This window comes from Parachryseolinea silvisoli (genome assembly GCF_021190955.1).
Lineage (GTDB): Bacteria > Bacteroidota > Bacteroidia > Cytophagales > Cyclobacteriaceae > Ohtaekwangia > Ohtaekwangia silvisoli.
In genome coordinates, this window is record NZ_JAIOAO010000009.1 from 57480 (window position 1) to 115150 (window position 57671).

Annotated in this window: 49 protein-coding genes (2 of these 49 cut by a window edge); 24 read left to right on the plus strand and 25 right to left on the minus strand. The window is 51.8% G+C overall.

The genetic code is table 11. The features are described 5' to 3' along the window. Window positions 1-3204: the 3' portion of a hybrid sensor histidine kinase/response regulator transcription factor gene (locus K7P01_RS31045; RefSeq protein WP_267298492.1), read on the plus strand. The gene continues 993 nt to the left of window position 1, outside the view; 3204 of the gene's 4197 nt are visible here — the last part of the coding sequence; its start codon lies beyond the left edge, outside the window; it ends in the stop codon at window positions 3202-3204. Window positions 3205-3218: 14 nt separating this feature from the next. Here K7P01_RS31045 and K7P01_RS31050 read toward each other — a convergent pair whose 3' ends face one another. The 3 genes from K7P01_RS31050 to K7P01_RS31060 all read right to left on the minus strand — a co-directional run bounded on the left by K7P01_RS31050 (window position 3219) and on the right by K7P01_RS31060 (window position 6084). Next, window positions 3219-3605, minus strand: coding sequence for a response regulator (locus K7P01_RS31050; protein ID WP_267298493.1), 387 nt, complete (start codon window positions 3603-3605; stop codon window positions 3219-3221). Next, window positions 3602-4990: a sensor histidine kinase gene (locus K7P01_RS31055; RefSeq protein ID WP_267298494.1), complete on the minus strand. Its 1389-nt coding sequence runs from the start codon at window positions 4988-4990 to the stop codon at window positions 3602-3604. Before K7P01_RS31055 ends, K7P01_RS31050 begins: the two co-directional genes overlap by 4 nt. Before the next feature lie 212 nt (window positions 4991-5202). Beyond that, on the minus strand, window positions 5203-6084 hold the full coding sequence (locus K7P01_RS31060; protein WP_267298495.1) for an arginase family protein: 882 nt from the start codon (window positions 6082-6084) through the stop codon (window positions 5203-5205). A gap of 100 nt (window positions 6085-6184) precedes the next feature. On the opposite strand from K7P01_RS31060, the gene K7P01_RS31065 reads away from it, so the two are divergent. Next, window positions 6185-6712 (plus strand): DinB family protein, encoded by a 528-nt coding sequence (locus K7P01_RS31065; RefSeq protein WP_267298496.1) that lies wholly within the window; start codon window positions 6185-6187, stop codon window positions 6710-6712. Window positions 6713-6715: 3 nt separating this feature from the next. Here the strand turns inward: K7P01_RS31065 and K7P01_RS31070 are convergent, their stop codons facing one another. Then, window positions 6716-7075, minus strand: a complete 360-nt coding sequence (locus tag K7P01_RS31070) for a hypothetical protein (RefSeq protein ID WP_267298497.1) — start codon at window positions 7073-7075, stop codon at window positions 6716-6718. A 151-nt stretch (window positions 7076-7226) separates the two neighbouring features. Between K7P01_RS31070 and K7P01_RS31075 the strand changes: the two genes are divergently transcribed. Beyond that, window positions 7227-8462 carry a hypothetical protein gene (locus K7P01_RS31075; RefSeq protein WP_267298498.1) on the plus strand — a complete coding sequence of 412 codons (1236 nt, stop codon included), beginning with the start codon at window positions 7227-7229 and terminating at the stop codon, window positions 8460-8462. A gap of 42 nt (window positions 8463-8504) precedes the next feature. Continuing rightward, entirely contained in the window at window positions 8505-9341 is an 837-nt protein-coding gene (locus K7P01_RS31080; RefSeq protein ID WP_267298499.1) for an alpha/beta fold hydrolase, read from the plus strand. A 422-nt stretch (window positions 9342-9763) separates the two neighbouring features. Here the strand turns inward: K7P01_RS31080 and K7P01_RS31085 are convergent, their stop codons facing one another. From K7P01_RS31085 to K7P01_RS31100, 4 genes are all read right to left on the minus strand, one after another. Beyond that, entirely contained in the window at window positions 9764-9898 is a 135-nt protein-coding gene (locus K7P01_RS31085) for a hypothetical protein (RefSeq protein ID WP_262898807.1), read from the minus strand. 128 nt (window positions 9899-10026) lie between these two features. After that, window positions 10027-12444: an ABC transporter permease gene (locus tag K7P01_RS31090; protein ID WP_267298500.1), complete on the minus strand. Its 2418-nt coding sequence runs from the start codon at window positions 12442-12444 to the stop codon at window positions 10027-10029. Between the two features lie 157 nt (window positions 12445-12601). Further along, the gene (locus K7P01_RS31095) at window positions 12602-13507 is read right to left on the minus strand and encodes a YihY/virulence factor BrkB family protein (protein WP_267298501.1); all 906 of its coding nucleotides are present in this window, start codon (window positions 13505-13507) and stop codon (window positions 12602-12604) included. A 41-nt stretch (window positions 13508-13548) separates the two neighbouring features. After that, the gene (locus tag K7P01_RS31100) at window positions 13549-13749 is read right to left on the minus strand and encodes a hypothetical protein (RefSeq protein ID WP_267298502.1); all 201 of its coding nucleotides are present in this window, start codon (window positions 13747-13749) and stop codon (window positions 13549-13551) included. Window positions 13750-14311: 562 nt separating this feature from the next. Between K7P01_RS31100 and K7P01_RS31105 the strand changes: the two genes are divergently transcribed. From K7P01_RS31105 to K7P01_RS31115, 3 genes are all read left to right on the plus strand, one after another. Next, window positions 14312-16117 (plus strand): SpoIIE family protein phosphatase, encoded by a 1806-nt coding sequence (locus K7P01_RS31105; protein WP_267298503.1) that lies wholly within the window; start codon window positions 14312-14314, stop codon window positions 16115-16117. Window positions 16118-16267: 150 nt separating this feature from the next. Continuing rightward, window positions 16268-17428: a sensor histidine kinase gene (locus K7P01_RS31110; RefSeq protein ID WP_267298504.1), complete on the plus strand. Its 1161-nt coding sequence runs from the start codon at window positions 16268-16270 to the stop codon at window positions 17426-17428. A 55-nt stretch (window positions 17429-17483) separates the two neighbouring features. Beyond that, window positions 17484-17870 (plus strand): SRPBCC domain-containing protein, encoded by a 387-nt coding sequence (locus K7P01_RS31115; RefSeq protein ID WP_267298505.1) that lies wholly within the window; start codon window positions 17484-17486, stop codon window positions 17868-17870. Window positions 17871-17894: 24 nt separating this feature from the next. Here the strand turns inward: K7P01_RS31115 and K7P01_RS31120 are convergent, their stop codons facing one another. Next, entirely contained in the window at window positions 17895-18935 is a 1041-nt protein-coding gene (locus tag K7P01_RS31120; RefSeq protein WP_267298506.1) for a BtrH N-terminal domain-containing protein, read from the minus strand. A gap of 242 nt (window positions 18936-19177) precedes the next feature. On the opposite strand from K7P01_RS31120, the gene K7P01_RS31125 reads away from it, so the two are divergent. The 12 genes from K7P01_RS31125 (at window position 19178) to K7P01_RS31185 (ending at window position 37529) form a co-directional block, all read left to right on the plus strand. Continuing rightward, entirely contained in the window at window positions 19178-19756 is a 579-nt protein-coding gene (locus tag K7P01_RS31125) for an RNA polymerase sigma factor (RefSeq protein WP_267298507.1), read from the plus strand. A 145-nt stretch (window positions 19757-19901) separates the two neighbouring features. Next, window positions 19902-20948, plus strand: coding sequence for a FecR family protein (locus tag K7P01_RS31130; protein WP_267298508.1), 1047 nt, complete (start codon window positions 19902-19904; stop codon window positions 20946-20948). 202 nt (window positions 20949-21150) lie between these two features. Then, window positions 21151-24567: a SusC/RagA family TonB-linked outer membrane protein gene (locus K7P01_RS31135; protein WP_267298509.1), complete on the plus strand. Its 3417-nt coding sequence runs from the start codon at window positions 21151-21153 to the stop codon at window positions 24565-24567. A gap of 4 nt (window positions 24568-24571) precedes the next feature. Then, window positions 24572-26056: a RagB/SusD family nutrient uptake outer membrane protein gene (locus tag K7P01_RS31140; protein WP_267298510.1), complete on the plus strand. Its 1485-nt coding sequence runs from the start codon at window positions 24572-24574 to the stop codon at window positions 26054-26056. Window positions 26057-26079: 23 nt separating this feature from the next. Further along, the gene (locus K7P01_RS31145; protein WP_267298511.1) at window positions 26080-26907 is read left to right on the plus strand and encodes a DUF4843 domain-containing protein; all 828 of its coding nucleotides are present in this window, start codon (window positions 26080-26082) and stop codon (window positions 26905-26907) included. Window positions 26908-26918: 11 nt separating this feature from the next. Next, window positions 26919-28352, plus strand: coding sequence for a PKD-like family lipoprotein (locus K7P01_RS31150; protein ID WP_267298512.1), 1434 nt, complete (start codon window positions 26919-26921; stop codon window positions 28350-28352). 153 nt (window positions 28353-28505) lie between these two features. Then, entirely contained in the window at window positions 28506-29438 is a 933-nt protein-coding gene (locus tag K7P01_RS31155; protein WP_267298513.1) for a S1 family peptidase, read from the plus strand. A gap of 126 nt (window positions 29439-29564) precedes the next feature. Next, window positions 29565-30662 (plus strand): redoxin domain-containing protein, encoded by a 1098-nt coding sequence (locus tag K7P01_RS32030; protein WP_317987642.1) that lies wholly within the window; start codon window positions 29565-29567, stop codon window positions 30660-30662. A 71-nt stretch (window positions 30663-30733) separates the two neighbouring features. Then, window positions 30734-32155 carry an alpha-L-fucosidase gene (locus K7P01_RS31170; RefSeq protein ID WP_267298514.1) on the plus strand — a complete coding sequence of 474 codons (1422 nt, stop codon included), beginning with the start codon at window positions 30734-30736 and terminating at the stop codon, window positions 32153-32155. A 27-nt stretch (window positions 32156-32182) separates the two neighbouring features. Next, window positions 32183-32884 (plus strand): basic secretory family protein, encoded by a 702-nt coding sequence (locus K7P01_RS31175; protein WP_267298515.1) that lies wholly within the window; start codon window positions 32183-32185, stop codon window positions 32882-32884. Between the two features lie 14 nt (window positions 32885-32898). After that, window positions 32899-35220, plus strand: coding sequence for a GH92 family glycosyl hydrolase (locus K7P01_RS31180; protein WP_267298516.1), 2322 nt, complete (start codon window positions 32899-32901; stop codon window positions 35218-35220). Beyond that, window positions 35217-37529 (plus strand): GH92 family glycosyl hydrolase, encoded by a 2313-nt coding sequence (locus K7P01_RS31185; protein ID WP_267298517.1) that lies wholly within the window; start codon window positions 35217-35219, stop codon window positions 37527-37529. The genes K7P01_RS31180 and K7P01_RS31185 overlap by 4 nt, the downstream gene beginning before the upstream one ends. A 96-nt stretch (window positions 37530-37625) precedes the next feature. Here the strand turns inward: K7P01_RS31185 and K7P01_RS31190 are convergent, their stop codons facing one another. The 11 genes from K7P01_RS31190 to K7P01_RS31240 form a co-directional block, all read right to left on the minus strand. Beyond that, window positions 37626-38207: a biliverdin-producing heme oxygenase gene (locus K7P01_RS31190; RefSeq protein WP_267298518.1), complete on the minus strand. Its 582-nt coding sequence runs from the start codon at window positions 38205-38207 to the stop codon at window positions 37626-37628. Between the two features lie 32 nt (window positions 38208-38239). Continuing rightward, a complete protein-coding gene (locus K7P01_RS31195; RefSeq protein ID WP_267298519.1) occupies window positions 38240-39751 on the minus strand; it encodes a S41 family peptidase in 1512 nt (503 codons plus the stop codon). Between the two features lie 94 nt (window positions 39752-39845). After that, entirely contained in the window at window positions 39846-40604 is a 759-nt protein-coding gene (locus K7P01_RS31200) for a hypothetical protein (protein WP_267298520.1), read from the minus strand. Between the two features lie 168 nt (window positions 40605-40772). After that, a complete protein-coding gene (locus K7P01_RS31205; protein WP_267298521.1) occupies window positions 40773-41774 on the minus strand; it encodes a DUF5018 domain-containing protein in 1002 nt (333 codons plus the stop codon). A gap of 23 nt (window positions 41775-41797) precedes the next feature. After that, window positions 41798-42514 (minus strand): hypothetical protein, encoded by a 717-nt coding sequence (locus tag K7P01_RS31210; RefSeq protein WP_267298522.1) that lies wholly within the window; start codon window positions 42512-42514, stop codon window positions 41798-41800. A 21-nt stretch (window positions 42515-42535) separates the two neighbouring features. After that, window positions 42536-43345 carry an HmuY family protein gene (locus tag K7P01_RS31215; RefSeq protein WP_267298523.1) on the minus strand — a complete coding sequence of 270 codons (810 nt, stop codon included), beginning with the start codon at window positions 43343-43345 and terminating at the stop codon, window positions 42536-42538. 30 nt (window positions 43346-43375) lie between these two features. Continuing rightward, on the minus strand, window positions 43376-44125 hold the full coding sequence (locus K7P01_RS31220) for a hypothetical protein (protein WP_267298524.1): 750 nt from the start codon (window positions 44123-44125) through the stop codon (window positions 43376-43378). Window positions 44126-44145: 20 nt separating this feature from the next. Beyond that, window positions 44146-46797, minus strand: coding sequence for a TonB-dependent receptor (locus K7P01_RS31225; protein WP_267298525.1), 2652 nt, complete (start codon window positions 46795-46797; stop codon window positions 44146-44148). A gap of 13 nt (window positions 46798-46810) precedes the next feature. After that, a complete protein-coding gene (locus K7P01_RS31230) occupies window positions 46811-47779 on the minus strand; it encodes a FecR family protein (protein ID WP_267298526.1) in 969 nt (322 codons plus the stop codon). A gap of 166 nt (window positions 47780-47945) precedes the next feature. Continuing rightward, entirely contained in the window at window positions 47946-48497 is a 552-nt protein-coding gene (locus K7P01_RS31235) for a sigma-70 family RNA polymerase sigma factor (RefSeq protein ID WP_267298527.1), read from the minus strand. 154 nt (window positions 48498-48651) lie between these two features. Then, a complete protein-coding gene (locus K7P01_RS31240; RefSeq protein WP_267298528.1) occupies window positions 48652-49074 on the minus strand; it encodes a winged helix-turn-helix transcriptional regulator in 423 nt (140 codons plus the stop codon). Window positions 49075-49166: 92 nt separating this feature from the next. Here K7P01_RS31240 and K7P01_RS31245 point away from each other — a divergent pair, with 92 nt between their 5' ends. Together K7P01_RS31245 and K7P01_RS31250 are read left to right on the plus strand one after the other, a co-directional pair. After that, complete coding sequence (locus K7P01_RS31245; protein WP_267298529.1) at window positions 49167-49736, plus strand: YceI family protein; 570 nt, start codon at window positions 49167-49169, stop codon at window positions 49734-49736. A 434-nt stretch (window positions 49737-50170) separates the two neighbouring features. Then, on the plus strand, window positions 50171-51382 hold the full coding sequence (locus K7P01_RS31250; protein WP_267298530.1) for a DUF763 domain-containing protein: 1212 nt from the start codon (window positions 50171-50173) through the stop codon (window positions 51380-51382). Window positions 51383-51446: 64 nt separating this feature from the next. Here the strand turns inward: K7P01_RS31250 and K7P01_RS31255 are convergent, their stop codons facing one another. Beyond that, window positions 51447-51785 (minus strand): hypothetical protein, encoded by a 339-nt coding sequence (locus K7P01_RS31255; RefSeq protein ID WP_254084596.1) that lies wholly within the window; start codon window positions 51783-51785, stop codon window positions 51447-51449. A gap of 288 nt (window positions 51786-52073) precedes the next feature. Between K7P01_RS31255 and K7P01_RS31260 the strand changes: the two genes are divergently transcribed. Then, the gene (locus K7P01_RS31260; RefSeq protein WP_267298531.1) at window positions 52074-53051 is read left to right on the plus strand and encodes a glycoside hydrolase family 43 protein; all 978 of its coding nucleotides are present in this window, start codon (window positions 52074-52076) and stop codon (window positions 53049-53051) included. A 9-nt stretch (window positions 53052-53060) separates the two neighbouring features. Here the strand turns inward: K7P01_RS31260 and K7P01_RS31265 are convergent, their stop codons facing one another. After that, complete coding sequence (locus K7P01_RS31265) at window positions 53061-53492, minus strand: universal stress protein (protein WP_267298532.1); 432 nt, start codon at window positions 53490-53492, stop codon at window positions 53061-53063. Between the two features lie 115 nt (window positions 53493-53607). Between K7P01_RS31265 and K7P01_RS31270 the strand changes: the two genes are divergently transcribed. Together K7P01_RS31270 and K7P01_RS31275 are read left to right on the plus strand one after the other, a co-directional pair. Beyond that, window positions 53608-54885 (plus strand): PAS domain-containing sensor histidine kinase, encoded by a 1278-nt coding sequence (locus K7P01_RS31270; RefSeq protein ID WP_267298533.1) that lies wholly within the window; start codon window positions 53608-53610, stop codon window positions 54883-54885. Beyond that, a complete protein-coding gene (locus K7P01_RS31275; protein ID WP_267298534.1) occupies window positions 54863-55924 on the plus strand; it encodes a response regulator in 1062 nt (353 codons plus the stop codon). The genes K7P01_RS31270 and K7P01_RS31275 overlap by 23 nt, the downstream gene beginning before the upstream one ends. Here the strand turns inward: K7P01_RS31275 and K7P01_RS31280 are convergent. The 3 genes in view from K7P01_RS31280 to ccoG are tightly spaced (at most 11 nt apart) and all read right to left on the minus strand, a layout consistent with a single transcriptional unit that may run on beyond the window. Next, window positions 55921-56601: a sulfite exporter TauE/SafE family protein gene (locus K7P01_RS31280; RefSeq protein ID WP_267298535.1), complete on the minus strand. Its 681-nt coding sequence runs from the start codon at window positions 56599-56601 to the stop codon at window positions 55921-55923. The genes K7P01_RS31275 and K7P01_RS31280 overlap by 4 nt on opposite strands. 10 nt (window positions 56602-56611) lie before the next feature. Continuing rightward, window positions 56612-57040, minus strand: a complete 429-nt coding sequence (locus K7P01_RS31285) for a FixH family protein (RefSeq protein WP_267298536.1) — start codon at window positions 57038-57040, stop codon at window positions 56612-56614. A gap of 11 nt (window positions 57041-57051) precedes the next feature. After that, window positions 57052-57671, minus strand: the 3' end of a protein-coding gene (ccoG, locus tag K7P01_RS31290; RefSeq protein WP_267298537.1) for a cytochrome c oxidase accessory protein CcoG. It continues 844 nt past the right edge of the window; the window shows 620 of its 1464 coding nt (coding positions 845-1464); the start codon falls outside the window, past its right edge — the gene reads right to left on this strand; the stop codon is at window positions 57052-57054.

Sequence of the window (57671 nt, forward strand, 5' to 3'; positions counted from 1 at the left end):
AACCTGAGCCACAACACGGTTACGTCGCTCTTTCTGGACCGCGGCGGCGTATTGTGGGTTGGTACTAAAAAAGGATTAAACAAATACGACAGCTACGCTAAAGGCTTTGCGGCGTACAAGACTTCGGCATTTGATCCGACGCGGAGCATCATCACAGGCCTGCGCAGTGCGCACGATGGTGGGTATTGGATCTCGACACTCGGCGGGGGCTTGTTCCGGTTTACCAACGGCACATTCCGACGGTATACCATCCGGCACCGGGAGGAAAACGACTTTACGGATTTTATACAGGTGTTGTTTACCGACTCGCGCGGTAACGTGTGGGTCAGTACGGCCGGAGATGGTGTCTATACATTTTCGGAGAAAGCAGTGGGAAACAACCCGCAGATTACGCAGTTCAAACATTACGGGCTGCAGTCGGCGGCCCCCATCAGTGATGACTACGTCATGTCTTTTGCCGAAGACGTACGGGGCAATATCTGGCTGGGCACGTGGAGTGGTGGCCTGAATATGATCACGGCCGAAGGCCGGGTAGTACAGTTTCAAGCGCCCCTGTTGGAACGGGTGCCGATGGTGGTGATGCACGCTGATCACGCGGGTGCGCTTTGGATTGGCAGCCGGGGCAATGGTCTTTACCGCGTGCGCCAGACGACACAGGGGCTGGACGTACGCCACTATTACCGGGGTGATAGCCTGCACAGCGAGCTGACCAACAATTTTATCAATGCCTTGTATGAGGATCACGCCGGCGGGCTTTGGATCGGCACCGAAGGTGGGTTGAATACATTTGACCGCCGCACGGAAACGTTCCGGTCACATGCCTTCGAGGCCGGGCCGAGTAATAATGTGCTCGTCAGTATCCTCGAAGATGACAGCGGCAAGCTATGGCTGGCCCACTGGGATGGCCTGACAGTGATCGATCCCGGGAACCCGCACTTTGTCAAGAGCTACGATAGCCACGACCGTATACAGGGTGGTTTTTTCTACAACCATGTTTGTTACAAAGATCCGAAGGGGCTACTGCTCTTCGGGGGATCGGAAGGGTTTAATATTATCGATCCGGCCGCCGCCGTGCCCAATCCTGTCGTGCCCAATGTGGTGATCAGTGACTTTCAGGTGTTTAACAAACCTGTGCCGGTTGGGACGGCGTTTGGCGGACGTGTAGTGTTGGAAAAACCGCTCGCGGAGACATCGGAGGTAACGCTCAAACATTTTGAGAACTCTATCTCATTCGAGTTTACGGCCCTGACGTATGCGGCGCCGGAGAAGACGCGCTATGCTTATAAGCTCGAAGGGTTTGACAAGGATTGGAATTATACACAGGCCACTCGCCGTTACGCCAACTATACCAACCTGAACCCCGGTCACTACCGGTTTAAAGTAAAAGCTACCACCAGCGACGGCGTCTGGAGTGAAGCCGAAAGTGAGGCGTCGCTGGTCATTCTGCCGCCGTGGTGGAAAACAACCTGGGCGGCCGTGGGATATGTGCTGGCCAGCTTGTTGATCCTGCACTTCTTCCGCAAGTTGATCCTGATGCGCGCCAATTTCCGCCACGACTTGAAAGTAGAACGGTTGCAACGCGAGAACCAGGAGAAGCTCAATCAGGCCAAGTTGCAGTTCTTTACCAATATCTCTCACGAGTTTCGCACACCGCTGACGCTGATCCTCGGGCCATTGCACAGTCTGCTGGATTCCGCCGGTGTGGGCAAGCCGGTGCGCGACCAACTGCTGGTGGTGCAAAACAATGGGCAGCGCCTGCTGCACCTGGTAAACCAGTTGTTGGATTTTCGTAAGGCAGAGTCGGGTAATCTGTCGCTGGCGGTGAGCGAAGGCAACATGGTGCAATTTGTGCAAGAAGTAAAATTGTCATTTGATGCGTTGGCCACGGAATTACAGCTAACCTTCACTTTGCAGGCATCGTCACCGGTGGTCCACGTATGGTTTGACCGTGATCATTTTGAGAAGATCTTGTTTAATCTGTTGTCGAATGCATTCAAGAATACACCGGCGGGTGGCCGGGTTGTGCTGCGGGTACAAGAATTGGAAGATGCTGTAGTGGTAATTGTGGAGGACAGTGGCAAGGGTATACGCCGCGCGCATGTCGAACATATCTTTCAAAGTTTTTTTAGCTATGATGAAGACCGGCATCATGCAAGCACCGGTATAGGCCTGGCACTGACAAAAAGCCTGGTAGACATGCACCAGGGCACTATTGCGGTAGAGAGCGAAGAGCATGTCTTTACGCGGTTTACCATCCGTCTCCGCAAGGGTAGTGCACACTTTGATGCGTCGCAGCGCGCCAGCGGTATAAAAGAGACCGACGCGTTTGTTTATACCGTGCCGCCGGTCGCCGGTACGGTACCGGTTGGTACGGAACCACCGGAGCATCCGGAAGACGTACAAAAACTACTGATTGTCGAAGATAACGCCGCCGTACGCGACTATATACGTTCAATTTTTCAGACAGAATATAGCATTCGTGAAGCGGCCGATGGGCAGGAGGGGCTGGCGATTGCCCAGGAAGAAATACCCGATATTATTATCAGCGACGTGATGATGCCCGTGATGGACGGCATAACCTTTTGTCGCACGCTGAAAACTTCCGCCCGTACAGCACATATTCCCGTCATATTGCTTACGGCCCGCACCTCGTTGCTCTTTAAAGTAGAAGGGCTGGAGACCGGCGCGGACGATTATGTTACGAAACCCTTCCATCCACAGGTATTGCAGTTGAAGGTGCGCAATATGTTGCGCCGACGGGAGCAGTTGCACGCTGCTTTCCAGGATCGGTCTACGCTCCGTCTGTCTCCAAAGCAAGTAACGCATACATCGGCCGACGCCCGGTTTGTACAGCAAGTGCTCGAAAGCATTGAACGCAACATGGCCAATCCGGCATATAGTGTAGAAGACCTGGGGCGTGATGTGGCGATGAGTCGCACACAATTATATCGCAAGCTCAAAGCGGTTTCGGGCCAGTCTGCCAATGAATTTATTCGTACCATCCGGTTGAAGCGGGCGGCACAATTGCTCGGTCTGGGCGAGCTCACCATCGCGCAGATTACCTACGAGGTTGGGTTTAACGACCTTCCATACTTTCGCGAGTGTTTTAAGAAACTGTTTGGGGTTACGCCTTCTGCTTATGGGGTAAGCAGACCGGGTGAGGAGACGGACCAGCCGACACCGTCGCCGGCCGATAATGCCTAGCCCGACGGCGTCCGTTAGATGAGCTCGTGCAGTTGTTTTACAGGCAGAGGTTTGCTAAATAGTTGTATGACGTTCTTGTGAGCTTCGGCTTGTTCGATGTCGCGTGGATCAAGCGTAGAGGAGAGCATAATGATCTTGGTCATTTTCTTAAAGTCTTCGTTCAGCGCCTCGAAGGCGTCGAGGAATTGAAAGCCGTCCATCAGGGGCATGCGTACATCCAATAAAATTACCAGGCTATTCGGCAGGTTCGACTTCAGGTCCTGGATCCATTGCATGGCTTCGATGCCGTTTCCCGCGTGGGCAACCTCCACTGCGCCGAAATCTTTTTTTAGCAACTGCTGTGTGACAAGTTGGTCTACCTCGTTGTCGTCGATGATGAGGAACTGGCAATCGGTTTTCATGCGGGAATGTTGATAATAAAGTTGCTGCCGGTCCGTGATTCGGACTCGACCCGTATTGTGCCCTTGAGCCGGGTGATAGTTTCCTTCGTGATATAGAGTCCCAGCCCCGATCCCTTTTGGTTGTTGGGTGTCACGAAGAACATATCGAAAATCTTTTCATGGTATTCCTTCAGGATGCCCTGGCCGTTGTCGGCGATTTCGATCACACGCATGCCATTCTTGCGATAGCTTTTAATAAGAATGTATTTTTCTTCTTTGGATTTGTCATGATACTTGATGGCGTTGGAAATGATATTGTTCATGACAATTTCCAGCCGCAGGCTGTCGACCCAGAGAACCGGGTCGGTTATTTCCTTGCGAATGGCAATATCGTGCGCGCCAGGCATATATTGGTGGCGAGCAACAACCTGGTCGAACAGAGTATCGAGGTTTACTTCTTTGCGGTGGACAACGGTGCGTTTGTTGCGCGAAAAGTCGATGATTTCTCGGATGAACTCGTCCTGTTTGCCCAGGGTGGTTTTCATGAGCGCAAGGTAGGACTTGATTTGGGTTACGTCACCTTCGACCATCGCAATCTCGATCAGGCCGCTCAACGACGAGATCGGTGCGCGCAAGTCGTGTGAAGCGCTGTAGACAAACTTGTCCAGCTCGTGGTTGGTGCGGGAGAGGTCGGCGTTTTTTTCGCGTAGTCGGTGGATCATTACCATGGCATAACCGCTGGCGCTGCCGATTATTAACAGGGTCATGACCACATTGGTAATAAAGAGCCAATCGTTTACCGTACGTGCTGCTGCGCCCAGCACCCCCGAGAATTCGCGCTCGCGAATGGTGAGCCCTGTCGTAAATTCGGTGATCTTTGTTACATACTCCGCTTTGTCAGCGGCTGTCAGTTGCCCCTGTAAAATCTTGCGATGCGCCTCTTCTGCGAGCCGGTATTCTTGTAAAATGATGTAATCGGCTTCTTTCCATAACGCAATGGCGCGCTTCATAAACGAGATATTTCCGAAGTTCTTAAAAAGCCAGATCATGTCGCTGTGGTCGTCGGGGTGATTGCGACCCGCGGTAAGGCCCGCACGGACAATCGACTCGTCGGCGCCGGTAGTGAGACCCACGCGCACAATGCTGTCGCCGATGTTCACACTTAACTCCTTGCGGAAACGGTTGAAGTAAAGTGTATCGTGTGTGTCGAGGTAGAGTAACAAATTGCGGGATGCATCTTTTTGTCCTTTGGAGTATTGCGACTCACCATTAATGTACGCGCGAACACCCGACGTGATCAGGATGGTGTAGTAGTTGATCACGATCAGGACAGCTGACGCGAGGAAAATGATCCCGATCAACACAATCACGTTGCGCGGGGTAATGGAGGATATTTTTGGATGCATATCGCCCGTAAGGCTTCAACGAATGTGATTTCAACGAAAATTACTTGGTATATTAAGGTAGGGGAAAAATGTTAAATCGGCAAGTAAAACTCGTCGATACAGATGGCTATCAAGTCGACCGGATAACAGGACAACTCCCGGGCTGTCTTGCAAGAGTCTGGGATACACTCGCTTCGATGTTTTCGCGCGCCGCAACGAACATGAAGGATACGTCACGGCGGATCAAAAATGCGCCCGAAATGTTCGACGAGACTTGCGGTGATGTGTCCATCGGAGTCGAGGGCGGGATTGAAAATCGAGACACTTATGCCGACAATTTTACCGGTGGTGAGCAGGCTTCGTACCAATAGTTCGACTTCATCGTAGTATAGACCTCCGGGTAGCCGGTAATCTACAGCGGGGTTTAGATCGTCTGCCAGCACGTCGGTGTCGTAGTGAAGCCAGCAACCCGCGATGGTCAGTGATTGCAAATGATTCGCCACCCATGCGCTCTGCCGGGCGACGCCGTGTTGCCGGAGCGTTGCCAGGTCCATGCAGGTAATGGCCGTTTGACGAATGTCTCGTGAGCCGTAGTGTTGTGTTTCTGTCCAGTCGCGTTGCCCTATGTGTATAGTGTGTTGGTCTTGTACATAGGGTTTGAGATTGTCGATGTTGGTTAGCAGGTCGGGGCCTCTGCCGCTGATAATGGCCATGTCCATGTCGGCAACTTCGCCGGTGGTAGACTTCTCTGGTTCATAGAAATCAGCGTGCGCATCGAGCGAAACGATGCCATAGGTGCCGAGCCGTTTTAATGCCGACATAATACCCAACAGTATGCTACAGTCACCCCCTAAGACAATGGGGAAATTTTCGGGAACGCATCGCCGGACGGCGGAACCCAGTGTTTTCGAAAATTCCCGTAAGGGGAGCGGATTGAGGCAATGCGTTTGCGGATCGCGCTGCTGGCTATACTGATCGTTTTGTGTGGGTACGAATTGCAGCGGTTGTTTTATTCCAAGACGTTCTGCTAAGCCGGCCTGCAGCAATTGTTCGGCTAGTCGCTCGACACCCGACGGGCGAAGGCCCAGAATCGACGGCGCCGCGAGGATTGTCATATTGTTGTGCTGTGGCCTCATATTGCAACAGCAACGTAAAAGGCTGTGCCTGGTGGTAATCGTTCATAAACAGCCTACCTTTGTTGCGTACGACACGCTCATGAATCACAATATATTGGAAGTCTGGCTGCGGGGTCCGATTGACGGCATTCCGCCACATCTTCAACCTGTGGCACATGCTTTGTTGCAAGCGCGCGAAGAAGTGGAGTCATGGATGACTGATTTTCCGGATGACGCCCTGTGGCTTCAGCCTGCATCGGTGGCTTCGGTCGGGTTTCATTTGCAACATTTAAGTGGCGTACTCAGCCGGCTTTTTACCTATGCGCGGGGCGAGGTACTTTCCGACAAACAATTGCAAGCGTTGGAAGGCGAAGGCCGGCCGTTTGAAGGATGCACCGTGGCCGTGCTACTCACAAGATTTCGGGAGCAGGTGGATGCTTGTCTGAAGCAGTTGCGCCAGACCGACGAGCGCACGTTGCTGGAAAGCCGTGGGGTGGGGCGTAAACAAATACCGTCGACGGTGCTCGGCCTGCTCGTACATGCCGCGGAGCATACACAGCGTCATGCCGGGCAGTTACATGTTACGATGCGGGTGGTGAAAGATGCGCGGGCGTCGGGCAGGTTGTAATTTCTAGGGGTGCACCTGTGTGGCGACGGAGTCTCGCTTGTTTTCGGGGGCATTGATCTTCTTCATATTCTTCCGGATATTCTGCCGGATGGATCGCGGCATATATTTTTTCCGGCCGGGTTGCGGACAATCCCATTCTTCGACCGACACACTGCTGATCACGCGTACGGAGCTTTTGTTTCCACCCCGCGCCGCGCGCGTTTTGGTATCATCGGCCTTGGCAGAAAGTGTTTGATCGGAATCCAGAAAGCGTTTGTGAATTACAGAGCGTTTGACCTTGACGGCCTTGGGCTCGGGACAAGGAATCCTTCCCGATTGACAGGCAGTAAGCAGGACCAGCCATAAGCATAGTAGCGCGCGCATATACCCTGGAAATTTTAACAGTGATCTAAACGACAAAGATCAGGGAATATACGCAACGAACGGCTCACTTCCAATATTCTATACCGGAGTTAGCGATTGATGCGAATTTACAGGGTAAATTGCCGCTTTATCGGTGTATAAAATCCTTTGAATGCGGAAGTTTTGGAAAAGTATAAGTATTGTCCTGGCCGGATTAGTGGTTGTACTCATTATACATTGGAACGTTGCGCTGTACTACCAGCCGGTTTTCAGTATCCGGAATGGACATGTGCAATACGATGATTTGCTGCTGGAGCTTCGGGGTTTAAAGCATGCTATGGATAATGGTGCGGCGGAAGACATGCAGGGCTTATACCCGGAAGGATATGTTTTTATGAATGCCTTGTACGGACTCGCGTGGGCAGATGTAGCCAGGCAAACGGATGCGGGCGACGCCCTATACCGCGAAGCATTTCAGGAAGTTGAAAGATCGTGTGACCGTCTTGGCTCGGAGACAGCACGCGAGATCTTTGACGAGTTTCTTCCGCTATCGTACGGAGCCTTCTACCAGGGATGGTATAACTATGTTGTTGGCCGAAAACTATTGTTGCAGGCTCCATCGAAGCGGTCGGCCAGCGAGGTAGCGGCCTTTCGGGCGCGATGTCAGGATATTGCACAGGCCATTGAATCCGATAAGACACCGTACCCACCGTCGTATAGATTTGGTGCCTGGCCGGCCGATGCCGTCGTGGGAGTAGCCTCGTTGTCGCTGCATGACAAGCTCTTCAAACCACATTATCGAAAAGCCATGGATGCATGGATCACGCGGGTGCGCGGCCAACTGGATACTCATGGACTGATCCCGCATGAAGTTGACCCCGTAACGGGCGTGACGAAAGAAGAAGCACGAGGTTCGTCGCAAAGTTTGATGCTTTCCTTTCTGCCGGAGATCCATTCCACCTTTGCCCGTGAGCAGTTCGAGCGTTACCGCGCGCTCTTCATCGCGCATCGATTTGGTTTGCCCTGCATACGCGAGTATCCGGCCGGGACAGTGGGTTTCGGCGACATTGACTCGGGGCCGGTAATCTTGCAAGCGGGAGCAGCAGCTTCGTTGGCGGGCCTGCGCACGTTGGCACTTTATCAGGAGCAGCAAGAATATGTTGGTTTGCGAAACAGCATCGAAGCTTTCGGTGTACCGGTGACCCATGATGGAAAGAAACAGTATCTTTTTGGACAGTTGCCAGTGGCCGATGCGTTCATTGCGTGGGGACATGCCGCCGCTGAGCCTTCTGTGAAAGCGTCTGGCGTATGGAAATTAAAATTTCATATCTACAGCGGATTGCTCGTGTTACTGGTGGCCGGAACGTGGATGTACTTTCGGAAGCGACGCGTAAAAACACCTGAATAGGCATGCTTTTTTAACTTTTGGCTGTTCACAATCCCCATGCTTATGGTAGTTTACAGAGATGGTCTTCCGATTGATTACATCGACACCAGTGCCGGTGAGGTTACTTTATTCTTCGTGCACGGTTCCTGCATTGACAAGTTGTACTGGGAGGAACAGATCACGCATTTTAAACAACATTATCGCGTGATCGCGATCGACCTGCCGGGACATGGGCAGTCGGGAAAAGATCGTCAGGAATGGACGATAGAAGCCTTTGCTGCCGATGTGAACGCAGTCATCCAGGAGTTAAACCTTAGCAAGGTCATCTTGATTGGCCATTCGATGGGCTCGGATATTATCCTGGAAGCTTCCGCGCTCAATCCCGCGGCGGTATTGGGGCTTGTTGTCATTGATTCGCTGAAGCATGCCGGTACCGAAATGCCGGAAGAGGTATTGCAGCAAGTCAGCAGCATTCTGCAAAATCTCGAAGCCGACTTTGGTAATACGGTAGAGTCGTATGCCAAACAAGGTTTGTTAACCCACCATACGGATATCGGCATTGTCGACATGGTTACTAACGACTATCGGACGGCATACCCGCCGATGGTGATTGGCTCATTACCGTCCATCTTCGGCTTTGCTGCACGCGAGCGGGAGCTGTTGGAACAGCTGCGGTGGAAGTTGTACCTGATCAACGTAGACTACATTCCTACCGACGAAAGCCTGTTAAGCAAACATGCCAACGCTGGCTATGAGCTGTTCGTACTCCAGGGCACCTGTCATTTTCCGATGTTAGAGCTTCCGGTAGCGCTCAACCAGGCGTTAGAGAAAGTGTTTCATAAGATCGAAAACCCCGAAAAGTTCGAGGGATTGTCGGTCGAACGGTTCCTGAACAGTTAGGGAACAACGGACCGGATGTCCTCCAGTCAGCCGTTTACGCAGGTTGTGAACGGTATCAATACAGCATAATGGCGACCAATGCTGTCCAGGTAATCACTTCGATGATCAGCTCGTGGCGGTTGATGTTGTTCTCGGTTTCCATAGCTTCAAACTTTGTCTTATACCACCGTCCTTAGTAAATGTATGCCTGCATCGGACAGGTATTTAACGCGTATTTGAGGCCGTGTATGGGCTTATTGGGGATATTTCTGTGTAAATGTATGGACAGGAGGAAAGCGCTACGCAAGCGTCGCGTACATGCGTTACTGGAGATTGGTGATCAGGAAAACAAAGGTGGAGGAGGAGGAAGAGAGAACGGAGGATGATGGGTAACGTATTAAATAGCGAAGGCAGCATAGTTGTCTATGCTGCCTTCAACTGAATTACTTGCTGCTTTTTTTAGCGGCTTTCTTCGCAGTTTTCTTAGCGGCCTTCTTAGGAGCGGCTTTCTTAGCGGCTTTCTTAGGAGCAGCTTTCTTCGCTACTTTCTTTGCTGTTTTTTTAGCTGATTTTGCCATAGCTATAAAATTTAATTTGTTTGAGCCGCTAAAATATAATTACAAATTATTATTTCCAATTTATCACGACAAAAACAACTCAATTCGCTTGCATAAATCAGGCTTAGGCATGTATTGTTTACGATCGATTATTCATATTTCAATGAGTCCACCGGGTTTGTACGCGCTGTCTTCCAGGAATGAAACGCAACCGTAAGGAACGAGAAGGCTATGGCAAAGATGGTCACGACAACAAACAGTGCATAGTCCGGCGGCATCTGATACGCGAAGTTGCCCAGCCACTGCGTAACGACATACCAGGCGACAGGTATGATCAACACCGACGCCAGCAAGACAAGATACATCACGTCTTTGTACAGCATGTAGATGATATGCGGTACCGACGCGCCATGCACTTTGCGTATGCCGATCTCTTTTGTGCGTTGCGCGGCCGTGAATGCCGACAGACCCAGCAGCCCGAGCAGGGAGATGAAAATACAGATGTAAGATAAAGTGGATACTAGCTTGTACTGAATCTCGTCCGCGCGGTACTGTTCGTTGAAACGTTGATCGAGAAAGAAGTATTCATAGGGGTGATTGGGATCAATCTGCGACCACTTTTGCCGGATATAGTCCATGGTCCCGGGCAAATCTTCACCCCGCACACGCAGGTGTAAGAAGCCACCATTGTCCCGTCCGCGTGCTATCAAAAGCGGCTCTACGGCATTGTGCAGCGAGTTATAGTTAAAGTCTTTGACGACGCCGATCACTTGTTTGTCCTCATTGTCGTGGAAGAACTTGACCTTTTTACCGACCGCGTTGTTACCCCAGCCCATCAGTTTGGCGGCGGCTTCGTTCACTAAGAAGGAGTGATCCACATCGGCCAGGCCCGCTTGGAAATCGCGGCCGTCGACCAACGTCAATCCCATGGTCTTGAGATAATCGTCGCCCACAAACATCAGCGTGAAGGCCTGTTGCTTCATGCCGCTTTCGCTTTCGGCCCACATCACGGGCTGTCCATCGACATTCATACCCAATACATGGTACGCCGTAGTAGCCTGCGTGATCGTCGGTCGTTGCAGGAATTCATGTTTGATGCCTTCGATCTGGTGTTGGACCAGTGTGTCGTTGATCGGCAGCACCACGACGTTGTCTTTTGTAAAGCCCAGCTCTTTGTTGCGCACATACCGAATCTGTCGTTGCATGAAGAGTGTGCACACCACCACGAAGATGGAGATGCCGAATTGTGTTGTGATTAACACTTTTCGCAGCACTAAGCTTGATTTGCGGTGTTTGTAGGCGCCCTTTAGCGCTTGCAATGTGGGAATGGCGGGCAGGTAGAAGGCCGGATATAGGCCCGAGACGACGCCGATCAATACTGTTAGCCCTACCGTTCCGAACAGCAAGAGCGGGTTGTGCACAAAGTCGAGCGCAAGGTTTTTGCCAATCAAGCTGTTGAAGGAGGTGGCGTAAATGACCATGGCAGCTATGGCCAGTGCCAGGATCGAAGCAACGACGGATAGAAAAACAGATTCACCCAGGAAGGCTGCTACCAATTGCAGCTTGCCCGAGCCCAGCGTCTTCTTCATGGCGATCTCCGCGGCCCGGTTCACCGATTTGGCGGTAGACAGGTTCATATAATTAATGCAGGCGAGCAGAATAATGAAAATGCCGATGCCGCTGAAGGCATAGAGATAGGCCATGTTGCCTTGCGGCTCGTCAGACGTCAGGCCGGAATGAAAATGAATTTGGTCGAGGCGTTCCAGGATCGGTTCGTATTTACCGCCCACCTGGTCGCCAAAGGATTTGAAGTATTTATCGAAGATGGCGGGAAACTTACTATAAAATGCTTGCGGTTCGTAGTCTTCGGGCATGAGCAGGTACAGGTACACATCCGGATTCCAGAATGCTTCCGATTTGATCTGGCCATTCTCACGCACCCATTCTCGGTCGGCAAGTTGTGAGAGAAGTATATCGAACGACAGGTGTGTGTTCGACGGCAGGTCCCGGATGACGCCGGTTACCTTATACGACGTGTTGTCGATTAGTAATGTTTTGTCCAGTGCGGGCTCGTCGCCGAAATATCGTTTCGCGGTGGACTCCGTTAGTACGAGTGTATTCAGGTCGACCAGGCAGGTCTTGGGGTCGCCGGCCAGAAATGTATGTGAGAACACCTGGAAGTAGTTAGAGTCAGTACGTACGATGTTCTCTTCATAAAAAGCACGCTCTTCACCGGCGCGCGGTTCATATTTTACCAGGGTGTGGTCCCAACTGTTAGCCCGCACGGCCGCTTGCACTTCGGGTAGTTCCGTTTGTAATACATTTCCCAGCTCACGCGCAGAACGGGCCACGCGAATGTCAATGCCGGTGGCGCTTAAGTGACCACCCAGCCGGTAGATGCGTTTGTGGTGTATATGGTACTGATCGTAGGTAAGATCATTCTGTAAGATTAGCAGCAGTATAATACTGACCGCAATGCCCAGCGCCAGGCCGAGGATGTTGAGCGTAGCAAAGAATTTGTCTTTGAGAAAGACGCGCGTGGAAAATCGCAGGTAATTTTTAAACATAGGATAAAGGGTTAATATAAAAGGCCCCTAACCCTGCTCAAGCAGCGTGCCGGATGTATAAAGATGCGATTTTTACGCTGTAAGCCCGTTTTTTTCAAGGCTGTCGCTGGCGTATTGATCATTTTCGAACACGTTACCGTGCGAAAGAGCGAAGATTTTAGGAGTGCTGCACCACGCGCTTTTCGTATTCGTCAGCATAACGGCCGGCCTGTATCGGCTGATGAATGGCTTCGGCGTATACGTGGGTAAAGGCGGCGCCGTAATACATCATCAAGGCGGAATAGAAGATGAATAATAATAAGAGTGCAATGGAGGCGGAGGCGCCGAAGAGCGTCTGTAAATTACTTTCCACCAACAGTTTTCCCAGGATGATCTTGCCGATACTGAATAGTACGGCGGTAAGCAGACCACCCGCCAGCGCCGCTTTCCATTTTACGCGCGCTTCGGGTAAGATTTTAAAGACGCCCGTAAACCACGCGGTGACAACCAACAACGAGAACAGGATATTCATAAATCGTATCCAGGCGGTATTGACATCGGGAAAATGTTCGCGGATTACGGCGACCGAAGCGTCTAACAGCAGGGCCACCAGAAACAACAGTCCCAGGAAGAGCAGCATGCCGATGCCAATCATTCGCTCTTTGATACCATATTGAATCCGCACTGACGATTTCCGGCGGATATACCATAGCTGATGGATCGCCTTGCGGATAATGCCGAGCAAGGTTGTGGCAACAAACAGCAAAAAGACAAACCCCGCGATGGTAATCCAGGCGCTCTCCGTCACGGCCATAAAGTTGTGCACGATCTTTTCAATCTCTTCGGTGGCATAAGGGCCGACGGTGGTTTGTAGCTTTTCAAAAAGCTGTTTCCGGATCTGCTCTGATTTAAAGTAGAGGCCAAAGACGTTCACCAGGATTACGATGATCGGCGAAAGCGAGAAGGTAGCGAAGAACGCCGTGGAAGAAGCCAGGATGAGCGGGTCATTGCGGCGCAGCAGGACATAAGCCTTGCGCAGCGAAGTTATGAATGAACGGAAAGACGATGTTCGGTTCTTCTCCACCGCAGCAAGATACTACATCCGTCGCACACGCGGGCCTTTTTCTACAGCGACTTAACGAGTTTGAAAGGGAAGAGCAGGATTGCGCCGATGAGCTTAAACACCAGATCGATGCTTAGGCCGACGATCTTAAACGGCAAGAGCAACAACCAGACGATCGGAAACAATACGATCATAACCAGGGCCAGCGGCCAGCACAGTACAAAGAGTATGCACCATAAGATGAGGGCGAGGAGTGTTTTCACGGCAGTAGTCGTTTGCAGACGGTTAAACAAAATAGTGGCCAGATTTAAAAAGGCCATTTTGTGGCCTCTGGCCATGTCAGAAGGGGGATGTATATCCGAAAATGTACAACGCGCTGAACGGTTTTGATCATAGCCATGGTGAGATGATCGATCAACTCGTAGGGGGCGAAAGACCTCTTTGAAGGGTTGAATAAAGTTTGAAGGCGGTGTTTGTTCGGTTCGGAACTTTGGCCGCGATGTATTATCTTTTCTCCTGGCGGGCAAATTCCAGGAGAAATGTAGCGGTGTGTGTCGTGTGCAGGTGGTTTGTATATGACGTGTAGATGAAGAAAAGTGTAGTTCGCGCACGGTCGCGACAGCGGGCTGTACGGCTGTGCACGGCCAGTACGTTGTTTCCGCTTGATGCTGTTATTACGTATTGAAAGGGCCCTATTTTCAGACAGCGGGCGTTTCTGAGTTCTTGCCCTTGTAAGTTTTTGGGTAGTTGCGCTGCATTTAGTTGGCTGCAGTTGACAAACTTCGCACCTCATGATTCCTGTTGGAAACTGGGTTGATATAGCTTATGAAAGAAACCTTTGTCGTAGTTCGTTGCATTCTCCTCTTCGTTGTAGTATCATTTGCCTTCATCCCATCGGGGATGGCACAGGATGCTGCTAAGCTTGCCGAGCACGAGCAGCAGTTGACCATTGCTGCGAAGGGCAACAAGCCAGCCGAAGCCGCCGGGCAAGCGTATGCCATTGCGGCATTGTACGAAGACGCCGGCAAGCTTGACAAAGCGGCCGCCTACCTGGGACAAAGCCTGAGCTATAGCAAGAAGGCATCCAGCGGTGAAGGACAATACCGTGCCTACCACCAGCTTGGGCGCATATACAGCACGTTAAGGAGCTACAGCAAGGCAGCGGACAATTTTCAGAGCGCTGCCAAAGCTGCGCGTACGCTGCAGAACAAAGCATTCGAGACCGAGAGTCTGATACAATATGCCATGGCGCAGGCAGCCCTCGACAGGCCGAAGCGTTCCATCGAGCCACTCACGGAAGCACTCGCGTTGGCACTTGAGCAGAGCGACATCGAAGCGCAGGCCAAATGTTACTCGCTGCTGGCGACATACTATAAAGCTCTTGGCGACGAAAAGAAGGCTACCGAATACCTGGCGCACTACAACGCCATCATTCTCGGGCAGAAGAATGCGAAAGAAATTCGTGAGCTGACGCGCGAGGGTAAAAAAAGCCAACAGCTCAATGCACGCAAGATGGAAGAGCTGAAGGCGCAGATCGACCAGGTAGAGTCGGAAAAGAAGCTCACCGAGTCCGAGCTGCTGGAGCAGCGCATGAAGCTGCAGCAAACAGAAGATTCGCTGCGCATCGTAGAAGAGATCAGCCTGAAGCGGCAGCTGGAGATTGACCTATTAAATAAAGACAAGGAACTGGCGAGTGCCAAGATCCGCGAGCAAAACGCGCTGATCGAGAAGGAAGCCTTGTTTCGCAGCTCGGTCATCGTCGGTATTTTGCTGGTGGGTGCATTGGCGATCGTGCTGATCGTTGGCTATCGCCGCAAGATTCGTGTGAATAAGCGGCTGCATCAGCAGAACGAGAACATTAAGAGCAGTATCAATTACGCCAAGCGCATTCAGGAAGCCATGTTACCCCGCAAGGATCAGCAAAGCAGGATCGGCGACTCCTTTGTACTGTTCAAGCCACGCGATGTGGTTAGCGGCGACTTCTATTGGTTTTCCGATGTGCCCAATGGGCATGACGACCCCTCCCATAATGATATAGCATTTGCCGCGGTAGATTGTACCGGTCACGGTGTACCGGGCGCCTTCATGTCGATGATCGGCATCAACGCTCTGAATGGCATCGTCAACCGGGGTGTGACGGAAACCAATGCCATACTCGATGCGCTGCACAAAGAGATTCGTACGGCACTGCGCCAGGAGGTAACAGGGAACAACGACGGTATGGATGCCGCCTTGTGCATCTATCGCCGGGAGAAAAAGATACTGGAATTCTCGGGCGCCAAGAACCCGTTGATCTATATTCAGAACAATACCTTGCACCAGGTAAAGGGCGATATTCACCCCATCGGCGGTAGTAAGACGAAGCCCACCTTGTCGTTTAAGAAACAGGAGATTCTGGTCGATGTACCCACCACGGTATACCTTTTCTCCGACGGCTATCGCGACCAGTTTGGCGGCAAGGAAAATATGAAGTTTATGTCGAAGCGCTTTAGCAAGCTGTTGTTGGACATTCATGCATTACCGATGACGGAGCAGCACGCCATTCTGGACAAGACCATTGAAGCGTGGATGAACGGCCGGGGTCAGACCGATGACATCCTGGTCATGGCCATCCGGTTGGGCGGCGCATAACGCCCGATACATACTACCCGAAAGGGGTATACACCAGCAACTCTACACCTGCTAACGGGGTGGCAACTGTAAAAAGACGCGTTGTGGTGTGGAGGGAGTAGGAATTATCGCGGGGAGTTGTTTATATTTCGTTCCCTAGACCCTCTATATGTGAAGACCCGCCTGACCCTGGTTCTGTGCTTCTTGTGCCTGCTGGCAATAGTGCGCGTTAACACGGCCTCGCCATACGACTCCGTTCCTTCTTCCAGTGGTCAGTCCAACGTCTTTATTCCCTTCGTACAAGATTCCACCCGGCAGCTTTCGCGCTTCCTGGAAAAGAGCCGGGCCGAAACCCGCGAGCAACAGACATTGCTGGACCGGCAACGGTATTTTACTGTGCTGGCAGGTGTCATCACCTTGCTCATGGCTGTGCTGGCCGCGATAAATTACCGGTCTTTCAAACGCGAGAAGCGGCTGAATCAGGCTGTCGCAGAGCAGAAAGAAGAAATCAGAATACAGGCAGAAGAGCTTACGGCGAACAATGCCATGCTTACCCGCCTCAACGACGAAATTGCCGAACAGAAGGAAGAGATCACACAGATCAATCAGCAACAAGAGGAGACCATACAACTGCGTACAGCTGAGCTGACACAAGCCTATAAAGAGCTCGATACTTTCTTTTATCGCGCCTCGCACGACTTTCGTCGTCCGGTGACGACCTTTCTGGGGCTGGTGCAGGTAGCCCGCATCACTGTAAAAGACCCCTCCGTGCTTGAGCTGTTTGAACGCGTGCAGCAGACGGCGCACCACCTCGATCGCATGCTGGTGAAGCTGCAATCCATCAGCGACGTAGGCCTGCAACGGCTGCAGTTTACCGAGATCGACGTGCATGATCTGCTGCATGGCGTATTCAAAACCTTTAAGGATGACCTGGCGCAGGCAGAGATTGACTTTCGCGTAACGGTAGGGGTAATGTCATTTTATTCCTACCCGTCGTTGGTAACGGTCATCCTGGGTAACCTGATTGAAAACTGCATCAATTTCCGCCGTCCCGACCGGCCCCACATACACGTGCGCGTGTACCGGCAGGCAGATGATATTGTATTGGAGGTGGGTGACAACGGACAGGGCATACACCCGCGCTACCACGACGGCATATTCGACATGTATTTTCGCAGCAATGAAAACTCCAAGGGCAACGGCCTGGGGTTGTACATCGTGAAAAAAGCCGTGCAGAAGCTGCATGGCACCATCACCTTTACCAGTGTACTGTATGAGGGTTCGGTCTTTTATGTCAAACTACCCGACTTGCCGCCGGGAGAAGAAGTCTAGGCCTTCCACGGCCGTTTGCTTTTTGTTATCTTTATCCCCCATTGACGCTGACATCATGAAATCATTCAAAAAATACTACACGCTTGGCGCTCCTCCGGAAGACGTTTACCTGGCGTTGACCAACCCCCTCACCATTCACCTGTGGTCGGGCGAGGAAGCCGAAATGTCTACCGAGCCCGGCAGCGAGTTTTCGCTGTGGGAGGGAAGCATTGTGGGCAAGAACATCTCTTTCGAAGAGAATAAAATGATCGTGCAGCAATGGTACTTCGGCGAGGACCATACGGAAGAAGAGTCGATCGTCACGATCAAACTCCACGCTTCCGGCAGCGGCACCTCTGTAGAGCTACGCCACACCAACATTCCTGATGCAGACTATGACGACATCGTCGATGGGTGGAACAATGTCTATTTTGGAGCCCTACAGGATTTTTACGACGAATAATGGCCTACGCCAATTACTATTGTATTATTTGCCGTAGCGTATATCACTACGCCCCTCCGTCACTTTCGTCCGCTTGCCATTTTCTGTAGGCGGATACACTACGAAAAAGTAATCCCACCAATTCTGCGTGGCAGCATCTAAATCGGCACTTGTATAATACCGGTCTTTTCCTTTAAACGTATTATCCCGGTATCGCTGCCCGCCCAGATCAGGATCGTAAGCTTCATAGTACATCGTACCGTCCACTTCCTTGTATCCCTTGATAACAATGAAGTGCCCCACACCCGGACTCGTGTGCTGGTATATTTTTCCGAAGTGCTGCTCCTCTTCGGGGTTATAGGTCACATAATACATATCCAGGCAAAGGATAATGATATTGCCCTCATCCAGGGTGGCCTTCATCCGGTCCGGGGCACTCATTTGAAAGGAGTTATGCGTTACACCGTTTTCCTCCAGGTATCGGAAGATATCATCTGTCGACCACCAGCCGGTCTGGTTGAATTTTTCGATATAGTCGGCGCGAGCCTGTTCGGGCGTGCGGCCAAAGCTTCGATTATACCATTTGATGCCCATGGTAGACGATGTAGGACCGCAATTGATGGACGAGTATTGACCCGTAAAGTTTTGCTCCATATACCACTCGTACGGAACGTTGTTGCTGTGCTCTTGCGACACTACGCGCCCTAAACCATACGCCCGGGCTTTGGTCATGGGCGGTACGGTGATGTTGATGTCTTTGGTCTGTTCGGACTTGCCGTCGCTCACGGTAAGGCTAATGGCAATGGCCTCTTCCTTCGTTGCCGAAGGGAGTTTGAAGAAGGCTTTGGCCTCGCGGGCGTTGTTGATGGTAATGTTGGCAGAAGACGTTTTCCACTGATAGGTGATGACTTTGCCCTCGGGATCGTACGAGTCGCCGGCATTTAATGCGATGCGGTCAAGCTGCTCGGTGAAGCGGGCTTCGGGTACAGGTGGTTGATCGATGATCTTTACTTCGTCGCCATCGTCCGAACAAGCGATAGCAAAGGCGGCAAGTACGGCCCAGACCTGGTGGGTTTTGATATACATGGGGGATTAGGTTATTGACTTATACGCACAGTAAGCCAAACGGGTGGTATCCCTAAATGCCCTTTTTTTTAGGATTTTGGAATTGGAATTTTATTTTAAAAAATTCGATTGCATTAGAATATCGTAAACGTTTTAGTAGCGTTTTTAGAATAAATCCCGGTCGTTGACCTTGAACCCGTTTTTTTATATGCCTGCTTTTTGTTTACCTTTAATTTCGCGTTCAGATTTCTCACGACCCGATCATGAACTATTCTCTTCTCCCGGACGAAGCCTTGGTAGGCCTCATGAAACATGAGGATAAGGGAGCATTCCGCGTGCTGTACGAGCGCTACTGGAAGGAGATTCTACTGGTGGCCTATCGCAAGACCGGAACCAAAGAGATCGCCGAGGAGCTTACACAAAATCTGTTTCTGAACTTATGGGAGCGGCGTGCCACGGTAGAAATTCAGCATGTACGTGCCTGGCTTTTTACGGCGATTAAGTTCAGTATCATCAATCATTATAAGTCGCAGATCGTTCACGAGAAATTCGTGAGCTATGTGCAGCATACGGCGACCGACTATGCGCACACGACCGAACAAACAACGATACACCACGACCTCTCACAGGCCATCGACAAAGGTATTGCCCTGCTGCCGGAAAAAACCCAGCAGGTCTTTAGGCTGAGCCGTTTTGAGAATCGTTCGATCAAGGAGATTGCCCGCGATCTGAACATTTCGGAAAAGGCTGTCGAATATCACATCACCCAGTCACTGAAACGTATGCGTGTCCACCTGAAGGACTATTTGATATACGGTTTTCTGCTGATCTATCTTCTATAACCCCCCATTAGTACGGTGCATGGTGCCTGCTGCCGGGCAATTGATCACTGGATCTTGTTAAAAAATTGTTAAAAAAAATAACTACCCATTTAGGGATGATAGTCTTCTACATTGACTTAATGACAGGCAAAACAAATTCCGTTGCATGAGCAAAGAAGTATTCCACAGTTTATTAAAGCGCTACCTGGAAGGTCGCTGTACCGAGGAGGAGAAAAAGATCGTCGAGCAATGGTACAACGTGCTGGACCAGGAAGGGGTGCCTGCTTATCAGGAGGGCGAGTTACAGGCGATGGACGATCGCCTGTGGGCGACGCTCAGCAAGAAGCTGGACGATACCAGCGAGCCGCGCCGGGTGAGCTTTTTTGGGCGGCGTAGTACGCAGTTGGGCATAGCGGCGTCGCTGATTGCCGGATTGTTGCTGACGGGGTATTTCGTCCGCACCGACCACGCTACGCCGGACGCCATTGCCCGCGAAGCAGGCGTGACGTTGCAGATGCGTCAGAACATGACCGTGCTGCCGGTACCGGTGCAATTGGAGGATGGCACCCGGGTAACGTTAGCGCCAGGCGCCGTGCTGCAATATCCGGATCGGTTTGCGGCCAACAAGCGCGAAGTGTTCCTCACGGGAGAAGCCTTTTTTGAAGTGAGCAAGGATAAGCAACGGCCGTTCCTGGTGTTCAGCGAAGACCTGATCACGCAAGTGGTCGGCACGAGCTTTACCGTGAAAGCGCAAGGCGCGGGGCACCCCAGCGAGGTAGCCGTCGTGACAGGCAAAGTGATGGTGTCGCGCAATACCGAAGGTGCGATTCTGCGTGGTTTGCTGATGGAAGAGCGCCAGGTATACCTTACGCCCAACCAACGGGCTGTGCTGGACCTGGAAACGGAAGAGCTGGCGGTTTCGCTGGTGACAGAGCCGGTACCGCTGTCGGCAGAAGATGCTCCGGCAGAACGCATTGTTTTTGAATTCGAGGAAGCACCGCTGAAAACAGTATTGCACAACCTCGAGCGGGCGTATGGCATTACGATCCAACCGGAAGATGTAAATCTGTATAACTGTACGTTTACAGGCGACCTGTCCGGCGAAGATCTGGAAACACGACTGGAGTTTATCTGCAGTTCCGTGGGCGCGGGGCATACGATCGAGGGCACAACGATCCGGATTACCGGAAAAGGCTGCCCGGGAGGTCAGTAGTATACATAAGAAGTACCTAACCTATAATACATAACCTAAACCTAATCAACGAACACTATGCAACAACGATTCTACAGCATCCTTTAATTGCAAAACAAAAAAAGCTGACAATGTGGGGCATTGCCAGCTTAGAAAAGCTATCCGTTTTGAGGGGGTAGCGTTTTGCCCGAAGTATCATTTTCAGAACAAAACATTTAAAGGTATGAAAAAAAAGCGACTTACCGCCTGTCTTCAGGCGGTTTGGAAAGTCACTGTTATATCCGCGCTGTCCGTTTTTCTTGCCCAACCGTTGTTTGCTACTCCATTCCTGCAAGAACTGACTGATAAGCACGTTTCCCTTTCCGTAGACCAAAAAGAAATCCGAGAGGTGCTGACACGCATCCAGGAACAAACCGGGATCAAGTTTGTGTACAGCTCCACGGCGGTGCCGGTAGATCAAAAAGTGTCGGTACATGTTACCGACAAGCCGGTAGCCGACGTATTGCGTGACATGCTGGCTTCGCAGCAGATACAGTATAAAATTATGGACGACCGCATCCTGCTGTTTAAAGGGCAGGAGTCTATGGTTGTGCAAAATGCGAAACCGAATGCCGAGCGTTGGCTGGCACAGACCGTTACCGGTCGCGTGACGGATGCCGATAACATGGCGTTGCCGGGTGTGAGTATTCTGGTAAAAGGCTCCACCAAGGGTACCACCACCGATAACAACGGGGTATATGCGCTGGCGGTTGGCGAAGACGACATCCTGGTATTTTCTTTCATTGGTTTTAAGACGCAAGAGCAGCCGGTGCATGGCCGTACGCAAGTGAATGTGGTGCTGGAGTCGGATGCTTCGGAACTTGACGAAGTTGTGATCCAGGACGGTTACGGTGAGCGTCGCAAGGAGAGCTTTACCGGCGGACCGATCACGGTGTCAGGTGAAGAGCTGCGGCGTGTCAACCCGATGAACCTGCTGCAAAGCATTCAATCGTTCGACCCTTCGTTCCGCGTACAGCAGGATAACTCTTTTGGTTCCAACCCGAACAAGCTGCCCGACATTCAGGTGCGTGGCGCCACCGGGTTGCCGTCCAATGCGACGGCTACAGATCAGACCAACGGCCTGGTAAACCGGGCGGAGATGAATAATCCGAACCTGCCTACGTTTATTTTGAACGGCTTCCAGGTAAGCATTCAAACCATCTATGACCTGGACATGAATCGCATCGAGTCGATCACGTTGTTGAAGGATGCAGCGGCGGCGGCGATCTACGGTTCGCGCGCTGCGAACGGCGTGGTAGTTATTACATTAAAAAAGCCCGAAGAAGGAGCGCTGCAAGTAACGTTCAACTACGACATGCAGGTAACAGGGCCTGACCTGTCGGTATACGATGTCTTGAATGCCAAGGATAAGTTGGAATATGAGCGCCTGGCCGGTGTCTATTCAAACGAATCCGGACGTTCTACGTGGACGCAGTTGGACCTGGATCGATTATATAACCATCGTGCGCAAGCGGTAGAAGAAGGGGTAGACTCTTACTGGCTGTCAGAGCCGATCCAAACGGAGCTGGGTCATAAAGCATCTCTGGCGATAGAGGGCGGCTCAAACTCGCTGACGTACCGGCTTACGGGCCGGTATCAAACGCTGGCGGGTGTTATGAAAGGCTCGAAACGCGATCGCTCCGGCCTGGAAGCATTTCTGCAATACAACAAAGAAAAGTTTAACATCAGCAACAGCCTGCAGATAAGCCAGGTGAGCGCGCACGAGTCGCCATACGGTAGTTTTGAGCAATACGTGAAAACGAATCCCTATTACCGCAAGACGGACGAGAACGGCAATGTGATCCAGGTGCTCGACCAATTCAGTGCACATGATAACAATGACATTGTAAAGTATATGAACCCGGTATACGATGCGACCCTGCACAGCTTTGAGAAAAACGTCTATACGCAGATCATCAACCAGACAGGCTTCTACTGGCGCATGACGCCCCGGTTAGAGCTGCGCGGTCAGCTGAACCTGGACAAAAAGTTGACGCAGGAGGATATGTTTAAATCACCTTTCCGGAATGAGTATGCCAATTATACCGGTGATGACTTGAAAAAACGGGGTGAATACCAGTATAAGACCAACGACGAAATCACCTATGATGGTAACGTGGTGTTGAACTATAACAAGAGTATCGGCAGACATGTCATCGCTGCTAACCTCGGCGCCAACATTCGTAACTATACATCCGATTTCAAAGCGTTCCGCGCCATTGGTTTTGTGAACGACCGTTTTGATCAGGTCGGGTTTGCCACGCGTTACAAAGAAGACGATATGCCGGGCGGTTGGTACTCGCAAGAACGCTTGCTGGGGTATTTCGCCAGCGCTAACTATTCCTACAAAGATCGTTACCTGGCCGATTTGTCCGTGCGTATGGACGGGTCGTCCAAATTCGGGAACGACAATAAATTTGCACCCTTCTGGGCGGCTGGTGTGGGTTGGAACCTGCACAAGGAAAAATTCCTGCAAGGCAATCCCAATATTAACCAGTTGAAGCTGCGTGCGACGACCGGTGTAACGGGTGAAGTATCATTCGAATCGTACCTGGCGGAGACTACCTATAAGTATTTTAACGACTGGTATTCGAGTGGCGTAGGGGCTTCCTTTATGGGGTATGGTAACAATGACCTGCGCTGGCAGCGCACGCGTCAGTATGACCTGGGTCTCGAGTCTATCTTCTTTAAGAACCGGTTGAGTTTTACGCTACGGGGGTATTACAAGTTGACGGACGACCTCGTGGCCGATATTGTGGTGCCGCCGTCGCTGGGCTTCACGTCGTACAAGTCGAACCTGGGCAAGATGGAGAACAAAGGGCTCGAGCTCTACATGCGCGGTACGGTCTATCGCACCAATCACTGGAATGTGTCGCTGTGGGCCAACGCTTCGCGAAATGTCAATACGATCAAGAAGATCTCCGAGTCGCTGAAGAAGTACAACGAGCAAATCGATGATCAGCAGGACGAGCAAGATAACCGCACGACGCCCCTGCTGCGCTATTATGAAGGCGAGTCACTGAATACTATCTATGCTATTCGCTCGCTGGGCATCGACCCCGAAAATGGCAAGGAGATCTTTGTAAAAAAAGATGGTACGCTGACGTATGAGTATAGTGTAAAAGACTTTGTCGCCGTGGGCAACAAAGCGCCTAAAGTAGATGGTTCATTTGGCACGGATGTTAGCTACCGGAACTTTACGGTCAGCCTGAACTTCTACGGCAGATTTGGTGGCGACATGTATAACCAGACGCTCATCGACCGGGTAGAGAATGCCAGCCCGTATGATAACGTAGACCAGCGTGTATTTGAAGGGCGCTGGAAAAAGCCTGGCGACCATGCAGCCTTTAAGGACGTTGCCGACCTGACGGAGACACGCGCGTCGTCGCGCTTTGTGCAGCGTGAAAATACCATCGAGCTGCGCAGTGCCAACATCTTTTATGAAGTGCCTTCGGTCATCGCACGTCGCTGGAAAATGCGCACGATGCGGTTAGGCGCAACGGCCAACGACATCACCCGTTGGTCTACGATCAAGATGGAGCGCGGCATCGACTACCCGTTTGCACGGACGGTAACATTCTCTCTTTTCTCAACATTCTAAGCCTATGAAAAAGCATATATTCTGTTGGTTAATGGTGGCTTGTTTGATGGTATCCTGTTCGGACTACCTGGACGTGAAGCCCAAGTCACAGGTAGAGGTAGAAACCCTCTTCAGCACACAGGAAGGATTCATGGAAGCGTTAGTAGGTGTGTACCTGGGCTGTGTAACGAAAGAGCTTTACGGATATGAGCTGCTGGCCGGTACACCGGACGTGCTCGCCCAGGATTATTACGCTCCGGCCAATACAAACGTAGAATGGGACAAGCAATACTTGCAGACCCGGACATTTAACTATTCGCACGAATATTTCCGGGAGCGGCGTGACGATATCTGGGAAGGATTGTACAAAGCCATCGCGAATGCGAACATTATCCTGGAGCATATCGATGATAAGAAAACGATCTTCCAAAACGAGGGGGATTATTATATCATCAAAGGGGAGGCATTGGCGTTGCGCGCCTACCTGCACTTCGATCTTTACCGCATGTTTGCGCCTTCGTATCTCAGTGATCCGGGTGCACCGGCGATACCGTATGTCACGGCTTTTTCGAATGCCGTTACGCCGCAGTCGACTGGGGCCGAGCTGGTAGAGAAAGTGGTTGCGGACTTGCAGCAAGCCAAAGATTTGCTGGAAGCGTGGGATCCTATTGTAAAAGACACCTACGTCGTGGGGTATCCGGACGATGCCAAGGAAACAGAAACAGCCGATCGGATGTTTCTTCAGAACCGCCGTCATCGTCTGAACTATTATGCGGTATGCGGTGCGTTGGCACGTGTATATCTGTATAAAAACGATAAGGTGGCTGCGATGACGCATGCACGTCTTGTTATCGACGCGGCTAAATTCCCCTGGACGGCGAAGGAAGATTTTAACGCCGACGCAGATGAAGATAAGGACCGCATTGCGTATAAAGAAGTGTTGTTTGGCTGGGATATTGATAAGCGTGGTGGAGATCTGAATAATCATTTTTACGAGAATCCTACGTCCTTGAGTACGTTGGTGGATGACGGTACGCTGATCTATGAGACCGGTAGCGTCGGCTCATCAGACTATCGGTTTAAACAATGGTTGAATCAGGGCACTACAAGCGGATTTACAGCGCTGTTCTTGCAAAAGTACCGGCGCGATGGCGACGGCAATCGTCACCCGCTTATTGCCCCCATGCTGCGCCTGAGCGAAATGTATTACATCGCTGCGGAGTGTTCATTTGATGCTGATCCGGAGACGGCCTGGAATTACTTCAACCTGGTTCGCTACAATCGCGGCATTGGTACCGAGATTCATGGCGAAACGTCCAGGGAAGTCTTTTTAAGCGAGCTGGTGAAAGAGTATCGCAAAGAGTTCTTTGCTGAGGGCCAGCTATTCTACGCGTATAAGCGTTTGAACCGCGACATACTCGGGGCGCAGCAAATAGCGATTCCGGCTTCCGACAAGATCTTCGTGCTGCCGATGCCGGACGATGAGATTGCTTTTGGCCAACGTAATTAATTCAACCACTAACGTCTTTTCGTATGAAACAAACCATATTATTCTTGTTGGTGGCAAGTGCCTTGTTCTCCTGCGGCGAAGTGGAGATCGATCGGTACGAGACCTCCGACAATATCTATTTCGACTTTGATGACGAAGAAACAACAAACCGAGACAGTGTTGTCTTCTCGTTTGCCTATACGCCCGAGAAAACGTCGGATACGGTATATCTTCCTATTCGTATCTCGGGGCTGCGGGTAGGCCACGACCGGCGCTTTAAAGTGATTGTGTTGGACGACTCCATTAGCACGGCTACGCCGGTGCTACACTACAAACCGCTGGAGGAATTTTATATTATTTCGGCGGACTCCGGTACCCTGCAGGTGCCAGTGGTGCTGTACAATCAGGACACACTTTTACAGGATAAGAGCGTCTCCTTACACTTTATGCTGGTGCCAACCGAAGATTTCGGTACGGCCTTGCCGTATGGTGTGTATGCCAAGCTGGTGTTTTCCAGCCGGCTGGAGAAACCAGACTGGTGGGCTGGGGTAGAGTCGGTGTTTATGGACTACTCCCGTACAAAACATCAGCTATACCTGATTTCTATTGGCAACATCCCCTTGATTATGGAAGGCGCCAACATTCCCTACAACCTGTTCATTATGGACAAGTTCCGTCGCTTTTTGATAGACCCTTTTACGTGGGTGCAATCCAACCCGGATTACCAAATCGACACCATCGCGGAGGATCAGGAGTATGTTTTGTTCAGCAAAGCCAATCCTACCACCCTCCGGTTTAAGATCCGATGGGATAACGACGCGCAGCGGTATTATTTTATCGATGAGAACAACAGTAAAGTGTTATTCAATTAAACGGCTTTCCCATGCGTACAAGAATATATTTTTCCATTATCGTCCTTTTATTTGTAACCGCTGCCTGCTATGAAGATCAGGGGAGTTACGATTATACAACGGTAGAGATTCCCGTCGTGAAAGACCTCGTTGACTCTACCTTCGATGCCATCGTGGGCGACACCCTGGAAATTACACCGACGGTCGTCCATAGCCTTGCCAATACCGACCAGCTGAGCTATAAATGGCAGTTCATGTTTCCGTACGAGCCGTTCTTTCAATATTTCGAAGGACGGACGCTGAAGACGCTGTTCTCGCTCGTGCCCGGTACGTACGATGCTACCCTGACGATTACGGACAATTCGAACAACCTGAAGTACTATTACGATTTCAAGATCAGCGCCAAGACCGAGTTTAGCGTAGGTACAGTTGTACTAACGGATGTCGGGGGCGCAGCACAGCTGGCCTTTGTGAAGCCGGATGGTACCATCATGCCCAATCTGTACGAAGGTCTGAATGGGGAGCCGCTGCCGTCGCAGCCCAAACAATTGCTGGCCCGGAACCTGGCGTTCCAACCGACAAACATCATTGACTACTGGGTTGTGAGCGGCGATCCGCAAAACGCCGGTGTGATTATCGACGCCAGTACGATGAAGAAGGCCTCGCTGATCCGTGATAACTTTTTTGATCCGCCGGCGTCGTTCTCGGTCAACAACCTTCAAGCAGGAAACTTCTATGGCGTGACGACGGGTGTAATCGATCATAAATTGTATCGCGGTACTTCCAATACATTCTATGGATTTCCTACCTATGGTAAATATGGCCTGCCTGCTGCGGGAGACTACGCGCTGGCCGACGACTACATTCTGGCGGGGGCAGACACTCCCGGTCCGCAATACTATATAACGTTTGATACGAAGAAGAAACGTATGGTGACGTTTGATATGGCGACCGTGTATAAGGATACCACCTACGACGTGATTCCCACGGGTCCCGGTTTTGATCCCAAGAATATCGGCATCGACATGTTTGCGATGGAACACCTGAATAACTCCGTAGCCCTGGCCTTTGCGCGCGACGGCGGGGGAAAGATCTATGAATATAACTTCTCGCACGACCCTGTCACCATTCGTCCCAAATATCGCAGGGAGTTTAAAGGCGCGAGCCTGGTGCGGGAGAATACGAACTTTATCGGCACGATCTATGAAGACTTGTATTTCAACTCTGACGATAAGATCTACAAGTTCAGTCACGTAAACCAGGATCTTGTTGCACTGGATGCCGACTTTGGTGGCAAGATCGTCACGATGCTCAAGCTGGATAAGATCAATGGCAAAGATGTTCTGCTGGCCGGCACGGAAGGCGCTTTGTATTACCTGGATATTGATACTGGTAAGAATGGGAATATTACGTATACGCTGGACGGACTGGACGGTGACGTGATCGATGTGGCTATACGGAAATAGTTTGTTTGCCTGGAAAGAACTAACGCTGTGCCTTAGTACAGCGTTAGTTTTTTACCTGTAGCGGTTTATTCCTTCGGTTGTGCAAATGTTTCCGGTGGTAGGGAAAAGCGATTGCCGGCTTAGGGATGCCGGCCGGTTGGGTGACTAATGATCATGGCGCGGAGATCGCCCGAGGGGATCTCTGTTGTGGATATTGAAATAGAAGTGAAGAAGATGAAAGTTTACAGACGCATTACCCTTTTGATTTTTGTGATGGTGCTCGTAATTCCGGCCAGCCGGATTGTACGCGCGCAAGGTACGGTCGAGACGGCCGGTGGTCTCGTGATTGACGACGAATCTGTCTATGGCAGCCTGGAGCGCGGCGCACGCCGGCTCGTGGACGAAGGCAAAACAACACCCTTCGTTACGCTGGCCGAAGAGTTGGGCCGGACACGGTGTACGGTGACCTTGCCGAAGCCTCAGGCGAAAGCCATGCCCGATACACGCATTTATGCACAAAGCCGGAAAGGCGTGCTGGTGGTGGGTACGTTGTATAAATGCTCTCACTGTCCGAACGATCACCTGCGCGCGGCCTCGGGGTTTGTGATTGCCGAAGAAGGTGTTGCTGTGACGAGCTATCACATTTTTCGCGGCGATGCAACGGACGAGAAGACGGACCTGACGGTGGTAGTGATGGATACAGATGGCACGGTATATGCCGTGACGGAAGTGCTGGCGGCAAGCCTGGCCGACGATATCGCTGTTTTTAAGATCGACACGCAGGGCAAGAAGCTGCCCGTGTTGCCGGTGGGGCCTGATGCCGCGCCTGGCGATGATGCCAACGTCATTGGTCATCCGCACAACATGTTTTACTCTTTTACGCAAGGTACCGTTTCGCGCCTGTATCGCCGCAACGGCGGTGATAAGATGAGCGTCACGGCCGACTTCTCGCAAGGCTCCAGTGGCGGGCCTGTGCTGGATGACAAAGGCAACGTGATTGGCATAGTGTCGGCGACACGATCGTTGTACAACGGCGATAACCACGTGCAGATGGTATCGCGGGAAGCGATCCCTGTACGTGCACTCCGTGCGTTGATTGCAAAATGACACCCGGCTGGACCGGTGCCAGGTGAATGGATAATTTATATAACCGGTTTTACACTGTAACCTGTCCTTGCGATATTCGCATGGAAAGTGCTTACAGATCCTAAATACTGTAACCCTACTTAAAACATGAAGAACAAGTTTATTGTCGTTACAATGCTGGTGCTGCTGGGCGTGGGCGCCTATGCGCAAAGCCCCCGCGGCTACGTTATCACTGGCAAGATCGAAGGCCTGAAAGGCAACGTTATCATGCGCCACATGGAAAACGGTGTAGACATTGCCGACACGGTAAATGTTACCGATGGCTCGTTTGTATTTCGCGGCCGGATCCAGGAACCGGCCGATATGACCATCATTTTTTCTCCGGAGGCACGTTTTCAGAAAGTATTCTATGTACAGAACATGGACCTGCAACTGGTGGGTAAAGCCGACGCCCTGGACAAACTGGAGGTAAAAGGCTCGCCGGTACAAGATGACTACGCACAGCTGGAAGCGCAGATCGCGGTATACCGCGCCAAGGTTATGGAGGTCTATAACAAGGCTGAGCAGGCGCGCACCGCGGGTGATACCGTGCAAGCGGCTGCCCTCCAGAAGGATGCCGACAAAATGTACCGCGGCGAAATGAGCGTACGCAAACAATTTGTGCTGGACCACCTGAACAGCTTTGCGAGCTTGAATGAGCTGATGAATTGTATAAGTGCGGAGAACCTGGACGAGTCGCAAGCGATCTTCAATAAACTGGCCGAGCCGTTGAAGAAGACGACCAAGGCGAAGGAGATCACCGAGCGTATCGCCAACCTGCGCGCGACACAAGTGGGTAAGGGGTATATCGATTTTGTGATGAACGATGTTGACGGTAAGCCGGTGAAACTTTCGTCCTACAAGGGTAAGTATGTACTGCTCGAGTTCTGGGCCAGCTGGTGCGGACCGTGCCGTGCCGAGAACCCCAACCTGCGCGAGCAATATAAAAAGTATAATGCCAAAGGCTTTAACATCCTGGGTGTATCGCTCGACAGTAAGGCCGAGCCGTGGAAGAAAGCCATCGAAAAAGATGAACTGCCGTGGGTACACATCAGCGATTTGAAAGGCTGGCAAAACCAGGCGGCCGTGCAGTATGGTGTCCGGGCGGTGCCGGCGAACTTCCTGATCGGCCCGGATGGCAAGATTATTGCGAGAGATTTGCGAGCCGAAACCTTAAATGCCAAGCTGGAAGAGCTTTTTCACTAGGAAAAAAATATAGATACGGAGGGCGTTGGTGCCCTCTGTTCATTTTTATACTTTACGTCTAACCTATAACCATGAATCGTCACTCCCTACAAACCTTTGTATCTATTTGTATGCTGTGTTTGCTGCCCGGCGTAGCCTTGCAGGCGCAACAGACCGCCCGGAAGAGCGCACCTGCCAGGAGCCTGGCGCAACTGCAACAGGAGTTTGTCGACCTTCGCTTTGGCATGTTCATACACTATAACATCCCGACGTATATGGATCAGGACTGGGCTGACCCCGATGCGTCGCCCGCCCTCTTTAACCCGTCAAAATTAAATTGCGATTCGTGGGCCAAGGCAGCCAAATCGGCGAACATGACGTATGGCTGTTTGACCACCAAGCATCATAGCGGCTTTGCCATCTGGAACACCAAGACGACGTCATATAACGTCATGAACAGCCCGTTGAAGCGTGACGTGGTAAAAGAATATGCCGACGCATTTCGCGCTAACGGACTGAAGGTAATGCTGTATTACTCCATCCTGGACACGCACCACAAGCTGCGCCCGGGCCACATTACCAAAACACATATCGAGATGGTGAAGGCTCAGCTCACCGAGCTCCTGACCAACTATGGCGACATCACGGCGCTGATCATCGATGGCTGGGATGCTCCCTGGTCACGTATTTCGTATGACGACATTCCGTTCGAAGAGATCTATACCCTCATCAAGACGTTGCAGCCCAACTGCCTGGTGATGGACCTGAATGCTGCCAAGTATCCGGCCGAAGCGTTGTATTACACCGATATCAAGTCGTACGAGCAAGGTGCGGGCCAGCATATTTCTAAAGAGGCCAACAAGCTGCCGGCGCTGTCGTGTCTGCCGTTGCAGGCATCGTGGTTTTGGAAGAGCCGCTTTCCGACGGAAGCAATCAAAGATGTAAATGTCCTGGTGAAGGACAACCTGGTGCCCTTCAACCAGGCGCATTGCAACTTCATTCTGAACGTTGCGCCTAACCGCGACGGTTTGATCGACGACAACGCCCTGGCCGGCCTGAAAGAGATTGGCAAGTTGTGGAAATACGAAGGCCCCTTGTCACCGCTGCCGCCAAACGATGCGCCGATCATCTCTTCCAACATCGCCAAAGGCCAGCCCGGCAATGCCAGCTGGAGCAACGATATGTGGATCATGGACTTTGCGAATGACGATGACTTCAGCACAGGCTGGACTTCGAACAGCACCGTGAAGACGCCGTGGTACGAAGTGGTATTGGACAAGGACCGTCCTTTTAATATGGTAGTTATCGCCGAAAATCAGCCGAACATCCGTCAGTATAAACTGGAATACGAGCTCAATGGTGTCTGGAGAACAATCTTCGCGGGTGAAAATGCCAGCAAGATTAAGATTCACCGCTTTGATCGTGTCTGGGGCGGTAAAGTTCGTATTTCGGTGGACCGTTTTAGCAACGCGCCCGTAATTATGGAATTTGGCGTATACGACGAGCGCAGGTAATCGTTTCCCGAGACAATCACCACCACCATGCCATCGTTTTGTAACATGCTGAAAGGCTTCCTGGCCGGAGTCTGCCTGGGAGCCAGTGTTTGCGGATTTTCCCAGGAACACCCCGATGTGTATCATCGCAATGGTTTTACACTTATATTTGAATGCGAAGACAGTACCTTGGATGTGAAGGTAAAAGATCGTATGATCGAGACCTTTTTCCAGGTGTATGCTGTGCTGACGGCGCAGTACAACCCCCTGGCGGAGCGCCAGGTTAATTTTCACATTGACACGGCGTACACGGGCGTGGCCGAAGCAGGCGGTGCCCACGTGCGGTTCAGCTCGCGCTGGCTGCACGCGTATCCCGAAGATATCGACGTGGTGACGCATGAAGTCATGCATGTCGCCCAGGCCTATCCGTGGGAACGGTGCCCGGCCTGGCTGACAGAAGGCATTGCCGACTACGCGCGTTATAAATATGGGGTTGACAACAGCGGCGCGGGGTGGTCCTTACCGTCCTACCGCATCGGCCAGCACTACATGCAAGGGTACCGGGTGGCGGCGCGCTTCCTCGTATGGATGGAAGAACGCATTCAACCGGGAATTGTCTACGTACTGCACCGGAAGCTGCAGATGGGCATCTACCAGGATGCCCTGTGGCAAGAGCAAACCGGCTATACGCTGGATGAGCTCTGGGGCCGCTACACCGGTGAGGCCGCTGAAATGAGTGTTCAACGATAACCAATTTTTATATCATGATGAGATCTCTTTGTTTCCTGATTCTAGTGTACCTGGGAAGTATGCCGTTGCGAGCGCAGGAAGTAAGCAACCCTATTGCCGATCCCGAAGAGTGGGCTAATCCGCTTATCGGTACCGCGTCCAATCACGCGTTGTCTAACGGTAATACCTATCCTGCCATCGCATTACCCTGGGGTATGAATTTTTGGATGCCGCAGACGGGTAAGATGGGAGACGGATGGGCTTACACCTATGACGCTATTAAAATCAGAGGATTCAAACAGACTCACCAGCCTTCACCATGGATGAACGACTACGGTCAGTTCTCCATCATGCCCGTCACCGGCAAGCGGGAACTGAACGAAGAAAAGCGCGCCAGCTGGTTTTCGCATAAGGCAGAGGTTGCCAAGCCATACTACTATAGTGTGTACCTGGCCGACTATGACGTGACCACCGAGCTCGCTCCCACCGAGCGGGCTTCTATCTTCCGGTTTACGTTTCCTGAAACAGACCAGGCCTACATCATTCTCGATGCTTTTGATAAAGGCTCGTATGTGAAGATCATTCCGAACGAGCAAAAGATTATCGGCTACACGACACGCAACAGCGGCGGTGTTCCTGAAAATTTCAAGAACTACTTCGTATTGAAATTCGACAAGCCCTTTACACTTGCGAAAGGTTGGGATAAATACAACGAGACAGATCAACTGGAGGTAAAAGCAGAGCATGCCGGTGCTGTAGTAGGATTTAAAACCCGCCGCGGCGAGCAAGTGACTGTGCGTGTAGCATCTTCGTTTATCAGCGCCGAGCAAGCCGAGTTGAACCTGAACGAACTGGGCAGCGACAGCTTTGAAACAGTAAAACAAAAAGGCAAAGCCGCCTGGAATAAAGAGCTGACGCGCGTTGCCGTAACGGGTGGGAGCATCGATCAGCTACGCACGTTCTATTCATGCCTGTACCGCTCACTGCTTTTCCCGCGCAAATTCTTTGAATTTGATGCGCAAGGTAAGGTTGTACACTACAGCCCTTACAACGGTCAGGTGCTGCCGGGTTATATGTTTACCGACACCGGGTTCTGGGATACCTTCCGCGCCATGTTCCCTTTCCTGAACCTGATGTATCCTACGCTGAATGCGCAAATGCAGGAAGGTCTGGCAAACGCCTACAAAGAAGGCGGGTGGTTGCCCGAGTGGGCCAGCCCGGGTTATCGCAACGTGATGGTAGGTAACAACTCTGCTTCGGTTGTAGCCGACGCATACCTGAAGGGCGGACGTGGCTACGATATCAACACCCTGTATGAAGCTGTGTTGAAAGATGCCAACAACGAGGGTCCGCTGACGGCGGTTGGCCGCGCCGGTGTGAAATACTACAACGAGCTTGGCTATGTGCCGTATGATGTCAACATCAATGAGAACGCTGCCCGCACACTGGAGTATGCCTATGACGACTTCGCCATTTACCAGTTGGCAAAAGCCCTGAAACGTCCACAGAAAGAAATTGATCTGTTTGCAAAACGCTGCCAGAACTACCGGAACCTATTTGATAAAGAGTCTGGCTGGATGCGCGGTAAAAACAAGGATGGCAAATTTCAGGCTCCGTTCAACCCTGTGAAATGGGGCGATGCCTTTACCGAAGGCAACAGCATGCACTACACCTGGTCAGTATTTCACGATATTCAAGGTCTCATCGAACTCATGGGCGGAAAAGATAACTTTAACGCCAAGCTCGACGAAGTGTTTACTATGGCGCCCACGTTCGATGAAAGCTACTATCGCGCCGTGATCCACGAGATCCGCGAGATGCAGATCGCCAATATGGGTCAATACGCACACGGCAACCAGCCGATCCAGCACATGATCTACCTGTACAATTTCTCAGGCCAGCCTTGGAAAACACAGTACTGGGTACGCGAAACGATGAACCGCATGTACCTGCCCACACCCGACGGTTACTGCGGTGACGAAGACAATGGTCAGACTTCAGCCTGGTATGTATTCTCGGCCATGGGCTTCTACCCGGTATGTCCGGCAACCGATCAGTACGTTGTAGGCGCGCCGTTGTTCAAGAAGACGGTCGTGATGCTGGAAAACGGCAAGAAGATCACATTGAACGCACCGAAGAACAGCGCCGAGAATCGCTACATTTCTTCGCTGCAAGTTGACGGCAAACCGTATACAAAAAATTGGTTGAGCCATACAGCTCTGCTGCAAGGTGCTACCCTGGACTTTGATATGGCTGCAGAGCCGCAGAAACAACGTGGTATCGCTAAAGAAGATGCGCCGTATTCATTTTCGAATGAGAACGCTACCCCTACGACTAGCAAGAAAAAGAAGAAATGATCATTCACAAGCTATTCCTAAAACAAGTTCTGACAGCGCTATTAGCGCTGTCAGTGCTTTCAGCCGTTGCACAGCAAGAGAAGCTGGTGCCCTATGTCAACCCGATGATCGGCACGTATAAGATGGGTCATACGTATCCGGGTGCGACCGTGCCGTTTGGCATGGTGCAGCTTAGCCCCGATACCGACACGATACCGTATGAAGCCGATGGTAAATACAATCCGCTGGTGTATAAATACTGTGCAGGGTACCAATACGATGACAAGACCATTGTGGGTTTTAGTCATACGCACTTTAGTGGCACCGGTCACTCCGACCTTGGTGATTTCCTGGTAATGCCTACCACGGGGCCCCTGCAGCTGAATCCCGGTACGGAAGAGCACCCTGAGAAAGGCTACCGCTCTACCTTCTCGCACGAAGAAGAGCATGCCGAAGCTAACTATTACCGCGTGAAGCTAACGGAGCCCGGCATTGTAGCGGAGCTCACCACGAGCACCCGCGTGGGATTTCATCAGTACACATTCCCGAAGTCTGATCAGGCTCACATCATCCTGGACCTGATGCACGGCATTTACAACTATGCCGACAAGAACGTGTGGACCTTTGTGCGTGTCGAGAACGATACGCTCATTACCGGCTATCGCCAGACGGCGGGCTGGGCGCGTACCCGTACCGTATACTTTGCCATGAGCTTTTCGAAGCCGTTTGTGCAGTATGGCGCCAAGGATTTCTCCAAACCCGATGTATACAAAGGCTTCTGGCGAAAGTTTGACCAGGAGCACAACTTTCCCGACTTAGCCGGCGAACAGCTGCGGATGTATTTCGACTTCAAGACCACCGAAGGCGAAAAGGTCAAGATCAAATTTGCGTTGTCCCCGGTCAGCACGGCCGGCGCACTGGCCAACCTGCGGCAGGAAATTCCCCACTGGGATTTTGAGAAAGCCAAGGCCGACGGCCAGCAGCGTTGGGAGCAGGAGCTGCAGAAGATTCGCGTAAAGGCTGCTACCCGCGGTGACCTCGTGAATTTCTACACAGCCCTGTACCACACATTCCTTGGTCCGACTGTATACAATGACAACGACGGACAATATCGCGGCCTGGATCAGAACAACCATACGGCTCAAGGTTTTACAAATTATACCACTTTCTCGCTGTGGGACACATACCGTGCGTTGCACCCGCTCTTTAATATCATTCAGCCCAAGCGCAACGGCGATATGGTAAAATCCATGCTGGCGCACTACGACCAAAGCGTGCACAAAATGTTGCCGGTCTGGTCGCATTATGCGAATGAGAACTGGTGTATGATCGGTTACCACAGCGTGTCGGTTATATGCGACGCAATCATCAAGGGCAACTTCACGGGCGACGCCAACCGCGCGCTGGATGCCTGCGTGGCCACCGCCCGCTATCGCAAGTTTGATGGCATTGGTTATTACATCGACCTGGGTTATGTGCCGGAGGACAAGAACTCATCGTCTGTTTCGAAGACGCTGGAGTATGCGTATGACGACTGGTGTATTGCGCAGGTCGCCAGGAAGCTGAACCGTCAGGATGTGTATGCGGAGTTTCAGAAGCGCTCGACCAACTGGCGGAATGTTTATGATGCCGGCACCGGGTATATGCGTCCGAAGCTGAGCAACGGCAAGTTCCGGAAAGAGTTTGATGTGCTGAGCACACATGGACAGGGATATATTGAAGGCAACGCATGGAACTACAGCCTGTATGTTCCACATGAGCCTGATCAGATGATTGCCGGCATGGGTGGCAAGAAACGCTTTGTGCAACACCTTGATTCGCTGTTTACGATGCACCTGCCGGATGAGTTCTTTGCGGACACCGAGGACATTACCCGCGAAGGTATCATTGGAAATTACGTACACGGCAACGAGCCGGCACACCATGCTGCGTACCTGTATCATTGGACAGATCAACCGTGGAAGACACAAGAGCGTACCCGGATGATCTTGAAGAAGCAATATCAGCCTGCGCCCGATGGGCTTGGTGGGAATGATGACTGTGGGCAGATGAGTGCGTGGTATATTTTCACGACGCTTGGGTTCTATCCGGTGGCACCAGCGTCAGATCAGTATATTGTGGGTAGTCCTGCGATTCAGTCGGCCACGCTGACGTTGGAGAATGGGAAGACGTTTGCGATTGAAGCGAAGAACCAGAGCGACAAGAATGTGTATGTGCAGAAGCTGGTGTTGAATGGGAAGATGTTGGACCGGCTGTATTTGACGCATGCGGAGATTACGCAGGGCGGGCAGCTTACGTTCTTTATGGGAGCGAAGCCGGTTAAGAAGTAAAGTGATAGACATGTTATAAAAAAAAGGGCTTGGTTAAGCCCTTTTTTTATGTTGTAGTGCCGGGTTTCGGCAGTCTTCTGGATGTTACTATTCCCATTAGGACTGGACCACTGGCACCTGTTCAAATACTTTAGAGAAATGCGAGAAGGTCTCGTTTGCTGCTTGTATCATGTCAGTTTGCTGTGCGTCAGAGATGGCTTCACGATTCATGACGGCTACAAATTTTTGCCACATAGGGCCGGTGGCCTCTCCGTAGCCTGAGAAGAATGATACGCCGTCGGTAATGCCGCCTTTCTCCAGCATCTTGACGATAATGCTTCCACCCATAATGGAGCCCTCCATCACGTACAACGCACCCAGCGCTTTCACATGATTATCAATTACCGGCACTGTGGTGGCCGGTAGATCTCCCATTTTACTGCCCAGGGCAAGAATGTCGTTCTTAATATAGCTCGAGTTCCGCCGCTCTTTATAATCGGGTAGCAGGCTTTCGGTGATGTAAGGCGCGATGGCCTTTTCTACGTGGTTGAAATACGCATAGAAATATTTTAATAGCGCGGCATAGTCAGCGTTGGAGCGTATGCTTTTAAGGCGCTGTACTACTTGTTTTTCCAGGGCAACGTGCGCGTCTTTTGTGGATTCTTTGATGTTGGTGCTTGCGTTGGTTTTTGCTTCCATATGGTGTTTATATATTTTTTCAAATAGGGTTATCAATTCCCGGTTAGCATTTTCCTAGTTTCGATCAGACCGGTGTGTCGGGGTGTGGTGTTGATGGTTTGTGGGCGTTGCAACGTTGTGCCCGCAGGCAACCGGCTACTGCCCGTGTGTGATAAGGCTGTTGCCAGGCTGGCTTCCTGCGGGTCGCCGAAGTCGTGGGTGACATCGTCGGATGCTACGATGTCGGGAGGCAGCCCGTTGTAGTAGTCGCCGTCGCCGGTGGCGTTGGTGATGTTAAAGGTAGGCATCCAAAGCACATATTGGTCGATCGTGACCGGGAAAAAACCAACGGGCTTTCCGTATGACGTAGTGCCCACCTGGCGCACGCGCAGGTGCGGACGGAGCGCGTGAATGACGAGCTCGCTGGCAGATGCAGTTTCTGGAGTGGTGATGAAGGTTATGTCGGTAATGGTTTCGAGCGAGCCGTGTTTGGTAAGGGTACGGGTATTGGCTTCGGGTGAGTAGTCGACATCGGCGTACGTCGCGTACCGGCCTTTGTAGGGGATGGCGTTGCCGTTTGCATCCAGCAGTCGCTGTCGCGTGAGGATAGGAGCCTGCTGTTGTTGTAGAAGCGCGTTGTAGTGCTCGGCGTAGAGTATGGCGCCTTGCAGGTGTGTCGGAGCCAGGAGGCCCAGCAGGTATTCGGCTGTTTCTATATAACCACCGGCATTGTAACGCAGGTCGATGATCAGGTGCGTGATGCCGGCCTTCGCGAAGACAGCAAAAGCATTGTCCAGCGATGCTTGCGCGGCGGCCAGTGGTGGGAAGGAGTTTAGCACAAGGTAGCCGGCAGTACCCTCCGGCGTGTCCAGTAGCATGTGTATTGATACGGGGTCAGCGGTGTAGCCAGCTTGTGATAGTATTATTTCTTGTTCTTGTCCGTGGACGGTAATCGTTAAAGAAGGACTAATCCAGGCCTTCCGGATCTTTTCGAGGTCTTCGTTCGATTGAATGTCGATTGCTTCTCCATTAACAGCGGTAATGTGTTGGCCGCGGTGCAGGCCGGCCGTTGCAGCCGGAGAACCTGGCAGTATTTGACGAATGTATAGTTCCCCGGTGCTGCGTGCAGCGGTTTCGAGGCCAAATCCGTATACGGATTTGCTCGGCGGCATGGCACTTGCGCGACCTGTGGAAGTGGCATCGGGGACGTATTGTAGAAATGAATATTTCGGTTGGCCGGGTAGGGCTGATGTTTCGTAGGGCTGGCCCGTAGCAGGATTGATAGCATACTGCGTAAGGGTGAAAAGCTCCTCCTGCAGGTTTTCGATGTTGCCACCTCCGGCCACGTATTGACGGGGATTGACGGTTGTATAATCCGGAAGGGCGTCATACCACCGGTATAGTTCACGCGCGTAGAGAAAGATGGAGTCTGCCGTTTGTTCCGCGCGTGTGCCCGGTGGAATTTGCAGACTGTTATCGTTATCATCGTGACATGCGCCTGCCACGAGCAGCACAATGCTGAACAGAATGGCGAGCGGACAGAAGCGATGAGACGGTGACTTCATGTGTGTTCTTTTTTAGTAAGAGAACGTTCCGACCCTGGGGCCAGAACGTTCATAAACCAGCAACCAGCTTCAGGGAGCCGCCTGAAGCCCTTGATTAGAGTTGTTTGTAACGGAATTTCAGATAAGGATAGTTGTTCGGAGGGGTAGCCGAGTTGGGGATACCACCCTGATAAATATCCTGGGGTTCGACTTTATATTTCACACCGGTGCTGGTGTTGGTGATCACCAGTGTTACACTCCCACCGTTGTCTGCCAGCGGGTATACTATGTGGTTCACGATGTTGTAGTTGTACCAACCTGGGTGCAACGGGTTTACCGTAAAGGAAGTCGGCGTGCCCATGGTAATGTTGTTATACCCAAAGGCGCCGGTTACGGCCGTCGTTGTTGTGCTGCTGGTAACGGAATTGAAGTTGGTGCTGGTATACGCCAGGGTATAGCCCGACGCTACTGTGATGTCGCCATTGGCGGTACCAGAAAAGCGCAGTACGTAGTTCGAAGATGTGCCACCATCGACAAGATCAAACCGGTAATAATACGTGGCGTTGGGTACGTGCGGATCAGTGCCGGTGCCCGGTGTGCCCTGGAAAAAATCCTCTACGTAGTATACGCCGGCATTGTCGAGGCGGACGGTACCAAAAGTGGAGGCCGAGGTAAAGCTTACGGCGGAGCCGCCCGCGATCGGGCTCGCCGCCACGGTTTGGTGCTTCAGGGAGGGATCGGTGGGAGCGATCTCATCTTCCTGACATGCGGTGAAAATTACGGCCAATGCTACTGCGCATACGCGTGCAAAGCTGTTCATGCTTTTTACTAAATTACGTCCGGTTTCCGGAGCGGGAGTTGTTGTTGTTTTCATTGTCTTTTAACGGTTCAATGTTTACGATTTATTTTGCTTCGGAGATCGGAAGAGCCGGGCAGTCGCAATGCCCGGCTTCTTCGTTTTCTTCGAAGATTGCGGCTACGATAGACAGTTGCTGGTTTTATCTTTCGCTACCCCGTGTTTATGGGTGACGGCTGTTTCATATTAGTTTTCCTGTTGTTCAGTGACGATGAGTTGCGGATGTACATTGGGGTATACATTCAACTGATAGGAGTAGTCCACAGTGCCGGAGAAAATATCAACGATACCCGGTAAGATCGTGTAGTACTCCCTTGCAGGCATATCGTCGGGCACACGGTAGATCACTTCGGTAGGCGTGGAGCTGACCTTTGCGAGAGAGTGATATTCCTCCGAGCCGTCTTGTACCAGGACGCGGGCATCGCCCAATTGTCGTAGATACTTTCCCGTCAGGCTAAAGGTCTCGCCGGGGTGTACGGTAATGGCATGGGTAATAAATTCAAAGGCCGGATAGCGGTATCGGATAGACAGCACGGCGTTGGAGGTGGTGGCCGTTCGTACGCCGCTAACGACTTTGATTTTGTACCAGCCCGTGTCCAACGCGGTGGTGCCGTCTTCCGGGAGTTGGATCAATATATTGGAGCCGAAGCCAGTGCCGAGCCCGTCGACAATGGTGTCGATTTCCATCTGTGTCTCTTCACCATTGGCAGCAATAAGCGAGATCGTTGTACGACTGGCGTCGAGCAGGATGTTTGTGCCGCGGATATCGGCCGGCTGTCCAAACGATACTACCACGGGATTGTCGTCATCGAGGGAAAGCGGAGGCTGGTTCACGACCACTTTTACGGTATACGTTGCCGTGCTGCCATCTTCGGCGGTAACGGTATAGATAATATCGTCCTGCAAGGGTATCGGCGTGCCGGACGCGGGCGTAATGATGGCTTTTTCAGAAACCGAAAGCTGCGGTGTGATCGTAGTGGGAAGCGCGATCGCGTGTGGCCAGTACAGCAGAATTTCTCCTTCGGCGATGGCTGCTTCGACAGCCGTACCATTGGCTGTAAAGGAGAAAGTCAATAGTTCTTTATAAGGGTAAGGAGCATTTTCATATTCGGTATCGCAGGCGGCGGCCAGGAGCAAAGCCATGGTCAGCCAGGCGCTGTAAAAAGTTTCGTGCAGGGGGAATCGCATACTATATTCTATTTTCGTTTCGGTTAGAACGGTGAAGTGATTTGAATAGGGTTTTTAAGCGTGATCGTTTGGCTGTAACAATCGACCCGGATTTTATACAGACCGTTAGGCATATCGGTGTTAAGTGGCAGCGTCACGATCAACGAGATGGACTCGTTGGAGCCGGCATCGGCGGCGGGTATTTCGGTGCCGTCTTCGGCGATAAATGTGACTTTGGCGAGCCGGGTGCCTTGTGCGGTGTTGAAAATGTGCTTGCCGGTTAGCATCAGACTCGAGTATATGGGGAAGTCTTTATACATCACGGAGCTGTAGAAAGCTGCCGGTGTCTCCGGATCGGTGGTAAGCTCATCCACGATCAGTTCGGGTTGGCGCGTGTCCAACAGTAACGTATACCGCCTGGAGCTTCCGTCGGCTGCCGTCACGGTGTAGTATACAGTCGTATCACCCTTGGCAATGGCAGGCACGTTTTTCAGCAGGGTTCCGCTGGCTGGGTTTACGGTCGCACCATCCGATACGGTCACGTTACCTTCCAGTGTGGAGAGGTAATAAAAATACGGCAGGTATACTGTGATGGTAGAATCCTGGTCGTTTACGGCGCCATAGAGCGGCTCCGCGGTGTTGGCGACTTCGTAGGTAAGTACGCGGTTGGCGCGTAGCGCCGGGGGTTCGACAGTTTCCGTGTCGGTACAGGCGGCCAGCGCCAGCCAGGCAAAAGCAAAGGTGTTGCGAATATGGTTCATAGAAGTTGATCGCTTCATCAATTAATTAGCTTCGGTAATGTTGAGATTTTTAGTGCCGTCCTTTTGGATAGCGTACTTGAAGGTGAGGAATCCGGCTTTGTGTGAGCGGTCTGGGTCTGCCGGTGCATCTTTATACATGCTATAAAGAATTACCTTTGCGTAGTTGCCTTTGGCCGTGCGCACGAGAATGGGCCGTGGCATGGCGTAACAGATGTGCGCCTTTTCGTTAGAAGGACGGTCGGGGTACATTTGGCCGTAGAAGTCGTAGTAGGCCCAGCCGCTCTTTGTGCCACCGAAGTAGTCGAGATCGATGCGCTTGCCGGTTAGAAATTTGTCGTCAGCAATCGTGACAGTAGTTGTGCGGTTGAAGGCATCTTCAAAGAGGCTGCGCGCTGGCAACGCTTTGAGGGGTTTGCCGCCGTCATCGTAATACTGGTTGTCAATGTCTTCGTACTGCAACAGGTAGATGCCGCCTTTGCCCGGGCCGCCGTATCCGGGAGAGGTAGTGGCAGCGCCGTTGTTCGCAGCGATGCTGCTGTTGTAAATACTCAGGAAAGCGAGGTCCCAGTTGCCCGTTTGCGCTTCTGACGCAGGAATGACCTTATTTTGCTCCAGGCTATAGTACAGGGGAGTAGCGTCGCCGGCAGAGGTCGCGAGTGTGTCCGCTGCGAGGTTGGCGACGGTGTAGATGCCGGAAACGGGTTCTCCGTCGGGATCCTCTGTGTCGTCAGTAGGAGCAGGATCGTCGGAGGAACAGGCCGTCAACGCCGCAACTGCGAAGAGTGCATATAATAAGCGATGGTGTATATCGCGCAGGAATGGATATCGCATAGTGTTAAGATACAGCGTGAGTATATAGATTTAGCGTGTAGAGATATTTCGGCTGCCGTCCTCTTGCAGGAAGTACCGGAAAGTGAAGTATGGCGTAGGTGTATTGACCGTTGGGCTCTCGGGGTTGCCCAGGTAGAGGGTCTTCATTTCCAGCTTGGCAAACTTGCCGGTGCCGGTGCGGATGACAATGGTCACGCCGCTGATGGCCGACATGATATGGCTTTGCAGGCTATAGAAGTACCAGCCTTTATGGCCTACCGGCCAGTCGTGCCAGCCGGAGGACGTTTGCTCGGCCATGAAGGCGTCGAAGGCTTCGTCGGAAGGGGCTTCGTCAAGCTCGTCAAACAAGGCGTCGAGTACCACCATGCCACCCTTGCCGGTGCCTCCATACCCCGGCGTGTCTTTGATGTCGCCGTTGTTGAAGGTGATGTACGAGTTATAGATGCCACTGAAACAGACATCCCAGCTGTTGTCTTGCGCTTTTGCTTCGGGCAAGGTAAGCCACGCTCCTTCGGTATCGTGCGCGTTGGTGACGGTGTGGTCTTGCAGATTGAAGAAGATGGGAATGTGCCCTGATTCAAACGTATTACCAACGGAGCCCGGCAGGTCTTTGACGTACAGGATACTGGTACGCTCGTCTATGCTGGTGTATGTATCGATGGGTGTGAGTACTACGGGAGGCGTGCCGGTCTCGTCGTCGGAGCATGCCGTCAGGAGTACGATGAGCAGGCACCAGGACGTATAGCGGGAGAGTTTTTGAAAGGGAGAGTTATGACGCATAGTTTCCGTTCTACAGGTGATCAATCATTTTTATTAAAACGCCAGGACAATGCCGTAATAAATTGCCGGCCGAGCAGGTTGGGGATAAGGCTGTCGTTGTAGTCGGTAATGTTATCGCAGATAAGCTGGATGCCCAGCTGTTTTTGAAACAGTCGTTTTTCTAGGGTTGCGTTTAGTAATACATAGCCGTCGGCGTACAGATCATAAGGATCTATAAACAAGTTGGGCACGTTACGGTCGCCGATGCCATACTTGCCGCGGTATGTTGCGCGGAGGCTGGCACTGATGCCCCGCGCCGTGTGCTCATAAAAGATCTTGGCGTTGGCCATGTGGCGCGAGCGGCTGACCAGGTTGAAATAGTCGGAAGGTTTTGCTGTGCGGATGCGGCCTTCCGGAGTACGTACCTGTTCTTCGCCCCTCTTGATTTTGTCTACGATACTCTGATCTTTCGCGTAGAGCAGCTGGTAGCCGATCGCGAACTGCAAGCCCGGTGTGATGGTCCATCGGAGGTTTGTCTCGAGGCCTTGGGTAAAAGCCCGTTCAATGTTGCGGTAGGAATATAATTGTGTCCCGAGTCGCTTCACGCCGACAGGATCTTCCAGGATCATGTTGTCGATGTTGTTACGGAACGCATTTATTTCAAACGAGACATCCTCCGTGGGTTGTAATACAAAGCCAGCGTTAAAGGAGAGCGAGTGCTCGGCTTTCAGGCTGCCGACCTTTTCGGCTACGGGGAATAGCTCGAGAATTTCACCGTTCGCTTGCAGACGTGCCACTTCCTGGTCGAAAATCGCGGCACCGAGTACAGTGTATCCAGCCGAGGGATTGGTGAAGGAGAGATAAAGCTGCTGGAAGCTGGGCGCTTTAAAGCCGGTGCCGGCCGTTGCTTTGAGTACGAGCCATTCGTTAACGGCATATCGCATGCCGAAGCGCGGGCTTACCTGCTGGCCGTAGAGGTTATGTACGTCGTACCGTACGCCGGCCAGGATGCCTATCTTGTCGTTGGGTGTGTAGTGCGTTTGCAAATAGACAAAGCCGGTTTGCATATCGCGGCGATCACCGTAACGGGAGGCCTGCAGTATTTCGGCGTTGCCACCGATACCGACGGTAGTTTTTAGCGTACGCCAGGGGTTATAGCTGACAAACGATTCCACGCGGTGGAAGTATTGTTGGAATTTATTTTCATTTACGCGTATGTCGTTGTCGAGATCGGTCGATGTAGCCCGGGCTGTGTATTGCGTGAAGTAGTACTGCGTTTGTAAATCGACCTTCTCGCGGAACGTATTCTGCAACATAACAGTAGCATTAACATCTTGTTCCACATTCTTGTCTTCACGGCGACCAAGGCGATCCATGTCGTACTGATTGTGCTGTTGGCGTGACGCAAACCGCGCAGAGCCGGTCAGGAGTGTCGTAGGTGCCAGGCGATATTGTGTTTTACTCTGTAAGGAATAGCTGTTGAATGGCGGTAATGTTTTGCCCGGTGTGTCGGGTGCAGCATCAAAGCCGTCGGTACGATAAAAATTGGTCGAGATGGAAGTGATCGCGCGTTGGTCCAACCAGGGCATGCTGCCGTCGAATGTGGCATCGAGTGTTTGATTGCTGCCATAGCGTAGAGCCGCTGTTCCGTGAGGGTGATCAGCAGGTTGTTTGCGCGTAATGATGTTGACGACACCGGCCAGCGCGTCGCTTCCATAGATGGCAGAAGAAGTGCCTTTAATGATCTCGATGCGTTCGATGTTGGCAATGGTGATACGGGAGAGGTCGAGTATACCCACCGAGTTGCGGCCGATGAGCGGCTGGCCGTCGATCATGATCATGGTATACGAGGCATCAAACCCCTGTACTTGTAATCCCAGCGCACTGGAGGCGCCGCTCGGGTCCGTTGTCAGGGCGAGGCCGGTTTGCTCTTGCAACACTTCGTGCAGGCGACGGCTCCCCATCATTTCCAGCTGCCGGCCTTCGATGATCATAACCGGCATTGGCAGATCGCCTACAGGCACTGCTGTGCGGGTGGCAGTAGACGTAAGCGTGCGGTCAGCGGTGACGAGCACTTCGTTCATTTGTACCGTGGCCTCCTGCAGGGTAAAGGAGAGCTGTAGTGTTTGCCCGGGAGAAATGGTTAATGTTTTCTTCAATGGCTCATATCCAACGGCGGTGGCGCTCAATACGCACTGTCCGGCATCGGGTACGCGAAGTGTAAAGGCGCCATCTTCGCTGGAAGTCGTGCCGTACGGTTTACCTTCCACGCGCACCGTGCCATACGGTATCGGATCGCCTTCGGCTGTCGTCAGCTTCCCGTCAATGTGGGCAGAAGCCGCAACCAATAACACTTTACTGCCATGTACTTGTATGCTACCCAGCGTATCGCGTAGCAGGTCGGCGAGCACATCCCGTAAGGGTGTGTCGGTATAGTGCACTGTAACGCGACGGTTTCCGCCCAACAAGGTGCTGCTATACGAAAAGGAACAGCCTGCCTGACCGGCGATAACATCGAGTGCATCGCTCAGCGCCGTGTCGTTCAGCCGCACGGTAATCTTCTTATCGAGAATACTATACACCGGTATGTTCGCTGCCGCGGTCTGCAAGCTCATTATAATAATGAGGCAAGCGCAGACCGCGGTGGACCATACCGGCGGGTATTTCAGAAAACGTGTTGTTACCGCTATCATGGATAAATCTTCCTTAGTATAGGATCAGTCGTTTATCGTTCAGATCATATTGACATTGCATCACCGTGCTAAGCTCGTTCAGCACAGCCGCCAGGGTGGGGCTGTTGTTGAACCGGCCCGTAAAACGATGTGTAGCCAGTTTTTTGTTCTGGATATGTACCGGCACGTTGTACCAGCGCGCAAGCGTTGTGGCCACTTCGGATAGCGGTTGATCTTTAAAGACGAGTGTGCCGTGTCGCCAGGCCGTATAGTTTGCGGCGTATACACTTTGCGCTGAGAGCGGCTTGCCGTTCGGTACACAGACAACACCCTGGTCGCGCATAAGCAGTATGTGATACCCGCCAGCGTCCGATACTCGTACGCTGCCTTCCTCTACTGTAACGATCGTGCTGGTATCGTCCGGGTAAGCCTTTACGTTAAAGACAGTGCCCAGTACACGTACGGTTGTTCTGGAAGTCAATACAGAAAAGGGACGTGTGGCGTCTTTGGCCACTTCCAGGTAGGCTTCGCCGGAGAGATGAACAATACGCGCGGTGTCGGTGAATTTTTCTGGTATGGTAAGCGTGCTCCCCGAGTTTAAGTGCACAATAGTACCGTCGGGCAATGTCATGCGGATCTTTTCACCACGGGCGGCCTGTATTACGCGGCTGGCGGCTGGTGTAGGTTGCGTATCCGTAGCGACAAGCGTGGCACGATATTGATAGAGGATGCCCACAGTAGCGGCAAGGAGCAGGAGAGACGCTGCGATTTGCAATGGCAGCCACCGGTGTATAGATTTTTTGGCTTGCGTTGGCGGCTGCACCTGTTTCCAGAGTTCATCGTGCAACGCACGTTTGTCCATGCCATGAAAGACTTCTTTGTCGTCGGGTAGAGGTGGTGGAGCATTCTTGCCGGTGAGGGCCCGGATAACAAGCGCCTCTTCTTCCGGCGTGCAGAGCCCTTTGAAATATTTTTCCAGCAGTTCTGGTGTAATGTTTTCCATACGCGGCGGGTAATGCCTACGTATGACTATACCTTCGAACGACTATGACCACAGTGTAGTTTTTGAGGAAATTGAGGTTTTTCTAAAAAATACCTTTGATAGGGGAGGTGGGGTACCCTGTGGATGTGTCGCTGCCGCGATCAGGTAACGCTAGAAGTCCTTGCAATTAAGATTCCTGCAGCTCCTTCGCCAGATACCGTAACGCGTTGCCGATATGATATTCCACTGTGCTGGTCGAAATATTCAGCCGTTCGCTGATCTGTTTGTGCGTGAGGTTTTCGGTCCGGCTTAATAAAAACACTTTTTTACACTGGCAGGGCAGTTTGTCGACCAATTGGTCCAGGCGGTCTTCGAGCTGTTGGTATAGCACCTGGTTTTCGGTGCAGTTTTCCTCGCCGCAATAGTCGAGGAAGAAACAGTCGAGATGGCGCTTTTTGGTTTGCTGGTTGCGGTAATAATTGTAGGTCTGGTAGCGGGCGGCTTTGCCGAAATAGTCACTAAGGGTGGAGGCAACGTGTAATGTTTCGCGACGTTCCCAGAGGGACTTAAAAATGTCTTGCGTCATTTCGCGCGATTCTTCGCGGGCGCGGGTGCCGCGATAGCAGGCGGTATATACCTGGTCCCAATAGCGATCGAAGATGATCTTAAATGCCCGCTCATCGCCGGCTTGCAGCAGGCGTAGGAGGCGTTCGTCGCTATAGAGGTTTAGTAATGACAAGGGTGACCGGTCTTAGTTCAGGCCGGCAATATATCATTATTTGGAAGCGGTTTAAATTAGGTGCTGTAAAATGACCTTTAGAGAGTAGAGGGTCTACCCGATATATAGTAAAGAAAGGACGAGATGTTACCGCTCGCCGTGTAGGCATACGCCATTAGGCGGCATTGCGGCCTCGGAACTTCTTGCGGGCTTTGGCAATCTCGGCTTCATGTTTCGCGGCCCATTCACCCAGGCCCATCATCACGTCCAGCAGACTCTTGCCGAGCGGAGTGAGCTGGTATTCTACGCGAGGCGGAATCTCGGGGTATAATTGACGGGCTACGAGGCCATCTTCTTCCAGGGAGCGGAGGGTGACCGTCAGCATGCGTTGGGAGATGCCCGACACCCGCGCTTTGAGCTCGTTAAAGCGGGGACTGCCGGCGTAGCCCAGGTTGAGGACGACGAGCATAGACCACTTATTCGCGAAGTGAATCAGGAAATCGTGTACCGGACATAGACCGTTAGCCTTCTCCTCGAGAATTTTTGCAATTTTTTTTCTGCGCTCAACTGGTTGATTATCAGCAATAGTTACCCCCATGTACCTTACGTAAGTGTTTGTCGCTGCTTGTACCGCTGGTAGTTACCAAATAGTTTTGAGTTACTTTAAGTAACCAACTTATATACAAATCTATGAAAAAAAGCGTATTGGTCACCTTTTTGCTGTTGTCAGGTGTAGTAGTCTTCGGACAAACCTGGACCCTGGACAAGGCACACTCTAAGCTGGGCTTCAGCGTTACTCACTTGTTAGTTTCTACTGTAGATGGTAGCTTCAAATCAGTGGACGCGAAGATCACTTCCAGCAAAGCCGATTTTACAGATGCTGTGTTTGAACTGACAGCTGACGTAAACACCATCGACACGGACAACGAACAGCGTGACGGTCACTTGAAAAATCCTGACTTCTTTGATGCAGCGAAATTTCCTTCGCTGACATTCAAAAGCACTTCGATCAAGAAGGTAGCTGAAAAGAAGTACAAACTGGTTGGTGACCTGACCCTGCACGGCGTTACCAAGTCTGTTACATTAGACCTGACCCTCGGTGGTACAGGCGTACACCCGTACTCGAAGAAGACCATCGCCGGCTTCAAGGCTACCGGCACGCTGAAGCGTTCTGACTTCGGTATTGGCGCAGGCACTCCGAGCTCAGCTGTAAGCGACGAAGTAGAGCTTATCGCTAACGGCGAATTCGCGAAAGACTAATCTCGAGATTTCGTCTTATGAGAAGAGCCATTCCTCAGGGATGGCTTTTCTTTTTTTATCTGCCGTAAGAAAGATTGCATCGGAGGATATTCTACAAACTGTTGAAAAAGTGTGTAACAGATAACCCACAATCGCACACTTAATATTTAAGCGTTTTGACCCCGTTAAATACAAAAAGGCTGCTTTACAGCAGCCTTTAAGTCACCTAACCTAACCATTATTTATCCTTATTCTCTATTCTAAGGCTTCTTTAAATGGAAATCGCTGTTATTGTTTGTTTTACAGCGACCTTCCTTTCGTGAACGCTTTGTGAGCGTGTCACGCCCGTTATTACTAAAATTCTGTGCCAACCTGTTTTTACAACGTCTGCTGTTTGCGGTCTATTGCATTGGAAATAAAAAAATGGTTCTGTTTTAACCTGTACCTTTGAGCGCATGTCAACGCTTAAACGATCGGGATCGGCGGATCTTCCGCTGCATTATGGGGCCGTGCCACCGTGGCTTGCCGCGCGTATGAGCAAGCTGGGGCTGGCCATCACCGAGGCAATCCTGGCAGAATACGGTAAGGCGGAAGTGCTGCGACGCCTGAGCGACCCGTTCTGGTTTCAAAGCCTGGGGTGCGTGCTGGGTATGGACTGGCATTCATCGGGCATTACCACCGCCGTCATGAGCGCGTTAAAACGGTCTATCAACCCGCACGCAAAAGAGCTTGGCATTTACATCTGTGGAGGGAAAGGCAAACAGTCGCGCGAGACTCCCGCGGAGCTGCTGCAAGTAGCCGAACGCACCGGGCTGCCGGGCGACTACCTCGTACGCTGCAGCAAACTGAGCGCAAAAGTTGACAACACGGCCGTGCAAGACGGCTTTCAATTATACCTGCACTCGTTCATTGTCAGTGACGAAGGACAGTGGGCGGTTGTGCAGCAAGGCATGAGCCCTGCAAGTGCTACCGCGCGTCGTTATCATTGGCATTCGGCGTCGCTTCAATCTTTTGTCGATGAGCCACATGCCTCTATCTGTGGTGAAAGCCAGGGACAGATCTTAAATATGGTGGCGCACGATGCCGGCGGTGCCCGCACGTCTATTCTCGGGATGACACAAGAGTCGCCTGCAGCCATGATGCGTGAGATCCAGCAACTGGTGATGCCGTCGCACCACGATGTGCGAACAGAAGATGTTGACTTGAAGCGCCTGGGCGCCATGCTCTGGCTGGCTCACGAGAAAACCCCGAAAGATTTTGAAGAGCTGTTATTGCTGGAAGGACTCGGACCGCGAACATTACAGTCGCTCGCATTGGTAAGCGAAGTGATTTACGGTACGCCGTCGCGCTTTACGGACCCTGCGCGTTTTTCATTTGCACACGGTGGCAAGGATGGGCATCCGTTTCCCGTGCCGCTAAAGGTATACGACGAAACGATCTCCACGCTGAAGGTAGCGGTGGAGCGGGCGAAGATCGGAGAGACCGATCGCCAGCAGGCCATTCGCAGCTTGTCGGAGCTGTCCTATCGCGCAGAGAAAGATTTTATACCGAATACCAATTTAGACGCGGTGATCGAGCAGGAGCGGAACGAATCATGGAAACACGACGGGCGCACCGTGTTTGGTCGTGCCAGGCCGCCGCGGGGCGGACAGTTGAAGTTGTTTTAAGAGGGCAATAAAAAAGCCGTCTCGACGTGAGAGACGGCTTCTTCTTTTTAACAGGTTGTAGCTGTTAATAGATAAACCTTTTCAGCATGTTCTCGATCTCTTTGTAGAACAGCTTTTCGTTTCCTTCAGAAAGGGCAGCGCTGCCGGTCGCCTGGAAGTCGTCGAGGATAGGTTTGTACCACTCCACATCTACGGGCGCAATCAGCATCTTCTTCAATTCTCCCTTGATAAACTCCACCTTCACCGGCGAAAGGTCGGTGATCTTGTAATGATCCGCTACATATGCCGCGAGGCTTCGTTCATCCAGAAAATCTTTGATCAGGTCGTTGCGTAACTTACGAATGACGTCGACAATGTCGGTCGCTTCGTTTTCAGTCGTTGAAAAAGTCTTGGGGTTGCTCATATCTGGAGGCATAATTAGAAAAATGATATAAAATCGAGGAGTACTATTTTAAAATGTATTTTAATATATTGCTGAAAGGGGCGCATTTTTATCGAAGGCCAAATTGCTCATTGACAATCATTTCGCGAGCACGTCGCACGACCAGAAAACTTTGTGCCATGCCGTGTGCGATGAACCACGCAGCTTTTTTTAGCTTTGGCGATGTAGCTTGCACAGCGATGACTACGTTCGGGGGTGTTATGTTCCCAATTTCAGATATTTCTACTAAAGAATTATTTAATGGCTTACATGAAGAATATTGTTTTGTTTCTTTTCTGCTCGTGTGTGGCATGCCCGGTAGCGGCACAATCATCCAATCCTGCACCCGGCAATCCCGTGTTTCCTGGCTGGTATGCTGACCCCGAAGGAATTATTTTCGGCAAAGAGTATTGGATCTATCCTACATACTCGGCGCTATACGAACAACAAGTATTCTTCGATGCCTTTTCGTCACGCGACCTCGTGCATTGGAAAAAGCACCCCCATGTACTCGATACCGCCAACGTAAAATGGGCGCGCCGCGCGGTGTGGGCGCCGTCGATCATAGCCAAAGACGGTAAATATTATATGTTTTTTGGCGCCAACGACATTCAGAATGATCAGGAGCATGGTGGTATCGGCGTAGCAGTAGCCAATCGCCCCGAAGGCCCTTTTAAAGACCTGCTGGGTAAACCCCTGATTGATAAATTTCACCACGGCGCACAGCCCATCGATCAGTTTGCCTTTAAGGATAAAGATGGTTCTTATTATCTCTTCTACGGCGGCTGGCGTCATTGCAACGTCGCCCGGTTGAAAGACGACTTCACCGGCTTCAAACCCTTTGACGATGGCGAGGTGTTTAAGTCGATCACCCCCGAAGGATACGTGGAAGGACCTTTCATGTTTATTCGCAACAATAAATATTATTTTATGTGGTCGGAAGGAGGGTGGGGAGGCCCCGACTATTCAGTGGCCTATGCCATTGCCGACTCGCCCTTCGGACCTTTCAAACGTATCGGTAAGATTCTGCAGCAGGATCCTGCCGTGGCCACGGGTGCAGGGCACCACTCGGTTATGCACGACGAGAAAAAAGATCAGTGGTATATTGTCTATCACCGTCGTCCGCTGGGCGATACCGGTCGCGACCACCGGGTTACATGCATCGACCGCATGTATTTTGACGAGCAAGGCATGATAAAGCCTGTAAAGATCACACACGAAGGTGTGGGCGTTTCGCCGCTGAAGTAATCGGCGCGACTAGGGCACCAATACCAGCGGGATGGAAAGACGGCCTACCAGGTCGTCGAACATTTCTTTGTTTACGACGTGCATGCTTTTATCCATGACAAGAAACGAGATGTGATTGTGGCGCAGCTGGTCCGTGATGCGGTCGGCCATAAAGCCAATCTCCATCTGAAAGTCGTACGACAACAACGGGTCTGCCAGGTATTCTTTTTCGAGCAGCTTAAAGTGCTGCAGCGAGTCCTCTTCGATTTTCCTTTTCATCTCCAGGGCATGGCCGTGCGTGGGTTTGATGAGCCGGTAGGTGTAGAGAATGGTAAGGTGCTCGTCAAACTGACGGGCAAGACTGACGGCCCACCGAAGGGCGTGCAGCGACGACTCCGAAAAGTCAATTGCGCACAGAATCCGGTTGCTGGTAAGGGGGATAGCGTCTGTAGGCGTTTTCACTCGAGGCTTATTCACATACGAACTTAGGTGTCTTTTAAAAGGTTAGAGCCGATTTAAGTCAATACTGAAGCTGATTTTTGTCATATTCGTGTCAGCCAGTAATTGCAATACTTGTATGATGGAAAACGCACTTCCCATATCCTTTGAATCGAATGATGCTTTCCGGGAGATTTTCCAAAGTATGTCCGAGGGTATCCTTATGGTGGATGAGACGGGTAAGATCATCACAGCCAACGTTGTGGCCGAACACCTCTTTGGCTATGAGAAGAACGAGATGAACGGCATGCAGCTCGAGCAGTTGTTGCCAGAGCGCTATCGGGGGCGGCATATGTCATTCCGCCGCGAGTTTAATGAACACCCCGAGCCGCGCCGCATGGGCATAGGCCGCGACCTCACGGCGCTGCGAAAAGACAGCCGTGAGTTTCCCGTGGAAATCAGCTTGAGTTATACCCACCTGAAGGGCAAGCTGTACGTCATGGCCTTCATCAGCGACATCACCCTGCGCAAAAAATCCGAAGATGCCCTGCGCCGCAGCGAGGAGCAACTGATTGTCTATGCTGTTGAGCTTGAGAAAAAAGTCGAGAGCCGCACGCAGGCGCTGAACGGTATGGTGGAGGCATTGGAAAAAGAAGTGCAAGACCGCAAGCGTGCAGAAGAAGACGCGCACCATGCGTTGGGCAAAGAGCGGGAGCTGAACGAGCTCAAGTCAAAGTTTGTTTCGATAGCCTCGCACGAGTTTCGCACGCCGCTAAGCGCTATACTGAGCTCCGCGTCGCTCGTACAACAGTACAGTGAAAAGCAGGACCAGGAAAAAGTGCACAAGCACGTGCAACGCATTAAGACTTCCGTTAAGCACCTGACGTCTATTCTCGATGACCTGCTGTCGCTCGGTCGCCTGGAAGAAGGTAAGATCGAAATGTCGCGTGAGCGCATCGACCTCTCGCCGTTCGTGCAGGAGGTAAAAGAAGAGATCAGCTCGGTCTTGAAAGAACAACAGCAGATCCTGTTGCTCTGCCCGCCCGCCGCGGAGCCTATTTATTCCGATGCACGTATTCTGCGTCACATCCTCTTCAATTTGATCTCCAATGCCAGCAAATATTCCGATGTAGGCAAACGCATTTTTATCGAATGCCAGCGCCATCCTGACCATGTCTCTTTTTCCGTGCGCGACGAAGGCATCGGTATACCCAAAGACGAGCAGAAACATTTGTTCGACCGGTTCTTCCGCGCGAGCAACGCCGGCCAGGTACAGGGCACAGGCCTGGGGCTCAACATCGTGAAACGCTATGCCGACCTGATCGGTGGCAGGATAAGCTTTACCAGTGAAGCCGGTACCGGCAGTATATTTACCCTTGTAATTCCAGATACGTATGAAGAAAATTCTCTTAATTGAAGACAACGCCGACGTGCGTGAAAACACCGACGAGATTTTATCGTTGGCAGGCTACAATGTCGTGACTGCACCGAATGGCAAGAACGGCGTAGAGCTGGCCATGCAGGAGAAACCCGACCTCATCATCTGCGACATCATGATGCCCGAGCTGGACGGCTATGGTGTGCTGCACATTCTCAGCAAGAAGGATGAGACAGCCGGCATTCCCTTTATATTCCTGACGGCAAAGACCGAAAAGACCGACATACGTAAAGGCATGAACCTGGGGGCGGATGATTACCTGACCAAGCCCTTCGACGATACGGAACTGCTCAATGCTATTGAAGCCCGCCTGCGCAAAAGCGATCTGCAACGCAAGCTCTATGACACCACCGAGGAGGGTCTCGATAATTTTATTCGCGATGCCCGTCAGGTGCTGCACTTGGAGGATCTGTGTAAAGACAAGAAAGTAAAGCCGTTTAAAAAGAAAGCAGAGATTTTTGCGGAAGGCGATACGCCGCTGTATGTATTCTTTGTGCGGTCGGGTAGTGTGAAAGTCTTCAAGTCGCATCCCGACGGAAAGGAGTTAATCACCAATCTCTACAATGCCAACGACTTTTTTGGCTTTGAGGCGGTGCTATCGGGTAATGTATATCACGAATCCGCGATTGCGATGACGGATTGCGAGTTGATTGTAATACCCCGCCATGACTTCCTCACGTTATTTCAGGCACACCCGGATGTATCCTCCAGCTTTATTTCGATGCTCTGCAAAAAAGTAGCGGAGCAAGAAAATCAGTTATTACACCTGGCCTACAACTCCGTGCGGCAACGTACGGCCGAAGCCCTGCTCAAGGTCGACCAACTCCGCGATGCCAGACAGAACATTCAGATCTCGCGTGATGACCTGGCCAAGATCGTCGGCACGGCATCGGAATCTGTTATTCGGGTGTTGTCGGATTTTAAAGACGAGGGACTGATCGAAATAGAAGGCGGCAAGATCCGCATTGTGCAGGCTGCGAAGTTAGAGAAGGTAGTTCGTTGGAACGTGGCCCGCTAGCGACACAACATGATATCCGTTTCCGCATTCGTGGCCGCAGGCGCAGGATGTGTCAGCCATACGCGGGCAATGAGCAGAACGGCGGAGACCACGAGTAAACTTGTAGTTAAAACCCGGGTAGAGATATGAAAGGAACGGGCGACCCATAGGAATACCGAGGGAAGCCCGATCATCGCGGGCGCCGTGCCCAGGCCAAACAGCAGCATAAAGTTAAAACCATCGAGCGGTCCCCGCAGCGTGATGCAATACGACCACGCTACCGCAGTGAGGCCACAAGGGAGCAGGCCGTTTAACATACCCAGCCACGCCGTTGTCAGAAGCCCTTTCTGCTGCAGCAATACACCTAAATGTATTTTGAGGAATGACGCCAGCCGCATCCAGACGCCGGAGAGTATAGGTATTTTCCAGGCATAGGCACCGGTGACAGCCATGAGTAACAATACGAGGCCTGTTAGGAGGGAAGCAATGGTTTGAAAATTTCCAAGGGGCAACCATGCGCCGATACTGCTGATCGCCGCTCCGATTATCGCGTACGTGAGAATCCTGCCGCCGTTGTATAGCAAGCGGGCGCGCCACACGCGGGCGTTCCGTACGGTCGCGGCCATGGCGAGCGGGCTACACATGCCTGCGCAGTGGATGCTTCCCGCCAGGCCGATGATCAGCGCCGTGAGCCACATAAGCGTATTGTTAGAGGTGAATGATTTCTTCGTGGTAGAATTCGCGGCCTTGCATGCGCCACGTCATGCGAGCGCGATACATGCCTTGCGGCAGGTTGCTGCCGAATAGTTGCGTGGTCTCCGGCGTGGCTTTTAGTACAAAAGCTCTATCGGCGGCAGCATTCGCCGGACAGAATAACTTCAGCTCGCCGGATTCGATGTTGGGCAGTTGGTCAAACGACAGTGTCAGCCCGTGTTGTGCCGAGGTGGAAATAACAGGCTTGTTCGCCAGTTGTGCCGTGTTGGCTATGCGGTCGATTTGGTCCTGGTATTTTAGCTCTTCCTGGTAATAGTTTTTGCTCACCAGGCTTACGTCTTGCCGTATGCAGACCGTTACCAGTACGGCAATGAATGCCGCAAACAGAATAAACGCCAGGATAATACTTTTTCCCCAGTTCATGATTGTAGGTTTTAGTGTGACTGTTCGTCTTTCAGACGGCTGTTGACATCGGACGAAGACCGGACCGGACCAATGAATTTGACTTTTGCACGGTCCAGCAGCTTGCCGGTCTCGCGATGGTATATTTCCAGGTGTACTATCGTGCGGGCGGTTTTTATATTCTCTTCCGGTATGCGTATAAAGAATACGGTTTTGAGCATGCCCTCGGCGGGCAGCAAGATATCTTCACCGTCTACTTTTTGAAGTTCGGCCGTGGCCGGGGATACTACCCGTACCGTTATGGGCACAGCATCGAACGACTTATTGATGAACTCTACATTATATAGATTTGAGATATAGCCGTCACCCGGTTTTTGATACAACGTGCCCGATACCTTCAATACAGTCGTTTCAACGTCAGAGCGTGTGGCGAGTGTGAAGCCCAGCAATGCAACAATCGCCGCCAGCACTGCTGTGTAGGCCATCAAACGCGGCGTCAGGATTTTGGAGCTACCTTTTTCAATCGCGGCGGCCGAAGCATAGCGGATCAGTCCAGTGGGTTTGTTGACCTTTAACATTACATCATCGCACGCATCGATGCAGGCCGTACAGTTTACACACTCCAGTTGTGTGCCGTTGCGAATATCAATAC

Excerpts from the sequence above, each read along its gene's own strand:
- K7P01_RS31050 (WP_267298493.1), bottom strand. The coding sequence starts at position 3,605 with ATGAAAACCGATTGCCAGTTCCTCATCATCGACGACAACGAGGTAGAC.
- K7P01_RS31055 (WP_267298494.1), bottom strand. The coding sequence starts at position 4,990 with ATGCATCCAAAAATATCCTCCATTACCCCGCGCAACGTGATTGTGTTG.
- K7P01_RS31060 (WP_267298495.1), bottom strand. The coding sequence starts at position 6,084 with ATGACAATCCTCGCGGCGCCGTCGATTCTGGGCCTTCGCCCGTCGGGT.
- K7P01_RS31065 (WP_267298496.1), top strand. The coding sequence starts at position 6,185 with ATGAATCACAATATATTGGAAGTCTGGCTGCGGGGTCCGATTGACGGC.
- K7P01_RS31070 (WP_267298497.1), bottom strand. The coding sequence starts at position 7,075 with ATGCGCGCGCTACTATGCTTATGGCTGGTCCTGCTTACTGCCTGTCAA.
- K7P01_RS31075 (WP_267298498.1), top strand. The coding sequence starts at position 7,227 with ATGCGGAAGTTTTGGAAAAGTATAAGTATTGTCCTGGCCGGATTAGTG.
- K7P01_RS31080 (WP_267298499.1), top strand. The coding sequence starts at position 8,505 with ATGGTAGTTTACAGAGATGGTCTTCCGATTGATTACATCGACACCAGT.
- K7P01_RS31085 (WP_262898807.1), bottom strand. The coding sequence starts at position 9,898 with ATGGCAAAATCAGCTAAAAAAACAGCAAAGAAAGTAGCGAAGAAAGCT.
- K7P01_RS31090 (WP_267298500.1), bottom strand. The coding sequence starts at position 12,444 with ATGTTTAAAAATTACCTGCGATTTTCCACGCGCGTCTTTCTCAAAGAC.
- K7P01_RS31105 (WP_267298503.1), top strand. The coding sequence starts at position 14,312 with ATGAAAGAAACCTTTGTCGTAGTTCGTTGCATTCTCCTCTTCGTTGTA.
- K7P01_RS31115 (WP_267298505.1), top strand. The coding sequence starts at position 17,484 with ATGAAATCATTCAAAAAATACTACACGCTTGGCGCTCCTCCGGAAGAC.
- K7P01_RS31120 (WP_267298506.1), bottom strand. The coding sequence starts at position 18,935 with ATGTATATCAAAACCCACCAGGTCTGGGCCGTACTTGCCGCCTTTGCT.
- K7P01_RS31125 (WP_267298507.1), top strand. The coding sequence starts at position 19,178 with ATGAACTATTCTCTTCTCCCGGACGAAGCCTTGGTAGGCCTCATGAAA.
- K7P01_RS31130 (WP_267298508.1), top strand. The coding sequence starts at position 19,902 with ATGAGCAAAGAAGTATTCCACAGTTTATTAAAGCGCTACCTGGAAGGT.
- K7P01_RS31135 (WP_267298509.1), top strand. The coding sequence starts at position 21,151 with ATGAAAAAAAAGCGACTTACCGCCTGTCTTCAGGCGGTTTGGAAAGTC.
- K7P01_RS31140 (WP_267298510.1), top strand. The coding sequence starts at position 24,572 with ATGAAAAAGCATATATTCTGTTGGTTAATGGTGGCTTGTTTGATGGTA.
- K7P01_RS31145 (WP_267298511.1), top strand. The coding sequence starts at position 26,080 with ATGAAACAAACCATATTATTCTTGTTGGTGGCAAGTGCCTTGTTCTCC.
- K7P01_RS31150 (WP_267298512.1), top strand. The coding sequence starts at position 26,919 with ATGCGTACAAGAATATATTTTTCCATTATCGTCCTTTTATTTGTAACC.
- K7P01_RS31155 (WP_267298513.1), top strand. The coding sequence starts at position 28,506 with ATGGCGCGGAGATCGCCCGAGGGGATCTCTGTTGTGGATATTGAAATA.
- K7P01_RS32030 (WP_317987642.1), top strand. The coding sequence starts at position 29,565 with ATGAAGAACAAGTTTATTGTCGTTACAATGCTGGTGCTGCTGGGCGTG.
- K7P01_RS31170 (WP_267298514.1), top strand. The coding sequence starts at position 30,734 with ATGAATCGTCACTCCCTACAAACCTTTGTATCTATTTGTATGCTGTGT.
- K7P01_RS31175 (WP_267298515.1), top strand. The coding sequence starts at position 32,183 with ATGCCATCGTTTTGTAACATGCTGAAAGGCTTCCTGGCCGGAGTCTGC.
- K7P01_RS31180 (WP_267298516.1), top strand. The coding sequence starts at position 32,899 with ATGATGAGATCTCTTTGTTTCCTGATTCTAGTGTACCTGGGAAGTATG.
- K7P01_RS31185 (WP_267298517.1), top strand. The coding sequence starts at position 35,217 with ATGATCATTCACAAGCTATTCCTAAAACAAGTTCTGACAGCGCTATTA.
- K7P01_RS31190 (WP_267298518.1), bottom strand. The coding sequence starts at position 38,207 with ATGGAAGCAAAAACCAACGCAAGCACCAACATCAAAGAATCCACAAAA.
- K7P01_RS31195 (WP_267298519.1), bottom strand. The coding sequence starts at position 39,751 with ATGAAGTCACCGTCTCATCGCTTCTGTCCGCTCGCCATTCTGTTCAGC.
- K7P01_RS31200 (WP_267298520.1), bottom strand. The coding sequence starts at position 40,604 with ATGAAAACAACAACAACTCCCGCTCCGGAAACCGGACGTAATTTAGTA.
- K7P01_RS31205 (WP_267298521.1), bottom strand. The coding sequence starts at position 41,774 with ATGCGATTCCCCCTGCACGAAACTTTTTACAGCGCCTGGCTGACCATG.
- K7P01_RS31210 (WP_267298522.1), bottom strand. The coding sequence starts at position 42,514 with ATGAACCATATTCGCAACACCTTTGCTTTTGCCTGGCTGGCGCTGGCC.
- K7P01_RS31215 (WP_267298523.1), bottom strand. The coding sequence starts at position 43,345 with ATGCGATATCCATTCCTGCGCGATATACACCATCGCTTATTATATGCA.
- K7P01_RS31220 (WP_267298524.1), bottom strand. The coding sequence starts at position 44,125 with ATGCGTCATAACTCTCCCTTTCAAAAACTCTCCCGCTATACGTCCTGG.
- K7P01_RS31225 (WP_267298525.1), bottom strand. The coding sequence starts at position 46,797 with ATGATAGCGGTAACAACACGTTTTCTGAAATACCCGCCGGTATGGTCC.
- K7P01_RS31230 (WP_267298526.1), bottom strand. The coding sequence starts at position 47,779 with ATGGAAAACATTACACCAGAACTGCTGGAAAAATATTTCAAAGGGCTC.
- K7P01_RS31240 (WP_267298528.1), bottom strand. The coding sequence starts at position 49,074 with ATGGGGGTAACTATTGCTGATAATCAACCAGTTGAGCGCAGAAAAAAA.
- K7P01_RS31245 (WP_267298529.1), top strand. The coding sequence starts at position 49,167 with ATGAAAAAAAGCGTATTGGTCACCTTTTTGCTGTTGTCAGGTGTAGTA.
- K7P01_RS31250 (WP_267298530.1), top strand. The coding sequence starts at position 50,171 with ATGTCAACGCTTAAACGATCGGGATCGGCGGATCTTCCGCTGCATTAT.
- K7P01_RS31255 (WP_254084596.1), bottom strand. The coding sequence starts at position 51,785 with ATGAGCAACCCCAAGACTTTTTCAACGACTGAAAACGAAGCGACCGAC.
- K7P01_RS31260 (WP_267298531.1), top strand. The coding sequence starts at position 52,074 with ATGAAGAATATTGTTTTGTTTCTTTTCTGCTCGTGTGTGGCATGCCCG.
- K7P01_RS31270 (WP_267298533.1), top strand. The coding sequence starts at position 53,608 with ATGATGGAAAACGCACTTCCCATATCCTTTGAATCGAATGATGCTTTC.
- K7P01_RS31275 (WP_267298534.1), top strand. The coding sequence starts at position 54,863 with ATGAAGAAAATTCTCTTAATTGAAGACAACGCCGACGTGCGTGAAAAC.
- K7P01_RS31280 (WP_267298535.1), bottom strand. The coding sequence starts at position 56,601 with ATGTGGCTCACGGCGCTGATCATCGGCCTGGCGGGAAGCATCCACTGC.
- K7P01_RS31285 (WP_267298536.1), bottom strand. The coding sequence starts at position 57,040 with ATGAACTGGGGAAAAAGTATTATCCTGGCGTTTATTCTGTTTGCGGCA.